58 protein-coding genes and 1 pseudogene (2 of these 59 cut by a window edge) are annotated in these 54,599 nt (G+C 70.8%); 42 read left to right on the forward strand and 17 right to left on the reverse strand.

The annotated features are described in order from the left end of the window. The 5 genes from MB828_RS42260 to MB828_RS42280 all read left to right on the forward strand — a co-directional run. Positions 1-1,077: the 3' portion of a hypothetical protein gene (locus tag MB828_RS42260; protein WP_301652798.1), read on the forward strand. 12 nt of this gene lie to the left of the window's left edge; 1,077 of the gene's 1,089 nt are visible here — the last part of the coding sequence; the start codon falls outside the window, past its left edge; the stop codon is at positions 1,075-1,077. A 255-nt stretch (positions 1,078-1,332) separates the two neighbouring features. Further along, on the forward strand, positions 1,333-2,070 hold the full coding sequence (locus MB828_RS42265) for an LmeA family phospholipid-binding protein (protein WP_301652799.1): 738 nt from the start codon (positions 1,333-1,335) through the stop codon (positions 2,068-2,070). 415 nt (positions 2,071-2,485) lie between these two features. Then, positions 2,486-3,325: a sulfurtransferase gene (locus MB828_RS42270; protein ID WP_301652800.1), complete on the forward strand. Its 840-nt coding sequence runs from the start codon at positions 2,486-2,488 to the stop codon at positions 3,323-3,325. Between the two features lie 63 nt (positions 3,326-3,388). After that, positions 3,389-3,676 carry a DUF1416 domain-containing protein gene (locus tag MB828_RS42275; RefSeq protein WP_133026778.1) on the forward strand — a complete coding sequence of 96 codons (288 nt, stop codon included), beginning with the start codon at positions 3,389-3,391 and terminating at the stop codon, positions 3,674-3,676. A 93-nt stretch (positions 3,677-3,769) separates the two neighbouring features. Beyond that, complete coding sequence (locus tag MB828_RS42280) at positions 3,770-4,033, forward strand: DUF3099 domain-containing protein (protein WP_133026777.1); 264 nt, start codon at positions 3,770-3,772, stop codon at positions 4,031-4,033. A gap of 25 nt (positions 4,034-4,058) precedes the next feature. Here the strand turns inward: MB828_RS42280 and MB828_RS42285 are convergent, their stop codons facing one another. Continuing rightward, entirely contained in the window at positions 4,059-4,904 is an 846-nt protein-coding gene (locus MB828_RS42285; protein ID WP_301652801.1) for an SDR family oxidoreductase, read from the reverse strand. A gap of 109 nt (positions 4,905-5,013) precedes the next feature. Here MB828_RS42285 and MB828_RS42290 point away from each other — a divergent pair, with 109 nt between their 5' ends. Further along, positions 5,014-5,418: a winged helix-turn-helix transcriptional regulator gene (locus tag MB828_RS42290; RefSeq protein WP_133026775.1), complete on the forward strand. Its 405-nt coding sequence runs from the start codon at positions 5,014-5,016 to the stop codon at positions 5,416-5,418. A gap of 16 nt (positions 5,419-5,434) precedes the next feature. Here MB828_RS42290 and MB828_RS42295 read toward each other — a convergent pair whose 3' ends face one another. Beyond that, on the reverse strand, positions 5,435-5,797 hold the full coding sequence (locus MB828_RS42295) for a DsrE family protein (RefSeq protein ID WP_301652802.1): 363 nt from the start codon (positions 5,795-5,797) through the stop codon (positions 5,435-5,437). 27 nt (positions 5,798-5,824) lie between these two features. Then, on the reverse strand, positions 5,825-6,199 hold the full coding sequence (locus tag MB828_RS42300; protein ID WP_133026773.1) for a hypothetical protein: 375 nt from the start codon (positions 6,197-6,199) through the stop codon (positions 5,825-5,827). A 174-nt stretch (positions 6,200-6,373) separates the two neighbouring features. Here MB828_RS42300 and MB828_RS42305 point away from each other — a divergent pair, with 174 nt between their 5' ends. Both MB828_RS42305 and MB828_RS42310 read left to right on the forward strand, forming a co-directional pair. After that, a complete protein-coding gene (locus MB828_RS42305) occupies positions 6,374-7,216 on the forward strand; it encodes a helix-turn-helix domain-containing protein (RefSeq protein WP_133026772.1) in 843 nt (280 codons plus the stop codon). Beyond that, positions 7,198-7,398, forward strand: a complete 201-nt coding sequence (locus MB828_RS42310) for a DUF397 domain-containing protein (protein WP_430381509.1) — start codon at positions 7,198-7,200, stop codon at positions 7,396-7,398. The genes MB828_RS42305 and MB828_RS42310 overlap by 19 nt, the downstream gene beginning before the upstream one ends. Here MB828_RS42310 and MB828_RS42315 read toward each other — a convergent pair. After that, positions 7,329-7,580: pseudogene (locus MB828_RS42315) on the reverse strand (hypothetical protein); the annotation flags it as partial. The gene MB828_RS42310 and the pseudogene MB828_RS42315 overlap by 70 nt on opposite strands. Positions 7,581-7,801: 221 nt before the next feature. Here MB828_RS42315 and MB828_RS42320 point away from each other — a divergent pair. The 6 genes from MB828_RS42320 to MB828_RS42345 all read left to right on the forward strand — a co-directional run bounded on the left by MB828_RS42320 (position 7,802) and on the right by MB828_RS42345 (position 12,570). Beyond that, positions 7,802-8,557, forward strand: a complete 756-nt coding sequence (locus MB828_RS42320; RefSeq protein ID WP_301652803.1) for a hypothetical protein — start codon at positions 7,802-7,804, stop codon at positions 8,555-8,557. After that, positions 8,554-9,432 (forward strand): hypothetical protein, encoded by an 879-nt coding sequence (locus MB828_RS42325; protein ID WP_301652804.1) that lies wholly within the window; start codon positions 8,554-8,556, stop codon positions 9,430-9,432. Before MB828_RS42320 ends, MB828_RS42325 begins: the two co-directional genes overlap by 4 nt. Then, a complete protein-coding gene (locus MB828_RS42330; RefSeq protein WP_301652805.1) occupies positions 9,429-10,286 on the forward strand; it encodes a hypothetical protein in 858 nt (285 codons plus the stop codon). Before MB828_RS42325 ends, MB828_RS42330 begins: the two co-directional genes overlap by 4 nt. A gap of 217 nt (positions 10,287-10,503) precedes the next feature. Beyond that, entirely contained in the window at positions 10,504-11,079 is a 576-nt protein-coding gene (locus MB828_RS42335; protein ID WP_132892078.1) for an FABP family protein, read from the forward strand. Positions 11,080-11,132: 53 nt separating this feature from the next. Next, positions 11,133-11,594, forward strand: a complete 462-nt coding sequence (locus MB828_RS42340) for a Fur family transcriptional regulator (RefSeq protein ID WP_133026764.1) — start codon at positions 11,133-11,135, stop codon at positions 11,592-11,594. A gap of 10 nt (positions 11,595-11,604) precedes the next feature. After that, a complete protein-coding gene (locus MB828_RS42345) occupies positions 11,605-12,570 on the forward strand; it encodes a YgfZ/GcvT domain-containing protein (RefSeq protein ID WP_133026763.1) in 966 nt (321 codons plus the stop codon). Positions 12,571-12,603: 33 nt separating this feature from the next. Here MB828_RS42345 and dtd read toward each other — a convergent pair whose 3' ends face one another. Further along, positions 12,604-13,029, reverse strand: coding sequence for a D-aminoacyl-tRNA deacylase (dtd, locus tag MB828_RS42350; protein ID WP_046732065.1), 426 nt, complete (start codon positions 13,027-13,029; stop codon positions 12,604-12,606). 158 nt (positions 13,030-13,187) lie between these two features. Here dtd and MB828_RS42355 point away from each other — a divergent pair, with 158 nt between their 5' ends. The 3 genes from MB828_RS42355 to MB828_RS42365 all read left to right on the forward strand — a co-directional run bounded on the left by MB828_RS42355 (position 13,188) and on the right by MB828_RS42365 (position 16,454). Further along, complete coding sequence (locus tag MB828_RS42355; RefSeq protein ID WP_133026762.1) at positions 13,188-13,781, forward strand: aerial mycelium formation protein; 594 nt, start codon at positions 13,188-13,190, stop codon at positions 13,779-13,781. Between the two features lie 148 nt (positions 13,782-13,929). Beyond that, complete coding sequence (locus MB828_RS42360; RefSeq protein ID WP_301652806.1) at positions 13,930-15,174, forward strand: GNAT family N-acetyltransferase; 1,245 nt, start codon at positions 13,930-13,932, stop codon at positions 15,172-15,174. A 365-nt stretch (positions 15,175-15,539) separates the two neighbouring features. Beyond that, entirely contained in the window at positions 15,540-16,454 is a 915-nt protein-coding gene (locus MB828_RS42365) for a GntR family transcriptional regulator (protein WP_301652807.1), read from the forward strand. 33 nt (positions 16,455-16,487) lie between these two features. On the opposite strand, the gene MB828_RS42370 is transcribed toward MB828_RS42365, so the two are convergent. Beyond that, positions 16,488-16,679 carry a hypothetical protein gene (locus MB828_RS42370; RefSeq protein WP_046732048.1) on the reverse strand — a complete coding sequence of 64 codons (192 nt, stop codon included), beginning with the start codon at positions 16,677-16,679 and terminating at the stop codon, positions 16,488-16,490. A 143-nt stretch (positions 16,680-16,822) separates the two neighbouring features. Between MB828_RS42370 and MB828_RS42375 the strand changes: the two genes are divergently transcribed. From MB828_RS42375 to MB828_RS42410, 8 genes are all read left to right on the forward strand, one after another. Next, entirely contained in the window at positions 16,823-17,692 is an 870-nt protein-coding gene (locus MB828_RS42375) for a FadR/GntR family transcriptional regulator (RefSeq protein WP_133026759.1), read from the forward strand. Positions 17,693-17,721: 29 nt separating this feature from the next. Further along, positions 17,722-18,435 (forward strand): HAD family hydrolase, encoded by a 714-nt coding sequence (locus tag MB828_RS42380; RefSeq protein ID WP_301652808.1) that lies wholly within the window; start codon positions 17,722-17,724, stop codon positions 18,433-18,435. 313 nt (positions 18,436-18,748) lie between these two features. Beyond that, positions 18,749-19,621 carry a winged helix-turn-helix domain-containing protein gene (locus MB828_RS42385; RefSeq protein WP_301652809.1) on the forward strand — a complete coding sequence of 291 codons (873 nt, stop codon included), beginning with the start codon at positions 18,749-18,751 and terminating at the stop codon, positions 19,619-19,621. Between the two features lie 261 nt (positions 19,622-19,882). Next, entirely contained in the window at positions 19,883-22,102 is a 2,220-nt protein-coding gene (locus MB828_RS42390; protein WP_430381510.1) for a phosphotransferase, read from the forward strand. 81 nt (positions 22,103-22,183) lie between these two features. After that, positions 22,184-23,065, forward strand: coding sequence for a hypothetical protein (locus tag MB828_RS42395; RefSeq protein ID WP_133026758.1), 882 nt, complete (start codon positions 22,184-22,186; stop codon positions 23,063-23,065). A 24-nt stretch (positions 23,066-23,089) separates the two neighbouring features. Continuing rightward, positions 23,090-23,707, forward strand: a complete 618-nt coding sequence (locus MB828_RS42400; protein WP_301652810.1) for a TetR family transcriptional regulator — start codon at positions 23,090-23,092, stop codon at positions 23,705-23,707. 64 nt (positions 23,708-23,771) lie between these two features. Then, positions 23,772-25,760, forward strand: a complete 1,989-nt coding sequence (locus tag MB828_RS42405) for a HelD family protein (RefSeq protein WP_301652811.1) — start codon at positions 23,772-23,774, stop codon at positions 25,758-25,760. 113 nt (positions 25,761-25,873) lie between these two features. Continuing rightward, complete coding sequence (locus tag MB828_RS42410; protein ID WP_301652812.1) at positions 25,874-26,599, forward strand: class I SAM-dependent methyltransferase; 726 nt, start codon at positions 25,874-25,876, stop codon at positions 26,597-26,599. Between the two features lie 41 nt (positions 26,600-26,640). Here MB828_RS42410 and MB828_RS42415 read toward each other — a convergent pair whose 3' ends face one another. After that, entirely contained in the window at positions 26,641-27,750 is a 1,110-nt protein-coding gene (locus MB828_RS42415; RefSeq protein WP_301652813.1) for a MerR family transcriptional regulator, read from the reverse strand. 231 nt (positions 27,751-27,981) lie between these two features. Here MB828_RS42415 and MB828_RS42420 point away from each other — a divergent pair, with 231 nt between their 5' ends. Then, positions 27,982-28,353: a VOC family protein gene (locus MB828_RS42420; RefSeq protein ID WP_301652814.1), complete on the forward strand. Its 372-nt coding sequence runs from the start codon at positions 27,982-27,984 to the stop codon at positions 28,351-28,353. 457 nt (positions 28,354-28,810) lie between these two features. Here the strand turns inward: MB828_RS42420 and MB828_RS42425 are convergent, their stop codons facing one another. Continuing rightward, positions 28,811-29,503: a TetR/AcrR family transcriptional regulator gene (locus MB828_RS42425; RefSeq protein ID WP_301652815.1), complete on the reverse strand. Its 693-nt coding sequence runs from the start codon at positions 29,501-29,503 to the stop codon at positions 28,811-28,813. Between the two features lie 53 nt (positions 29,504-29,556). Here MB828_RS42425 and MB828_RS42430 point away from each other — a divergent pair, with 53 nt between their 5' ends. The 4 genes from MB828_RS42430 to MB828_RS42445 all read left to right on the forward strand — a co-directional run bounded on the left by MB828_RS42430 (position 29,557) and on the right by MB828_RS42445 (position 32,533). Next, positions 29,557-30,681: an FAD-dependent oxidoreductase gene (locus MB828_RS42430; RefSeq protein WP_301652816.1), complete on the forward strand. Its 1,125-nt coding sequence runs from the start codon at positions 29,557-29,559 to the stop codon at positions 30,679-30,681. Between the two features lie 209 nt (positions 30,682-30,890). Then, on the forward strand, positions 30,891-31,364 hold the full coding sequence (locus MB828_RS42435; RefSeq protein ID WP_301652817.1) for a helix-turn-helix domain-containing protein: 474 nt from the start codon (positions 30,891-30,893) through the stop codon (positions 31,362-31,364). A 77-nt stretch (positions 31,365-31,441) separates the two neighbouring features. After that, entirely contained in the window at positions 31,442-32,077 is a 636-nt protein-coding gene (locus tag MB828_RS42440) for a hypothetical protein (RefSeq protein ID WP_301652818.1), read from the forward strand. A gap of 105 nt (positions 32,078-32,182) precedes the next feature. Then, positions 32,183-32,533, forward strand: a complete 351-nt coding sequence (locus MB828_RS42445) for a DUF2516 family protein (RefSeq protein ID WP_133026751.1) — start codon at positions 32,183-32,185, stop codon at positions 32,531-32,533. A gap of 160 nt (positions 32,534-32,693) precedes the next feature. Here MB828_RS42445 and MB828_RS42450 read toward each other — a convergent pair whose 3' ends face one another. From MB828_RS42450 to MB828_RS42460, 3 genes are all read right to left on the reverse strand, one after another. Further along, positions 32,694-34,049 (reverse strand): PP2C family protein-serine/threonine phosphatase, encoded by a 1,356-nt coding sequence (locus tag MB828_RS42450; RefSeq protein WP_301652819.1) that lies wholly within the window; start codon positions 34,047-34,049, stop codon positions 32,694-32,696. 262 nt (positions 34,050-34,311) lie between these two features. Then, complete coding sequence (locus MB828_RS42455) at positions 34,312-35,436, reverse strand: C40 family peptidase (RefSeq protein WP_301652820.1); 1,125 nt, start codon at positions 35,434-35,436, stop codon at positions 34,312-34,314. Between the two features lie 199 nt (positions 35,437-35,635). Further along, positions 35,636-36,403, reverse strand: coding sequence for a class I SAM-dependent methyltransferase (locus MB828_RS42460; protein ID WP_430381511.1), 768 nt, complete (start codon positions 36,401-36,403; stop codon positions 35,636-35,638). Positions 36,404-36,669: 266 nt separating this feature from the next. Between MB828_RS42460 and mshA the strand changes: the two genes are divergently transcribed. From mshA to MB828_RS42475, 3 genes are all read left to right on the forward strand, one after another. Further along, positions 36,670-38,007 carry a D-inositol-3-phosphate glycosyltransferase gene (gene mshA, locus MB828_RS42465; RefSeq protein ID WP_133026747.1) on the forward strand — a complete coding sequence of 446 codons (1,338 nt, stop codon included), beginning with the start codon at positions 36,670-36,672 and terminating at the stop codon, positions 38,005-38,007. After that, the gene (locus MB828_RS42470) at positions 38,000-38,509 is read left to right on the forward strand and encodes a YbjN domain-containing protein (RefSeq protein ID WP_301652822.1); all 510 of its coding nucleotides are present in this window, start codon (positions 38,000-38,002) and stop codon (positions 38,507-38,509) included. The genes mshA and MB828_RS42470 overlap by 8 nt, the downstream gene beginning before the upstream one ends. 131 nt (positions 38,510-38,640) lie before the next feature. After that, positions 38,641-40,329 (forward strand): glycosyl hydrolase family 28-related protein, encoded by a 1,689-nt coding sequence (locus tag MB828_RS42475; RefSeq protein WP_301652823.1) that lies wholly within the window; start codon positions 38,641-38,643, stop codon positions 40,327-40,329. Here MB828_RS42475 and MB828_RS42480 read toward each other — a convergent pair. Beyond that, positions 40,308-41,138, reverse strand: a complete 831-nt coding sequence (locus MB828_RS42480) for a helix-turn-helix transcriptional regulator (protein ID WP_301652824.1) — start codon at positions 41,136-41,138, stop codon at positions 40,308-40,310. The genes MB828_RS42475 and MB828_RS42480 overlap by 22 nt on opposite strands. A gap of 49 nt (positions 41,139-41,187) precedes the next feature. On the opposite strand from MB828_RS42480, the gene MB828_RS42485 reads away from it, so the two are divergent. Together MB828_RS42485 and MB828_RS42490 are read left to right on the forward strand one after the other, a co-directional pair. Next, complete coding sequence (locus MB828_RS42485) at positions 41,188-41,613, forward strand: DUF2000 domain-containing protein (RefSeq protein ID WP_133026744.1); 426 nt, start codon at positions 41,188-41,190, stop codon at positions 41,611-41,613. A gap of 120 nt (positions 41,614-41,733) precedes the next feature. Continuing rightward, positions 41,734-42,900 carry a right-handed parallel beta-helix repeat-containing protein gene (locus tag MB828_RS42490; RefSeq protein ID WP_301652826.1) on the forward strand — a complete coding sequence of 389 codons (1,167 nt, stop codon included), beginning with the start codon at positions 41,734-41,736 and terminating at the stop codon, positions 42,898-42,900. Between the two features lie 73 nt (positions 42,901-42,973). On the opposite strand, the gene MB828_RS42495 is transcribed toward MB828_RS42490, so the two are convergent. After that, complete coding sequence (locus MB828_RS42495; RefSeq protein WP_301652827.1) at positions 42,974-44,308, reverse strand: MDR family MFS transporter; 1,335 nt, start codon at positions 44,306-44,308, stop codon at positions 42,974-42,976. 165 nt (positions 44,309-44,473) lie between these two features. Here MB828_RS42495 and MB828_RS42500 point away from each other — a divergent pair, with 165 nt between their 5' ends. The 4 genes from MB828_RS42500 (at position 44,474) to MB828_RS42515 (ending at position 47,868) form a co-directional block, all read left to right on the forward strand. Continuing rightward, entirely contained in the window at positions 44,474-45,235 is a 762-nt protein-coding gene (locus MB828_RS42500; protein WP_046732030.1) for a phosphoglyceromutase, read from the forward strand. Between the two features lie 479 nt (positions 45,236-45,714). Continuing rightward, positions 45,715-46,038, forward strand: a complete 324-nt coding sequence (locus tag MB828_RS42505; protein WP_301652828.1) for a hypothetical protein — start codon at positions 45,715-45,717, stop codon at positions 46,036-46,038. A gap of 736 nt (positions 46,039-46,774) precedes the next feature. Continuing rightward, positions 46,775-46,996: a hypothetical protein gene (locus tag MB828_RS42510; RefSeq protein WP_133026723.1), complete on the forward strand. Its 222-nt coding sequence runs from the start codon at positions 46,775-46,777 to the stop codon at positions 46,994-46,996. Positions 46,997-47,460: 464 nt separating this feature from the next. Beyond that, on the forward strand, positions 47,461-47,868 hold the full coding sequence (locus MB828_RS42515) for an NUDIX hydrolase (RefSeq protein ID WP_301652829.1): 408 nt from the start codon (positions 47,461-47,463) through the stop codon (positions 47,866-47,868). A gap of 54 nt (positions 47,869-47,922) precedes the next feature. Here MB828_RS42515 and MB828_RS42520 read toward each other — a convergent pair whose 3' ends face one another. Beyond that, complete coding sequence (locus MB828_RS42520) at positions 47,923-50,547, reverse strand: DUF6185 family protein (protein WP_301652830.1); 2,625 nt, start codon at positions 50,545-50,547, stop codon at positions 47,923-47,925. 178 nt (positions 50,548-50,725) lie between these two features. Between MB828_RS42520 and MB828_RS42525 the strand changes: the two genes are divergently transcribed. Then, positions 50,726-51,136 (forward strand): hypothetical protein, encoded by a 411-nt coding sequence (locus MB828_RS42525; protein ID WP_301652831.1) that lies wholly within the window; start codon positions 50,726-50,728, stop codon positions 51,134-51,136. Between the two features lie 118 nt (positions 51,137-51,254). Here MB828_RS42525 and MB828_RS42530 read toward each other — a convergent pair whose 3' ends face one another. The 3 genes from MB828_RS42530 to phoU form a co-directional block, all read right to left on the reverse strand. Further along, positions 51,255-51,506 (reverse strand): SCO4226 family nickel-binding protein, encoded by a 252-nt coding sequence (locus tag MB828_RS42530; protein WP_046732058.1) that lies wholly within the window; start codon positions 51,504-51,506, stop codon positions 51,255-51,257. A gap of 132 nt (positions 51,507-51,638) precedes the next feature. Further along, the gene (locus MB828_RS42535) at positions 51,639-51,794 is read right to left on the reverse strand and encodes a hypothetical protein (RefSeq protein ID WP_165941622.1); all 156 of its coding nucleotides are present in this window, start codon (positions 51,792-51,794) and stop codon (positions 51,639-51,641) included. A gap of 158 nt (positions 51,795-51,952) precedes the next feature. Continuing rightward, positions 51,953-52,642 carry a phosphate signaling complex protein PhoU gene (gene phoU, locus MB828_RS42540; RefSeq protein WP_301652832.1) on the reverse strand — a complete coding sequence of 230 codons (690 nt, stop codon included), beginning with the start codon at positions 52,640-52,642 and terminating at the stop codon, positions 51,953-51,955. Positions 52,643-52,865: 223 nt separating this feature from the next. Here phoU and MB828_RS42545 point away from each other — a divergent pair, with 223 nt between their 5' ends. Together MB828_RS42545 and MB828_RS42550 are read left to right on the forward strand one after the other, a co-directional pair. Then, positions 52,866-54,122: a sensor histidine kinase gene (locus MB828_RS42545; protein WP_301652833.1), complete on the forward strand. Its 1,257-nt coding sequence runs from the start codon at positions 52,866-52,868 to the stop codon at positions 54,120-54,122. After that, positions 54,119-54,599, forward strand: partial view of a response regulator transcription factor gene (locus MB828_RS42550; protein ID WP_010358452.1) — the 5' portion only. Its footprint extends 200 nt past the window's final position; 481 of the gene's 681 nt are visible here — the first part of the coding sequence; it begins with the start codon at positions 54,119-54,121; the stop codon falls past the right edge of the window. Before MB828_RS42545 ends, MB828_RS42550 begins: the two co-directional genes overlap by 4 nt.

Consider the following 54,599-nt stretch of genomic DNA (forward strand, 5'->3'; position numbering starts at 1 on the left):
CCGTACGAGGGCTACGACCCGTACCAGCAGCCCCAGCCCCAGCAGCAACCGGGGCCCCAGCAGTGGGGATACGACGAGCAGCAGTACGCCACTCAGCAGTGGCAGGGCCAGACCTGGGAGACGCAGACGCACGCCCCGGTGCCGGCGGCCGCGGAGACGGCGTACATGCCGCCGCAGTCCTACGAACGGCCGTACGTCACGGAACAGCCGCAGCAGCCGCAGGCGTACGCCGCTCAGCCGGCCCCCGCCGCCGCCCCCGCCGCCGCGTCCGCGGCCGCGCCCGCCGAGTCCGGCCAGGGCTACGGTCCCGCGACCGTCGCCGGCAACGCGCGCGTCACGGACGCGCAGCGGGCCCGGCTGGAGGGCCGCTCGCCGATCATCGAGCCGGGCATGCAGCCGGCGCTGCTCACCGCGCTGCTCGGCCTGCTGCTGGCGGCGACGGCGCCGGTCTCCTCGTACGCGCTGGTCGTCCCCCTCGTGATCCTCCAGGCGGTCACGGCCGCCGGCTGGTTCCGGCTGAACGGCATGTGGCCCGCCCGGCAGGGCATCGCCCTGGCCTTCCTCGGCGGTGTGACGGCGGACGTGACGGTGCTCGTCGCGGGCCGCGAGCAGGCGCCGGCGGCGATCCTCGGCCCGCTGGGCGTCTGGGTCCTGCTCACCCTGGTCCTCCAGCTCCGCTCGCACGCGGACCCCGACACCCGTATGTACGGCCTGATGGCCACGGTCGCGTCCTCCGCGCTGGCGATCATCGCGACGGGTTACCTGGGCGCGGACCCGGACACCGTGTCGGTGGGCGCGGCGGCGGTCGCGGTGGCGGTCCTCGCGAGGGCGCTGCCGCTGCCGACCCCGGCGTCGGTGGTGGTCGCGCTGCTCGCGGCGGCCGGTGCGGGTATCGCGGTGGGCGGTATGACGGGCGTCGGTACGAGGGGTGCGCTGATCGGGGCGGCGGCGGGGGTCTGCGCCCTCGTCGGCCACCGGGCGGCGAGCTACGACTACCCGTCGCGCTTCGTCCACTTCACAGCAGGCGTGGCCCTGCCGCTGACGGCAGCGGCCCCGGCGATCTGGATCCTGCACTGACATCCCGGCCGCGGGTGCGTGGGGGTTGCTCGCGGAGTTCCCCGCGCCCCTGAAGGGGCGCTCACGCCGACGCCCTGTTTTTAAGGGGCGCGGGGAACTGCGCGACAAGCCCCCACCGGCCCGCAGCCGACATGCGACCTCGGTCCCCCCACTGTCACAGGTGGTCGACAATCCCCGGTGCCCCCGTTCTCGCAGGGCTAGCGTGGGCAGGCGAGAGGGAACTGCCGGCTTCGTCGACCCTGGGGACCCCACCACATGCGCGCCCTGCGAATACTCCTGATCGTCGTCGTGATCCTCGGCATCCTCTTCGTGGTCGTCGACCGCGTCGCCGTGCACTTCGCGGAGAGCGAGGCCGCAGGCAAGCTGAAGACGACGCAGGACCTGGCGAGCAACCCCGACGTCTCCATCAAGGGCTTCCCGTTCCTCACCCAGGTCGCGAGCGGCACCCTGGACGACGTCGAGGTCGGCATCAAGGACTACGACGCGGCCACCGGCACCGCCGGCAAGACCATCCGCATCGAGGACCTGACCGCCGACATGAAGGACGTCAGCTTCACCGGCGACTACAGCTCCGCCACCGCCCGCACCGCCACCGGCAGCGCGCTGATCTCCTACAGCGAGCTGCTGAAGAACGTGGACACCCAGCCCACCGACCTCGGCCTCGGCTTCACCGGCAGGGTCGTCGGTCTCGCCGACGGCGGCAACGGCAAGATCAAGGTCACCCTCGACCTCACCGTCCCCGGCATCGGCGCCCACCAGAAGGTGCCCGTCCTCAGCTCGGTCACGGTGAAGGACAACTCCGTGGAGGTGCACGCCGACAACCTCCCCAAGCTCGCCGGTGTCACCCTCGTGGAGAACCGCTTCCGGCAGGCCTCCGACTTCCAGCAGGCGATCGACCAGCTCCCCGGCGGTGTCCGGCTGGACAAGGTGGAGGCTGTGCAGGACGGTGTGAAGATCGCGGTGAAGGGTTCGAACGTCAAGCTGGCCGGGTAGGAAGCGCCACGGCGGCGCCCCGGGCGGCCGGCCACGTCCGTCCAGCTGGCGAGACGGTCATGTCCGTACCGCAGATGTGACGACCGGCGCGGGCCTCCGTGGGCCCTTCGGCGGGCACCCGGACGGCCGTACCGTTCCACAATTCGGACGATCGTGTCTCAACATGCGACATGCCGGTGACATGCCCGGTTATCCGTCCCTACGATCGGGCCTTATGAAGCGACAGGCGGATCTCACGAAGCGGCGGGCAGTCGACCTGTGCCGCGTCGCCGCCATGCTCTGTCGCCCCTTCTGACGTGGAGGCCGCTGCCTCCGCATCCCCCTGCCCTCCCATGCCGAGGGCATCCGTGCGCCCCGCCGCGCACCACCCGCACTCGCCACATCCCGCCGCAACTGCCCCGGAGGAGAGAAGAGCATGAGCCGCAGCGACGTCCTGGTCGACGCCGACTGGGTCCAGGAGAACCTGGACAACCCGGAGATCGCGATCGTGGAGGTGGACGAAGACACGTCCGCCTACGACAAGAACCACATCCGCAACGCGATCCGCATCGACTGGACCAAGGACCTTCAGGACCCGGTCCGCCGCGACTTCATCGACCAGGAGGGCTTCGAGAAGCTCCTGTCGGCGAAGGGCATCGCCAACGACACGCTGGTGATCCTCTACGGCGGCAACAACAACTGGTTCGCGTCCTACGCCTACTGGTACTTCAAGCTGTACGGCCACGAGAACGTCAAGCTCCTCGACGGCGGCCGCAAGAAGTGGGAGCTGGACGCCCGCGAGCTGGTCGAGGAGGTCCCGGAGCGCCCGGAGACCACCTACACCGCCAAGCCGCAGAACACCGCGATCCGTGCCTTCCGCGACGACGTCGTGGCGGCCATCGGCTCGCAGAACCTCGTCGACGTGCGGTCCCCCGACGAGTTCTCCGGCAAGCTGCTCGCCCCGGCCCACCTGCCGCAGGAGCAGTCGCAGCGTCCGGGTCACGTCCCGTCCGCCCGCAACATCCCGTGGTCGAAGAACGCCAACGACGACGGCACCTTCAAGTCGGACGACGAGCTCAAGGAGCTCTACGCCGAGGAGCAGGTGGACCTCGCCAAGGACACCATCGCGTACTGCCGTATCGGTGAGCGCTCGGCCCTGACCTGGTTCGTCCTGCACGAGCTGCTCGGTGTCGAGAACGTCAAGAACTACGACGGCTCCTGGACCGAGTACGGCAGCCTCGTCGGCGTCCCGATCGAGCTCGGCGCCAACAAGTAGGCCACGCGCCAGCCCCGCAAGCCCCCTCAGACCGACCTTTCAAGACCTCAACAGGAGTAACGCATGTGTGGAGCGAAGGCCGGCGGCCCGGACACCTCGACGATCAAGCCCGGTGAGACCACGATCCAGGGCCAGGTGACCCGCGACGGCGAGCCGGTGGTGGGTTACGTCCGCCTCCTGGACTCGACCGGCGAGTTCACCGCGGAGGTGCCGACCTCCGCCACCGGACAGTTCCGCTTCTACGCGGCGGAGGGAACCTGGACCGTCCGCGCCCTCGTTCCCGGCGGTACCGCCGACCGCACGGTCGTCGCCCAGCAGGGCGGCCTCGCCGAGGTCGCGATCGCGGTCTGAGAGCAGGACCACGGCCAGGGGCCGTATCCACGGGTCTGTACCCGGGGATACGGCCCCTGCGCCGTGTCGGGGCGCCGGACCTACTCTGGAGTCATGCTCGCTCGCCGGCGTCGTGTCTACTTCGTCATGATGGGGATCTGCATCGGGCTCTTCGTCCTGGCGTGGGGGGTCGTGCGCATCTGGTCCGTGCCCGCCGCGGTGGGGATGTGCGTGGTGGCCATGGTCATCCCTCCGGTCGCCGCGATGGTCGCGAACCGTCGCGGTCCCGACGACCGCTGGTGGGACGACCCGTCCGGCGATCCCGAGTCCGACGAGTGGTGGGACGAGCTGGACGGCAAGAAGCCCCCTCGGTCCTGAGGCGGTCCTCGCGGAGGCCGGGCGCCTACCGGAACGCGGCCGCGTTGCGCCGGGCCCACTCGGCGAAGGTCCGGGGCGGGCGGCCCAGCACCGCGGCCACGTCCGGGCTGAGCCGGAGCTCGGCCGCGGTGGGCGCACCGAGCACGGCCAGCGTCGTCTCCAGCACCGGCTCCGGCATGAAGGCGGCCATCCGCGCCCGCGCCGCCGCCCGGCTCAGCTCCACGAACCGCACCGGCTCACCGAGGGCCGCCCCGATCGCCGCGGCCTGCTGCCGGGGTGTGACGGCCGCCGGCCCGTTCAGCTCGTAGACCCTGCCGGTGTGCTCGTCCTTGCGCAGGGCCGTGGCGGCCACCTCGCCGATGTCCGCCGGATCGACGACGGGCAGCCCGACGTCCCCGAACGGCGCGGCCACGGTGCGCTCGGCGCGCACCGACTCCGCCCAGGCGAAGGCGTTGGAGGCGAAACCGCCGGGCCGCAGGATCGTCCAGCCCAGGTCCGAGGCGCGCACCGCCTCCTCGACCGCACGCATCAGCCCGCCGTGCGAGGGCGAGTCCGGCCTGGTCACCACGCCCTGCGAGGAGAGCAGCACCACCCGTCGCACCCCGGCCTCCCGCGCCAGGTCCAGCACGGCCCGCGCGTCGAGGCCGTGCCCGCCCGTGCCGCCGTCGTGCAGGAACAGCGCCTCGGCACCCTCGAAGGCGGCCCGCAGGCTCTCCGGCTCGGCCAGATCCCCGCGCCGGTGCACCACCCCGTCCGGCAGCTCCACCGGGGCCGTGCCCCGCGAGACCGCCGTCACCCGCTCCCCGGCCTCCGCCAGGGTCCGCACCAGCGACCGCCCGACGTTCCCGGTCGCACCCGTCACCACGATCATGCTCAACTCCCGTGTTCTCCCGGTGTCTTCAGCGATGACGGGGACGCTAACAGCGTCGGTATAGTAGGTACCTAGAGGAAAGTGACTACCTCAGAGGGGTGTGGTGGCCATGGCTGCCGGAACGCGACGCCGACCGACGCCCGACGTGGTGACCGACCCCGAGCTGGCCTGCCCGATCTCCCCGGTCGTGGACATCGTGTTCAGCCGCTGGACCACACCGGTCCTCTGGTCGCTGCACGCCTTCGGCCGCCAGCGTTTCGTGGAGCTGGAGCGGCGCATCACGGGCATCACCCCGAAGGTGCTCACCCAGCGCCTGCGCCAGCTGGAGCGGGACGGCCTGGTCGTGCGCACCTACCACCCCGAGGTGCCGCCCCGCGTCGAGTACGAGATCAGCGAACTCGGCACCACCCTCGCCCCGCTCTTCGCCCACCTCGCCGACTGGGCCGGCACCAACCTCGGCCAGGTCGAGCAGGCCCGGCAGCGCTACGACGACGCGGGCGGCCCCCGCTCGTAGCGCCGCCCCCGCGTCCCTAGTAGACGAGCGCCTGCGTGCCCTCGGCCATCGCCTCCTGCACGAACACCTGCGCGCCGGCGATCCGTACGCCCTCGATCACGTCCTTCTCCGTGATGTCCCGGCGGGCCGCGCACTGGGTGCACAGGGTGAGGGTGCCGCCCGCCAGGACCGAGTCGACCAGGTCGGGCAGCGGCGCGGCGTGCGGCAGCTCGAACTCGGCCGCCCGCCCCGGCAGCGCGAACCACGCGGACTCCCCGGTCAGCCACAGCGACACCTCGACGCCGCTGGCCACCGCCACCGCCGCCACCGTGAACGCCTGCGAGCACCGCTCGGGGGCGTCCGCCCCGGCCGTCACCTTGATCACGAGCTTCTTAGCCATGCCCGCAGCGTAATCCGGCGGCCGCGGTCACGTACGGCACGTACCGGCGCGCTGGTGCTGGCGCAGCAGGACGTTCGCGTCGACGGCCGCGCTGTGGTCGTACGCGACGAGCGCGTTCTCCCGCCGGTCGCCCAGCTCCGCGCACTCGGCGCAGCCGGGTACCGGCCGGGGTGGCCGGCTGAGGTCCTCCGGGTCCGGTGGTACGGACCAGGTACGGTCGTTCGCCGCGCGTACGCCGGCGCTGATCCGCTCCCTGTCGGTGGCGGGCCGTAGCGTCGCGGGATCCGCCTCCCACTCTCTGCCGCCGCCGACGGGGCGCAGTATCGCGTACGGCCCCGACCGGTCCCGGTACTCGCCGACCTGGTCGGTGGCGGCGTCGTAGAGCAGGGTTCCGGGCTCCATGGCATTTGCTCCTTTCGTCCAACATCTATACGAAATGCGAGAGTTGGACTACTCTGCGTATCGAGGCTGCTACGAGCATGGCCCGGGAGCGGGGTAGGCACGCCGATGAGGTGCGGTTCTTCCCCGTCTGGCGGCGCTAATTCCATAAATTCCATGTGGTGTGGGAGGGGAGCGATGCCGCAGAGGCGGGTGGTGACGGGCCGAAGCCAGGAGCCGCGGCAGCGGTTCGCGGAGGAACTGCGGCTGCTGCGGGCGGAACGGGGCGTGAGCCTGCGGGAACTGGCCGGCGAACTGGGCTGGGACGCGTCCAACTTCGGAAAGATGGAGAGCGGACGGAGCCTGGGCAGCCCGGAGGTCGTGGAGGCGCTGGACCAGTACTACGGGACACCCGGCTTATTGCTGGCCCTGTGGGAGCTGGCGGTCGGTGACCCGTCGCAGTTCAAGGAGCAGTACCGGCGGTACATGGTGCTGGAGGCGGAGGCGACCAGCCTGTGGCACTACGCCGTGAGCCGCCCACCGGGGATGCTTCAGACGCCGGCGTATGTGCGGGAGGTACTGGCGGCGGGCGGCCTGAAGGACGAGGAACTTGAGCAGCAGGTCGTCGCGCGCATCGGACGACAGGCGGTGCTGGAAGGCGACGACGCCCCGCCGTTTCGCGTCATTCTCTCGGAGGCCGTGCTGCGTAACTCGCTTCGTGACCCGGGGGAATGGCACGAACAACTGCGGTACTTGGCGGCAGCGGGAGGGCGCCCGAACATCACGCTGCATGTGCTGCCGTTCGGTACCGGCCTGCACGGCCTGGCGAGCACCGACGTGATGTTCCTGCGGCTGCCGGACGGCCGTGCGGTGGCCTACGCGGAAAACGACGTACGGGGCGAACTGGTCGAGGAAACAAGCAGGGTTGAGCACCTGCACCGCACTTATGATGCCGTACGTGACCTGGCGCTGAGCCCCGCTGAGTCGCGGACGTTCATCTTGCGGATGCTGGAGGAAGTGCCGTGCGAGCCATCGACTTGACCAACGTGACCTGGCGTAAGAGCAGCTACAGCAACTCGGACGGCGGCCAGTGCCTCGAAGCCGCCGCCGGTCTCCCTTCCCACATCCCCGTCCGTGACAGCAAAGCCCCCTCCTACGGGACCCTGCTCTTCGAGGCCTCGGCCTGGGCTGCCTTCGTGGACGGGGTCAAGCAGGGCCGGTAGGCGGCCGCCGCCACCTGTGTGAACGAACGCAGCAGGGGGTTTCCGTCGCCTTCCCGCCAGGCCAGCACCACCCGGCTCGGCGCCATGTCGCTCACCGGTACCACCACGAGCCCGTCGCCGGGGTCGTGGCCCGCCAGGGTCATGCCGACCGTGCCGTTCCACAGCACCGCCTGCCGGCATTCCACCTCGCCGTCGTAACTCGGCGCGATCAGGGTTCATGTGCGGATGGGGGACCGCCAACTCGCTCTGAACGCAGGCCTGCTGGTCGTGGCGGCGGTGACCTGCGGGCTCGCGACGGTGTCCTGATCGTGATTAATCGCTGTACAACTCAGTGATCGGGCCATGAGTCTCCTGTGCAGCGCGGATCGAGGAACCCGCGCCTCCGTTCGCACAGGGGGAACCCTTGGAGACACCAGAAGCGCCACCCGAGGCACCGCCCGCGAGACGCGTACGAGGCCGTACGGCTGCCCTGATCGCCACCGCCGCCGTGCTCGGCGTCGTCGCGGGCACCTGCGTCGGCTACCTCGTCCAGGCCGACCGCGCGCCCACCGCCCTGCCGTCGCTCTCCCAGCCGTCCCTCGCGCAGGCGAAGGGCGCCGGTCCCGAACCGCTGTCGGCGGCCCAGGACCGGAAGGTCAAGACCGACGGTGATCTGCGCAAGCTGCTGCTGCGCAAGCCCGCCGGGGCGCGCAAGGCGCTGATCGAGGCGGGCAACGACGGCTGGATGGACCTGGCCGCGTACGCGGAGGACTTCCAGAGCCCGGACAACGCCTTCCGCAGGCTGGCCGAGGAGGACGAGCTGCGCCGGGTGGCCGTCGCCGACTGGCGTGAGGGCAGCACGTACAGCGTGGAGATCCGGCTGGTCCAGTACCGCGAGACGGAGCGCGGCACGCAGGCCGCCGACGACGCGGACGCCGCTTACGACAACGCCCAGCCGCCGGACGACCACGACACCGACGGCTGGCCGATACCCGGCACCGGCGACGGCATGGCGTACGTCCACCACAAGCCCGACACGGGCTACGGCGTGAGCCTGTACTCGGCGGAGGCGCACGCGTGGCGCGGGGACATCGCCATGGAGATCTGGATCTACGACATGAAGCCGATCCCGAAGGCGAAGGTCATGGATCTGGCGAAGCGGCAGATGGAGCAGCTGTGAGCGAGCACCCGGAAACCCCGCAGAACCCCGCACCGCCGGAGCCCACCACCGCTCCCGCCACTCCCACCACCACGCCCGCCACTCCCGCTGAAGTCACCTTCGCGGCCGCCGCTCCCGCTGATCTGCTCGAGGGCGGCGGGAAGCCACGGGGCCGCCGTCGTGTCGCCGCCGTCGCCAGTGTCGGCGTGCTGATCGCGGCCGTTCTCGCGGGTGCCGCGTACACCGTCGTCACCGTCCGCGGCGCGGACCGCGACCCCGGCGCCCCCGTCTGGAGCCTGCCCAAGGCCGTCAAGCAGACGAAACCGGCCGCCGGCCCCGGGCTCCAGGGGATGCTGCTGCCGTACGACGACTCCTACGGGCGCGGCCCGGACATGGCCCAGTTCGGGTCGGACGCCGCGCTGTCCGGCCGGGAGGCGGAACTGCTGCGCGCGGAGTCGGTCAAGGACCTGCCCCGCTCCCAGCAGCGGGACCTGCAACGGCAGTTCGACCGCAACCCGGTCAAGGGCATGGCGATGCGCAGCTACGTGAACACGGAGGTGCCGTACGCCAACACGTACACCATGCGGATCGTGCTGGCGCAGCTCGGCAGCCGGGGCACGGTCCGTTCCCTGGCACGGCAGCAGGAGGGGTACCTCGACGCGCTGAAGCTGCTGCGCAAGGGCCCCGCGATCAAGGGGTACGAGAACTCGACCGCGTGCTTCCTGGTGTCGTCCGGCTCGGCGGAGACGCTGGACCTCATGTACTGCTCCGGCTACGTCGGCGACGTCCTGGTCACCGCCACGGCCACCGCGGCCAAGCCGCTGAACCAGCGGAGCGCCGCGGACATGCTCCGCGCACAGCTCGACCGCATCAAGGACCCGGGGGCATCGGTATGACCGTCAACGAGCCGGAGCAGGCCACACCGGTGGCCGTGGAGATCCCGGTGCCGCCACTGCCCGAGGTGCCGCCCGAGCCCCCGAAGAAGGACCGGCGGCGGCTGCGGGCCACGCTCCGCTGGGCCGCCGCGGTCGTCGTCTTCGCGGTCGCCGGGTCCGGGACGGCGTACGGCGTCACCCTGCTCGACCGCACCGACGTACCCGGGCTCGCCACCCACTCCGACGGCCGCTGGGACTACCCCACGCTGGTGAAGCCGCCGCTGCCGGCCGGCAGCCCGGGACCGAACGACGACCTCCGCAACCGGGCCGGCGCCCACTACGCCGACCTGCGGAAACTCGTGCTGCCCGCGCCGGGTGGCGCCACCGTGGACCCGGCGCTCAAGGGGACCGACGGCTGGCTGCCGACGAAGACCTTCCTCCAGGAGTTCGCGCACCCGGCGGACCGCACGGAGGTGGGCCAGAAGCTCACCGACAACGGGCTGCGGCACATCACGGCCCGCGGCTGGACCACCCCCGACGGCACCCACACCCGCATCTACCTGCTCCAGTTCGACACCGCGTCGATCGCCGAGCACATGCTCAGCAACGAGTTCACGGCGTACGAGGCCCCCAAGTACCCGGTGCGCGGCGGCGACGCGTACGAGCGGGACCTGGGCTTCCCGGTGGCCGCCCACCTCGACCGGGTGCACACCGCCCCGATCCGCGAGAGCAAGCCGTACGGCGCCGAGGAGGTGCGGGAGGCGTACCTCGCCGCGGGGGACACGCTCGGCCTGATCGTGCAGTCCCGCAAGGGCAGCGCGCTCGCCGTCCCCTTCCAGCAGACCGTCACCCTCCAGGGCGAGCTGCTGAGCTGACCTCGCCAAGAGCCCCGGGGCCCGGCCGCGTAAGCTGGGCCCCGGCTCTGTGTACGCCCACCCTCGCTCAAGGAGCACCCGTGGAGATCTTCTTCGAAACCCTGCTGGTCCTGGTCTGCGTCGGCGTCATCGCCTTCGCCGGACTGACCGTGAAGAAGCTGTACCAGGGCCAGCGCTGAACCACCCCGTCCAGGAACCCGTCTAGGAAACAGCCGCCATGATCGAGATTCCGTCCGACCTGCACAAGGACCTGGTCCCGCTCGCCTTCCTGCTGGGCAGCTGGGCCGGCGCGGGCGTCCACGACTTCCCGGGCTCGGAGAAGTGCAACTTCGGCCAGGAGGTCACCTTCGGCCACGACGGCCGGGACTTCCTGGAGTACCACTCCCAGACCTGGGTGCTGGACAACGACGGGAACAAGGTCCGCCCGCTGGAGACGGAGCACGGCTTCTGGCGCATCGACGCCGACCGCAGGGTCGAGGTCACGATGACCCGCGACGACGGCGTGATCGAGATCTGGTACGGCGAGATGGCCGACAAGAAGCCCCAGATCGACCTCGTGACGGACGCCGTGGCCCGCACCGCCGCCTCCGCGCCCTACACCGGCGGCAAGCGCCTGTACGGCTACGTCAAGAGCGACCTGATGTGGGTCGGCGAGAAGCAGACCCCCGAGGTCGAACTCCGCCCCTACATGTCGGCCCACCTGAAGAAGGTCGTCACCCCGGAGGACGTCGAACGCTGGGCCAAGGCCCTCCCCGACGACATGCCGGACGACGGCATCGCGTTCTTCAAGTAGATCCGGGGTCTGCTGGTGGCCCCGGAGTTTGCGAGAGGTTCTAGACTTTCGGTGTGGTGAGCACCGACTGGAAGAGCGACCTCAGGCAGCGCGGCTACCGGCTGACGCCGCAGCGGCAACTCGTGCTCGAAGCCGTGGACACCCTTGAGCACGCGACCCCCGACGACATCCTCGGCGAGGTGCGGAAGACCGCGTCGGGGGTCAACATCTCCACGGTCTACCGGACCCTGGAGCTCCTGGAGGAGCTGGGCCTGGTCAGCCACGCCCATCTCGGGCACGGGGCGCCGACCTACCACCTCGCCGACCGGCACCACCACATCCACCTGGTCTGCCGGGACTGCGAGAACGTGATCGAGGCCGATGTGGCGGTGGCCGCCGAGTTCACCGCCAAGCTGCGGCGCGAGTTCGGCTTCGAGACGGACATGAAGCACTTCGCGATCTTCGGGCGCTGCCAGGACTGCGTGCAGAAGACGGCCAGGACCGCGACCGTCCGGACTTCAATTACCGAGTCGTAGGCTTAGTCATATGAAGAGCCCCCTGCTGTCCCTGCCCGGTGCGGTGCCCGCCGAGGGCGTGGACGAAGGCGTCGCCGCCCACTACGGCGACCTGTTCCGTGAGCAGCGCGCCCTCGCCGACGGCACCGGTTTCGTCGACCTGTCCCACCGCGGGGTCGTCACGGTCACCGGCGAGGACCGGCTGAGCTGGCTGCACCTGCTGCTCACCCAGCACGTCAGCGAGCTGCCCACCGGCGAGGCCACCGAGGCCCTGATCCTCTCCGCGCACGGCCACATCGAACACGCGCTGTACCTGGTCGACGACGGCACCACGGTCTGGGCCCATGTCGAGCCCGGCACCGAGGAGGCGCTGATCGCCTACCTGGAGTCGATGAAGTTCTTCTACCGGGTCGAGGTCGCCGACCGCACCGCGGACTTCGCGGTCGTCCACCTCCCGGCCGGTTCCATCGCCGAGGCCCCGGACGGTGCCGTCGTACGCGAGACGGCGTACGGCCGTGACCTCTTCCTGCCCCGGGCGGAGCTGGAGGCGTTCGCCGCGAAGGCCGGTCCGGCCGCCGGGCTGCTCGCCTACGAGGCGCTGCGTGTCGAGCACCACCGGCCCCGGCTCGGCTTCGAGACCGACCACCGCACCATCCCGCACGAGCTGGGCTGGATCGGCACCGCCGTGCATCTGCAGAAGGGCTGCTACCGGGGTCAGGAGACCGTCGCCCGGGTGCAGAACCTCGGCAAGCCGCCGCGCCGCCTGGTCTTCCTGCACCTCGACGGCAGCGAGGTGCACCTGCCGCCGCCCGGCACCGAGATCCGCGTCGCCGACGAGGGCGAGGACGGCCGGAAGATCGGCTTCGTGACCACGTCCGTACGCCACTTCGAACTGGGGCCGGTGGCCCTGGCGTTGGTCAAGCGCAACGTCCCGGCCGACGCCCGGCTGGTCGCCGGGGAGACCGCGGCGGCGCAGGAAGTGATCGTCGAGCCGTAGGGCACGGCACCGCGCCCCCCTTTCGAGGGGGGCTCACATCTCCAGCAGGACGGTGAACGGTCCGTCGTTGGTCAGCGACACCCGCATCTGCGCGCCGAACCGGCCGGTCGCCACGGTCGCGCCGAGCGACCGCAGCTGCGCGACCACCTCGTCCACCAGCGGCTCGGCGACGTCCCCGGGGGCGGCCGCGTTCCAGGTCGGCCGCCGCCCCTTGCGCGCGTCCCCGTACAGGGTGAACTGGCTGATCACGAGCAACGGCGCGGCGACGTCACTGCACGACTTCTCGTCCGCGAGCATCCGGACGGACCAGAGTTTCCGCGCCAGTTGGGCCGCCTTCTCCTTGGTGTCCGTGTGCGTCACCCCCACGAGCACACACAGTCCCTCGCCCTCGATCGCGCCCACCGTCTCGCCGTCCACGACGACACTGGCACCGTCCACCCGCTGAACCACCGCTCGCATGGCCACCATCATGCCCGGCGCCCGTCCGGCCGCCACAGCGGGTGCATTATTGATCCTTAAGGCCCCATCTGCGGCCGTTCGGGGGCACTCGGTCACATAGCGGCCACTTGGGGTGGCACCATGCTTCCACACACCGGTCGAGGGGACGGTAGAGGCGTATGAGCACACCGAGTACCGGGCGACTGAAGGTGCAGGGCGCGCAGGGCGTGCCGAGCCTGCCCCGGCCGCCCGCACAGCGCTCCGAGGGCATCGAGCTGCCCGCGGAGCCGCCGGAGCACGACCTGACCCGCCTGAGCCTGCCCGAGCTGCGTGTCCTGCGCCGGGACGCCGTGCGCGACGAGGCGGACCTCAGCTATGTGCGGCGGCTGCTCCAGGGCCGTATCGACATCCTGCGCGCGGAACTGGCCCGCCGCTCCCCGGCGGGCGCGGCCTCCGTGGTCGACCGCCTCCCGGAGATCCTCACGGACGCCCCGGCCCGCCACCGCTCCTCGGCCCGCCACGTCACCCTGGGCACCCCGCACAACGAGGAGTACGGCCGGCTGGCCGCCGAGATGCTGGCCGAGGTCGAACTCTCCGACCTCCAGGCCCGCACGGACCCGGAACTCACCACGGCGATGGGCCGCCTGATCCGCTACGAACAGGAGGTGTCCCGCCGAAGGCAGCACCTGCAACGCACGGCGGACGACTCCAGCGGAGAGATCACCAGGCGCTACCGAGACGGCGAGGCCCAGGTCGACGACCTACTGACGTAACACCGAACCCCCCGTGATGGCGCCCCGGAAGGGGCGCTGGGGGTCCCCCCCGGCCGAAGGCTGGGGGAGGAACTGCGCGACAAGCCCCCGTCGGCGGGCACCCGAAAATCACTCAGCACCACCCCTGTCGAACACCTACCGTGAACGCATGACCGACCCCGTCGAAGTCCGCCCCATAACCGAACCCGAGCTCGCCGACTGGCACCGCGCACTGAAGACCGGCTTCCTGACCCAGCCCACCCTCACGGACGACCAACTCGACGCCCGCCGAAGGCAGTTCGTACCGGGCAGACTCCTGGGCGCCTTCGACGGCCCCCGCTGCGTGGCCACGTTCCGCTCCTTCGCACAGGAACTCACGGCGGTCGGCGGTGCCCCCGTCCCCGCCGACGCCATATCGAACGTCACGGTCAGCCCCACCCACCGCCGCCGCGGCCTGCTCACCCGCATGATGAGCCAGGACCTCGCCGCGGCCAAGGACCGCGGAGACGTCGTCGCGACGCTGATCGCCGCGGAGTACCCGATCTACGGCCGCTACGGCTTCGGCCCGGCGACCACCCTGACGGAGTGGAGGGTCGAGGTCCCGCGCACCGGCCTGGACCCCCGCTGGTCGCGCCCCGAGGACGGCGGCCGTATCGACCTCGTCGACGGCGAGGACATCCGCAAGCTCGGCCCCGAACTGCACGAACGCGTCCGCCGCGGCACGCCGGGCGCGGTCAGCCGGGACTGGCTGTGGTGGCGGGTGAACACCGGGGCCGTCCGCTTCGGCGACGACTGGACCGAGCCCTTCTACGCGGTGTACCGCTCCGCGTCCGGCGAGGTCGAGGGCATGGTGTCGTACGAGTCGGACGACAACTGGCACGACAAGCAGCCGTACAACACGGCGAAGGTGAACTGGCTGCTCGGCGCCACCCCGGCGGCGGAGCGCGCGCTGTGGCACTACCTGTGCTCGATCGACTGGATCACCACCGTGACGAGCGGCTGGCGGTCGCCGGACGACCTGCTGCCGCACTACCTCCCCGACCCGCGCGCCGCGCGGATCACCACCCAGGCCGACTGGCTGTGGGTGCGGATCCTGGACGTCGTACGGGCCCTGGAGGCGCGGACGTACGACGCGACGGGGTCGCTGGTGCTGGCGGTGGCGGACCGGCAGGGGCTGGCCGGCGGCCGGTTCCGGCTGGACGCCTCCCCCGAAGGCGCGTCCTGCTCCCCGACCACCGACACCCCCGACCTCGCCCTCGGCATCGCCGAGCTGGCGAGCGTCTGGCTCGGTGACCAGACCGTCGCGCGACTGCACGCGCTCGGCCGGGTCCAGGAAGAGCGAGTGGGCGCCGCCCGGGAGGCCGACGCCCTGCTGCGCACATCCGGGCGGCCGTGGTGCCCGGACATCTTCTAGCGGTCCCCTTCCTCTCGGCGACGGTGCCTGAATCACCTTGTTCGGTTGTGGCTGTCCTGCTCATCCGTAGCGAGCTGCCTGAGCCGCCTGAGCTTTTCGAGCTGTGAAGTTGTGGCTGTGCGGGTCCTGCGGTCTTCGGTTGTCGGTGTTCAGTTGTGACTGTGCTGGTCGTGCGCCCCGCCGGCCGCCCTGGGTGACCGGGCTCCCGGCTCCCCTCCGGAAGGGAACCCGCTCGGCCAACCGACGAGGAAGTTTGACCATGTTGTAAGAGTTGGTGACCAACTCCACAGTACTTATCTCCGCTTGGAAGCGACTCATAACCACCTTCCCGCGAACTGCCTAAAGATGGCGGGAAGTTGTACCGTTTGTCTGTGGACCCCGAACACGCCTCCGCCAATGGACGGAAGAGGTCACAGACGCCTCTGGCGTCACATCGCGAGGTGGCCGACGCGCTGCGCACCCGGATCAGGTCCGGGGTGCTGCGGCCGGGCGAACGCATGCCCACGCAGGCCAAGCTGGCCGACGAGTTCGGGGTCGAGCGCGGGGCGGTCCGGCAGGCCCTGCGCATCCTGCAGTCGGAGCACCTGCTCACGAACGTGACGAAGGGCAGCCCGGCGACCGTGGCCAGGGGTCTGGGCCCGGCGGAGCACGCCCTGGGGTCGGTGGCGCCGCCGCTGCCCACCATGGTCGGCCTCACGCCCCGGATAGAAGCGGCGTTCGCGGTGCCGCACGTGAGGATCGACGCGCTCTGCCTGACCTCGGTCTCCCTCAACCTCGCCCTCGGCGAGCCGTTGCGGTTCATCCACGCCGGGCTACTGAAACCGGCCAAGATCGACGTCCGGGTGCTGCTGCCCAGCCGGAACATCGACCTCGCGTTCCCGACGGCGGTGGACGCCTCGGCCGAGGGCGCGGTGCACAACCGCTGGCTGGCCCAGCGCAACGCGCAGGGGCAGGTGCTGCGGCACAACCTGCTGGCGCTGCGCGCCACGCACGGCATCGACGTGCGCGTCACCTTCCGGGCGCTGCCCTTCACCCCGCCGGTCAAGCTGTACCTGCTCAACGGGGAAGAGGCGCTGTTCGCGTACTACACGCTGGGGCGCCACGAGCGGGAGATCGGCCACGAGCACCTGGAGACGTACGACACCGAGGGCACGCAGTCGATGCTGTTCGCCTTCGAACGGGGCACCGGCCTGCGGGACACCAAGTTCGTGGAGCAGTCCACCCTCTGGTTCGACGCCCTGTGGGAGACGATCAGTTCGGAACTGGAGCTGACCGCCTGACCCCACCGAGCCCGCGGCCCGCCCCTCCGGGACCTACAGGGCGGGCCCGGCGAGCACCAGGGCGAGCAGGACCGCGCCGGCGGAGCTGAACGCCGGACTCTTGGCCTTGATGCCCACGGTGAGCAACAGCAGACCGATAATGCCAGTGGCACCGTACTTCGACTGGACGATCTGTTCGAAGCCGAGGACGAACACGGCGGAGAGAAGAGCGAGGGCGGCGGGCATGTCGGTTCCCCCATCGTCGGGAAGCGGGAGCTTCCACCAACTCGGAAAGTTGGTAACCAACTCTGATTATGTTGTCCCCAGTTGGCTGTAACTTATAACCAATCTTCAAACAACTCCCACTAGATGGATCAAAGTTGTAGCGTTTGGTCGTGACCCAGGAGAACGTGGCAGTGAACACCGGCAGCACACCACAGGAGATCGCCGAGACCCTGCGGGAGCGCATCCGCACGGGCGACCTCAAGGTGGGCGACCGCCTGCCCACCCAGGCCGAGCTGGCCGAGGAGTTCGGCGTGGAGCGCGGCGCCGTGCGCCAGGCCGTACGGGTGCTCCAGGACGACGGGCTGCTGACCAACGTCAGCAAGGGCAGCCCGCCGCGCATCGCCGAGCCGCCGTCCACGGCACTCGACGAACCGCAGCCGACGATGGTGGGCCTCGGGCCCCGCATGACCGAGGCGTTCACCGCCCCGCACGTCCGCATCGACGCGGCCTGCCTCACCGCCCAGAGCCTGCTGCCGGCGCTCGCCGAGCCGCTGCGCATGATCCACGAGGGCCGGATCCGCCCCGAGCGCATCGACGTCCGCGTACTGCTGCCCAGCCGGGACATCCCGCTCGCCTTCCCGACGGCGGTCGACGGCGACGACGACACCGTCCACACCCGCTGGCTCGGCATGCGCAACGCCCAGGGCCAGGTGCTCCAGTACAACCTCCAGGGACTGCGCTCCACCCACAAGATCGACGTGAACGTCACCTTCCGCGCCCTGCCGTTCACCCCGCCGGTCAAGCTCTATCTGCTCAACGAGGCCGAGGCGCTCTTCGCGTACTACATGGTCACGCGCCGCGAGGAACAGACCGAGGCCGGCATGCTCGACATGTACGACGCCGTGGGCTCGGAGTCCCTGCTCTTCTCCTTCGAGAAACGGGCCGGCCACCGCGACGCCGCGTTCGTGGACCAATCCCAGATGTGGTTCGACGCCCTCTGGGAAACCATCACCACGGACCTGACACTCTCCTAGTGACTTCTGATACGACGCAGACTGAACCGGTGACGGCCAAGAGCGAGAACGCGACCGAGGAACTCACGGAACTGATCAGAAGCGCCCGTGTCGTCCTATGGGACTTCGACGGGCCGATCTGCCGTCTGTTCGCGGGCCACTCGGCGGAACGGGTCGCCGACGGCCTGGTGGCGTGGCTGGCGAGCCGGGGCCTGCGCGGCCTGGTCACGGACACCGAGCGCGACTCCCTCGACCCGCACCTGGTGCTGCGCGCCGTGGACCGCCGGCACCCCGGCAGCGACCTGGTCGCGGAGCTGGAGGAACGTCTCACCAAGGAGGAACTGCGGGCGACGGCGACGGCGATGCCGACGCAGTACGCGGACGTCCTGATACAGACCTGGCGGGCACTCGGCGCGCGCATGGCGGTCACCACCAACAACTCCCCCCGGGTGGTCCGCGCCTACCTCGACGACCGCGACCTGACTTCCTGCTTCGCCCCGCACATCTACGGCCGCACCCAGGACCTGCACCGCCTCAAACCGGACCCGCACTGCCTCAACCGCGCCCTCAGCGCGATGGGCGCCGCCCCCGACGCGGCCCTGATGATCGGCGACTCACCCACGGACCTGGAGGCGGCACGCGGCGCCGGGGTGCCGTTCCTCGGCTACGCGCGTAACGAACGGAAGGCCAAGCTCCTGACCGAAGCGGGCGCGGCCCACGTCGTCGCCTCCCTGGAACCCCTGCTGGCACTGCTGCGACCGTAGGCGGCGTCTCCCGTACCCGGCGCCTGCGCCTGCGGACCCATGCCGTCAAGGGCGCGATCAAACCCGCCGCCCAGAAGACCAGTTGACTGAGATCGATCCCCACGTCGACCCCGAACACATGGACAGTCACGACTTCCCACCCCCCTCGCACCGACGAGATCGGCCAACCGTTCAAGTCGACCAGTTGACTGAGAACTTGACTGGTCTTAGCGAGAATTCCCAGTCAACTAGATCCAGTAACCTGCGCAGTTGGCTGACTGCTTGCCTGACTCGAAGTCGTTTGCCGCGGGTCGCCGAGAGGTACGTACCGGATGTGACCGGACAGGTGAAAGAGGGCGGAGGTGTGGTCCAGCGGGTGTCGGCGGAGCTCCGGCTCCGGATCTCCGACGGCGACTACCCGCTGAACTCCTACCTGCCGTCCCAGGAGTCCCTCGCGTCGGAGTTCGGGGTGTCCCGCGACACCGTGCAGCGGGCGCTTCGCATCCTGCGTTCGGAAGGCTGGATCGAGTCCCGCCAGGGCAAGGGCTCCCGGGTCGTACGGCGCCAGCACATCCAGTCCTCCGCCCCCCGGGCCACCCGCTCCCGCCACCCCATGACCCTGGGCCCGCTCATCGGCGAGGCCTTCGAACGCGACGAAGTCGCCCTGGACATCGCTACCTTGACCTCGGAGAGCCTGGACGCGCACATCCGGGTCCAGGCCGAGCGGATCCGGGCCCGCATCATCGCTCCCCGGAAGATCACCCTGCGCATGATCCTGCCGGCCGAGACGCTCGCCATGCCCTACCCGCGGGACAAGGACGCCCCCGGCGATCCACGGCTGTTGGGGCGACTGCACACCATCACCCGGACGCACACCGGCTCCCTGCGCACCGTCCTGGAACAGCTCCGTACCGAGAACCTGGTGCCGTCGGTCGACCTGGAGATCCGGCACACCGAACTCGCCCCGACGTTCAAGCTCTACGTCATCAACCACGACGAGGTCCTGCACGGCTTCTACGAGCCGATCCTGCGCACGGTGATCCTGGAGGACGGCACCGAGGTGGAGGCCGTGGACGTACTGGGCCTCGGAGCGACCCTCACCCATCACGTCCGGGACGCGGATCCCGGCTCGGCCGGCTCCGCCTTCGTCGCCAACGCGACCAGATGGTTCGAGTCGGTCTGGAACCTGCTCGCCTTCCAGTCGTAGCGTCCGTGTGATCCGGAGGGGTCTCCGCTGCGCTAGAGTGCGAAACCGTCTGAGCAACCGCTCGGTTGCGTGCGTATGAGTGGGTGGCCAAAAGAGCCAGTCGCGGACGACCGCATCAATGGGTGACCAAACAAGTGATCGACCCTTCACTCGACAGGGTTACTCCGTCGCCCCTCCAGTCGTGTCGTGCGTCACCTGGCAATACCGTTTCCCTTCCCGATCCACGCGATACCGCGCGCGTACCGTCCCCCGGAGCGACCTGTGGGTGCACCGTCTGTTCCCGCTGTCGTCGTCGGGAGAGACACCGGCAGGCCTCTGCCCGACGACGAGTACGAGGCGTTCCTGGGCCACGCGGCGGAACGCGGACTGGCGAGCAACGGCTTCCACAACCAGAACTACGTCCTCCCCCTGACGGAGCCGATGGCCCGCCTGCTGGGGCGGGAACCCGGCCCGGCCGTGACCGTCCGGGTACGCAGGACCGACGCCCTCTCCGTGGTGATCCGGACCTGGGAGAACGAGGCGCGGATCCTGCGGGCGATCAAGGGCGTGCTGCCGAACGTGCCCGAGTGCCTCTTCGAGGGGAATCGCTTCACCATCCACAGCTTCGTGGACGGTGTCCCGCTCTCCAGCGTCTGCGAGAACGGCAAACCGGTCGGCGCCGTCCTGTTGAAGGACCTGGCGGGGCTGCTCGCCGGGATGACCCAGGTGCGCGGTGCGGTACTGCCGCCGCTGCCGTCGATGTGGCCGCGCAACCACGGCGACAGCCAGGCCTTCCTGCGGACGCTGGCCCGGATGGCGGATCTCCAGATCCGTCAGGCCAACGGCCCTGCCTTCGGCTGGCTGTTCGCGGCCCTGGGCATTCCCGAGGACGCCCTGCTCCGTTTCGCCGACCGGGTTCCCGTGCTGACCCGGCGCCCGTACAGCCTCCTCCACGCCGATCTCCACCGTGACAACCTGATCACCTCGCCGGCCGGCGGGCCCCTGGTCACCTGCGTGGACTGGGAGCTGGCCACCTTCGGGGACCCTCTGCACGACCTCGCGACCCATCTGGTGCGGATGCACTACCCCGACCACCAGTGGGACGAGGTCGTGGAGGCATGGGTGGCCGCCATGCGGGCGGTGCGGCCCACCGCCACCCACGGGGTGACCAAGGACCTGCGGCACTACGTGGACTTCGAGCGGGCCCAGTCCGTCTACCCGGACGTCATGCGGGCCGCGAAGTCCCTGCAGGAGTCCTTCGACGAGAAGAACCTCCAGGAGGCGACGGCGGCCGTCCGCCGCGCGCTGGAGGCGGCAGCCGAACCGCTGCGGCTGCGCACGGTGCCGGGCGTCCGGGAGATCGAGCACGTCCTGTTCCGCTGGGCCGCGTCCACACCGGTCGACGGGGCCGGCCGGCGGGGCCGGACCGCCGGGGTCATGGAATGGCGTCAGGACCGGAGGGTGCCCGAGCACCCGGACTTCCCGCACTCCGCGGTGCGCGCGGCCCTGTTCCTGGAGGGCACCGCACCGGCCCGTCAGGTGTTCAAGGGCACCGCCCACCTCAACTCGGTGATCCGGGTACCGGGCATCGACTTCCCGGTGGTGATCCGCCGCAAGGTGCCGCACGTCCGCCGACGGGAGCGCAGCTACCTCAGCGAGCACGCGGTACTGCGGGCGATCGAGCGCTCCCAGGTCGCGGTGGCGGCCCCTCGCGTCCTGGCGCTGGGGGAGAGCCACTCCCGCTACCTCTTCGCCTACTCCCGGGACCGCTTCGCCATCCACACCTACGAGGGCCCGCCGGACACCGACCGCAAACCCGACCACCCCGTGCACGGGCTCCTCCCGCAGGAGGCCGACGGACTGGTCGACCAGCTGGCCGCACTCACCGGGGTCGACCACACCCAGCTCGATCCCGCAGCGGGCGAGCCCGACTTCTACAGCTGGCTGAGCGAGCAACTCGTCGCCCTGGTCGCCGGACTTCCCAAGGAATCCCAGCAGCTGGTCCGCTTCCTGGGCCTTCCCGGTGCCGCCCGGTTGCGGGAGATCCTCGCCCGGCACCAGGTCAGCCGCCGGGCCCCGGCCCTGCTGCACGGCGACCTCAACCCCTGGAACCTGGTGCGCCGCGACGACCGGTTCGCGCTGACCGTCATCGACTGGGAGATGGCCCTGGTCGGCGACCCGCTGTACGACCTGGTGCGGCACATGCACCTGACCCCGACCCGGCCGGAGATCAGAGACCGGATGTTCCGGCGGTGGGTGCGTGGGCTGGACCCCAGGTTCACCCATGACTGGGAACGCGACTGGCGGGTGTACCGCTGGATCGAGATCATCCGCTCCGCCTACGTCGACCTGGACCGCCTGGTCACCGGGGCGAGCCTGGACGCGCCCAACGTCCGCCGGGCCGTGGACTCGTACGCCATGACCCTGACGGCGGCCACGGGTTCCATGGGCCTGTCCGTCCGGGCGACGGCGAACCCCCATCTTGCCCGGGCCCTGGCCTAGCGGGAACATGAGTGCTCCGAATACCCGTTTGCCCATGGGCCCGTTGTGCCGTCCGGGCAGCGTGGCGCGGAGGGGGCGTGCATGTCGGGGCGAAGCGGTGGTTCGGCGGACGTGACCAGGGCATCCCGGCTGAGACGCTTCCAGGAGCGGGTCGAGCCCGTCGTGACCCGGACCCTCCTGCTCGGCATCTTCGCCACCGGCCTCACGGCCCAGTTCGTGAAGCCCGTCGGTGACGCCCTGGAGGGCAAGGCCTATCTCGGCGGTGCGCTGCTGAGCCTGGTCGGCTACGTCCTGTACGACCAGGTGAAGGAGCTCACCTCGTCGGTCCGCGCCCCGGCGAGGTCGCTGGTGAACTCCAGCCAGTTGGGCAGCTTCGTCAGCGAGGCCTTCGAGGCCCGGAGAGTGGAGATCAGCTTCCTCGGCTACACGGGCGAGACGCTCTACAACGCCCTGTACCACCGTCTCGAGGACCTCTCGGACTACCCCGGCCCCACCCGCAGGGTGCTGATCCGGATGCTCGTCCCGGACTTCGGGCAGCCGATGACCGTCCCCTCCAAGGTCGGGGAACGGGACGTGCCCGAGGACGACCCTGACTTCCGCAAGCGCATGGAGCAGCGGTGCCGCGAGTACGACGACATCCTCTCCGAACTCGCGGAACGGCTCACGCACGCCGGCCGGGTGCGCGTCGAGTGCGAGTACCGCCTCTATCCGGGCATCCCGCGCGACAAGATCTGCATCTTCAACCGGCAGCAGGTGCTGCACGGTCTGTACGACCTGTCCGCGCGGATGCGGCTGCACCACATGGGGGACGAGTACTACGACCCCAAGGGGTACCGGACCGACCTGAACGTGTGGTCCCGGGACGGAGTCGCCGAGGCGGCCGTGGTGACCTGGATCAAGCACTTCGACGATCTCTGGTTCCTCGCCAGACCGCCCCAGTGGCGCCGCGGCACCCTGGCCTGACCCGTCCTGCGTAGGCTCGGCCCCATGGGTGAGATGGGGCTGCGGGAGCTGAAGAAGCGGCGGATGTACGAGGACGTGTCGGACATCGCCGTGCGGCTGTTCCTGGCGAAGGGGTTCGACGCGGTGTCGGTCGCCGAGGTGGCCGCCGCGGCCGGGATCTCCAAACCGACGCTGTTCCGGTACTTCCCCGCCAAGGAGGACCTGGTCCTGCACCGGATCGCCGACCACGAGACGGAGGCCGCCCGGCTGGTCGCGGGAGCCACCGGCACGGAGTCGCCGGTCGGCGTGCTGCGCGCCCGCTTCCTCTCCGGTCTCGCCCACAACGACCCGGTCACCGGTCTCAACGACCACCCTCAGGTCCTCGCCTTCCACACCCTCCTCAACAGCACCGCCACGCTCGTCGCCCGCCAGCACGCCTATCTGGAGCGGTCCGAGGCGGCCCTCGCCGGGGCGCTCGGCGGCACCCTGGACGCCCGGCTGGCCGCCGGCCAGATCATCGCCGTACAGCGGATCCTCGCGCAGGACAACTGGCGCCGGATCGCGGCGGGGGAGCGGGTCGAGGACGTACGGGAGGACGCGGTGCGCGCGGCGGAGCGGGCGTTCGGACGGCTGGAACGGGCACTGGCCCCGCTGGCCGAGTGACGCGGTCGGCTGAGGCTCGGTAAAAAATTTAACCTGGTTACGTTTTCTCGCCTACGCTGTGCCCATGCAGCAGGAACTCGACCGTGAACGCGCCTACCACGACATCTGCCGAGCCGCCCTCGCCCGCATGGTCGAGGGCGCCGAAGAGCACGTCGTCACCGGCGAGGACGTGTCCGCCTCCGGCGCCGACGCCGAGGTGCTCGGGTACCGGCTGCGCAGCCGGGCCAAGGAGATGAAGGAGCTGCCGGAAGGGCCGCTGTTCTTCGGCAAGCTGGACTTCGAGGCGGGCGAGCACGCCGGGCAGAGCTACCGCATCGGCCGGCTGCGGATCAGCGAGGAGCCGACCGCCCCGCCCCTCGTCGTCGACTGGCGTGCCCCGGTCTCCCGCGCCTTCTACCAGGCCGGCCCCGACGACCCCCAGGGCGTCGCGGTCCGGCGCCGGTTCGGCTGGGCCCCCGGCAGCCGCGGCGACTCCGCCGACCTCACGGGCATGGAGGACGAACGGCTCGGCAAGGGGGAGTCGGGCACCGGCACCCTCCTCACCCAGGAGATCGAACGCCCCCGGGTCGGCCCCATGCGCGACATCGCCGCCACCATCCAGCCCGACCAGGACGACCTGGTGCGCGCCGACCTCACCGACTCCGTCTGCGTCCAGGGCGCCCCGGGCACCGGGAAGACCGCCGTCGGCCTGCACCGCGCCGCCTACCTCCTCTACACCCACCCCCAGCGTGTCCGCCGCTCCGGTCTGCTGATCCTCGGCCCCAACCGCACCTTCCTCTCGTACATCTCCGAGGTGCTGCCCGCCCTCGGCGAGACCGGCGTACGCCAGACCACCCTCCACGAGGAGATCGCCCGGCACCCGGTCACCGCGACCGATCCCGACCGCACCGCCACGCTCAAGCACGACCCCCGGATGGCGGAGGTGCTGCGCCGGGCCCTGTACGCCCACGTCTCCACCGCCGGCGTCACCGCGCTGTCACTGTCCGACGGCACCTACACCTGGCGGGTGGCCGCCGGCACCCTGACGCGGATCGTCGAGGAGGTACGGGACGAGGAACCGCCGTACGCCGTCGGCCGCGAGCGGGTACGGGGGCGCGCGATGCGTGCCGTACAGCTGCTGGCCGAACGCCGGGCGGGGCCGCAGCCGGCCGCCTGGACCCGCCGCCTGGAACGCTCACGGGCGATGAGCGCCTGCCTCGACACGGTCTGGCCGAAGGTCCGGCCGGAGGAGGTGGTGGCCGGACTCCTCACGGACGCCTCGGTACTGGCCCGGGCCGCCGAGGGACTGTTCACCCCCGCCGAACAGCGGGACCTCCGCTGGCCGCGGCCGCCGCGCTCGTACCGGTCCGCCCGCTGGTCGGCCGCCGACCTGGTCCTCCTGGACGAGGTCGCCGGGCTCGTGGAACACCCCGAGGGGTACGGCCACATCGTCGTCGACGAGGCCCAGGACCTCTCTCCCATGGAGTGCCGGGCGATCGCCCGCCGGGCCGCCTTCGGCTCCCTCACCGTCCTCGGCGACCTGGCCCAGGCCACGACACCCTGGTCGGCGCGGAGCTGGGACACCGTGCTCCACCACCTGGGCAAGCCGGGCGCCCGGGTCGTCCCGCTCACCACGGGCTTCCGCGTCCCGGCCGCGGTCGTGGACCTCACCAACAGGCTGCTGCGGCGGCTGGGCACGGACGTACCGCCGGCCAGGTCGTTCCGGACGGACGGGGAGCTGACCCTGCGCCCGGCGGAGGATCTGCACGCGACGACCGTCACCGCGGTCCGGGAGGCCCTGGCCCGGGAGGGCTCGGTGGGGGTGATCGCGGCGGACGGCGGGACGGCCGCCGTACGCGAGGCCCTGACGTCCGCGGGCATCACCCCGGCGGACGCCAGGGTGGCCGTCGTTCCGGCGAGCATGGTGAAGGGCCTCGAGTACGACCACGTGGTCGCCGTGGAACCGGCGGCGATCGCGGAGGCGGAGGAAAGGGGACCCCACAGGCTGTACGTGGTCCTGACCCGAGCGGTCTCCCGCCTGGACGTGATCCACACCAGACCCCTGCCGTTCTGAGGCACCCCGCAAGGGCCGCGCCCGCCACCGCGCGGCCGGTGGTGTGTGGCTGCCGCAGCCGCGCCACGCGCCCCTCCCTGGCACTTTCGCGCGGACTTCAGCACCCTTGGGGAATGGCTGACGAGTGTTACGGGCATCCACGTCTCGCCGCGATCTACGACGCGCTCGACCCCGACCGCGGCGATCTCGACGCCTACGTCCGTCTCGCTGAGGAGTCCGGGGCGCGCCGGGTGCTGGACATCGGCTGCGGGACCGGCACGTTCGCACTCCTGCTGGCCGGGCGCGGGCTGGAGGTGGTGGGGGTCGACCCCGCCCACGCCTCCGTCGACGTGGCCCGCGGCAAACCGGGTGCCGGGCGCGTCCGCTGGATCCCCGGCGATACGACGGCACTTCCGCCGTTGCGTGTCGACCTGGCGACCATGACGGCCAACGTCGCCCAGGCCATCGCCGATCCACCGGCGTGGCGCAGGACCCTGCGGGACGCCCACGCGGCACTGCGGCCCGGCGGGCTCCTGGTGTTCGAGACCCGGGTGCCGGCCCGGCGCGCCTGGGAGGAGTGGAACCGCGAGACCTCGTACCGCGTGACGGAGATCCCCGGCGTCGGCGCGGTCGAGAGCTGGGTGGAGGCGGTCGAGGTGCGCGGGCCGCTCGTGACGTACCGCTGGACGTACGTGTTCGCCGCCGACGGGACGGTGCTGACATCGGATTCCGTGCTCCGCTTCCGCGAGCGGGGGGAGGTCGAGACGGACCTGACCGCGCACGGTTACGTACTGGAGGACGTCCGCGACGCCCCCGACCGCCCGGGCCGAGAGCTCGTCTTCGTCGCCCACCGCCCGTGACCCACGCGAACGGCCGTACCGTCCTCACCCCGGGACCGGACTCACAGGGCTGATGCCCCGTCGCCGTCGGCCGTGGGCCGGAGCTCCAGGACGTCGGCGATCACGCAGCTGATGTTGTCGGGGCCGCCGGAGCCGTTGGCGAGGGTGACGAGTTCACGGGCGGCCTGTTCGGGTTCGCCGGTCCCGGCGAGCACCCGGTGGATGTCCCGGGTCGGTACGACCGTCGACAGGCCGTCGGAGCAGAGCAGGTAACGGTCGTCCCGCCGGGCGTCGTGGAGGCGCATGTCGGGCGTGCTGTCGGCGCCGTGGCCCAGGGCGCGTACCAGCAGCGACCGCTGGGGGTGGGACGCGGCCTCTTCCGGGCTGAGGCGCCCTTCGTCGACCATCGACTGGACCATGGTGTGGTCGTGGGTGATCTGGAACAGCTCTCCGTCGCGCAGCAGGTAGACACGGGAGTCGCCGATGTGGACGAGGGCCAGCTGCGAGCCGGTCCAGAGCATCGCGGTGAGCGTCGTGCCGGTGCCGTCGGCCGAAGGGCCGCTCCCGGCGATGTCGTGCACGGCCCGCTGGGCCTGTTCGATCACGTCTTCGAGGACGTTGAGGAGACCGCCGGCCGGGACGCTGTCGATCTCGATGTGCTTGAGCGCCTCGACGGCGGCCGCGCTCGCCGGTGCTCCTTGGCTGCCGCAGCCGTCGGCGACGGCGAGCAGGCGGGGGCCGGCGTAGGCGGTGTCCTGGTTGCTCTCGCGGACCAGGCCCTTGTCCGAGAGGGCGGCGTAGCGGATGCCCAGGGGCTCGGCGGTCGACGACATGGCGGGGTCCTTCCGTGACAGGTGGTCGATGAGGAAGGTGGCCAGGTCCCGCCGGGCGGCGGTGTCGGCTTCGACCTGCGCCCAGAACGCCCGGATCTCCTGGGCCGCCTCGACCGCACTCAGCGTGTGGACGTGCCGGATGCGGGCCAGGGGCATCCCCAGACGGCGGAGCCATGCGACCGTCCGGGCCTGCTCCAACTGCTCCTGCGCGTACAGGCGGTAGCCGGTGACCGGGTCGACCCGGGCGGGCGTCAGCAGGCCGAGCTCGTCGTAGAGACGCAGTGCCTTCGGCGACAGCCGGGCCGCCTTCGCGAACACCCCGATGGTCAGCAACCCCATGCCCCGTCCCTCCTCATGCCGAGCCCACCGCCCGGCCCCCCCGATGCTGCGCGCTCCCCCTAGGTGAAGGTCAACCACCGTCTCCTGTCCCAGATATCTGTTGGCATGGCGGAGTTCTGAGCTGCTGTGCTTGCGGCTGAGTGGAACGAAGATGCTCTCCCCGTCCCGCTCAACGGTAGGCAGCCGCCCCTCTGGCGTGCACGGAAGTCCACTGATCGGCTCGGAGGTCTCATGCCCCTGCAGATGGAACTGGTCGCGATCACCCTCGATTGCCCTGATCCGCTCGCTTTGGCCGCGTTCTATCAGCAGGCCACCGGCTTCGAGCCACACCCGAAGTCGGACGCCGAGTTCGCAGGTCTCAACCGTGAGGACGGACTCTTCAACGGCTTCCAGCGGGTCGAGGACTACCGGGCTCCGAGTTGGCCCGGCCAGATCGTTCCCCAGCAGCTTCACATCTGCTTCAAGGTCGCGGAGAGCCTGGACGAGGCCGAGGCCCGGCTGCTGGAACTGGGTGCGGGCAAGCCGGATCACCAGCCGCACGGGGACAAGGCGCGGGTCCTCACCGACCCTGCTGGGCATCCCTTCTGCATCGTCACGCGCTGATCGCTGCGTTGCCTGGGATGCGCCGATGATCTTCACCTGAAGGTGCGTGCCGTCAAAGGCGTAGCCCCGGTATTCCGGGCCCCTCACTCCGCAGAGACAGGACAGGTGTCCGTTCCCAGAAGATCTGAATGGGTGAGGTGTCTCTGGGCTGGGTCTTTTCAGTTCTGCTGGGACGGTTCCGAAGCCGCGCGGCTCAGTGGATCTGAACGGTGGTGAGCCTGCTTGTGGGGACAGCTGGGGTGGTCCCATTCGTTCTGTCGGTCAGTGGGGCTGTGACCTGGAGTCTTCCAGTTTTAGCGGGACTCATCCTGTAGGGCGTCGTTGGAGAAGGCGTGGGATCCGAGCTTCTCGCGAAGCGTGGGGACGTTCAGCCGCTGCTCGGTCTCTGGCGGCGCAAGTTCCGCACGGTCCGTGGACACCGACCCCGACCTCGCTCGCATTCGGCAGGAGCTGAGCGTCACGTCGACGGCCGGGTGAGTTTGGCGGCCACAGCGTCGAGGACCCAGTCCAGGCCGGTCGTGAAGGATGTCTCGGCGTCCACGTCCGTGCCGTCGTACACGGCCTTGGCCAGTGCCGGGAAGCGGCCCGTGGCCAGCATTCTTGTCACATGCGGACCGTTGGCGCGCTGCCAGTCGTGCTTGGACAGGCCCGTGGCGCGCTCGGCCCGCAGGTTCGTGATCTCGCGCCTGATCGCGCCGGTGAAGTAGGCGCTGACCGTCTCCACGGCCCGCATGACGGTGTCGATGTCGGTGAGGCCGTCGAGAGCGGCCAGCGTGGCCTCAGTCACGGCGAGGCCGTTCGGGCCCAGGGCCGGGCGGCGGCCGAGCAGCTCGGCCAGCCATTCGTGACGGAGAGCTGCCAGCCTGGTGCGGTGGGCGAGGACGCGCAACGCCTCCCGCCAGTCACTGGGCTGTTCCTCGGGGAGAATCTCGGCCTGGACCTCGTCCACCATGAGGTCGAACAGCTCCTCCTTGGTGGAGATGTATCCGTACAGCCGCATCGGGCCCGCGTTCAGCCGGGCGGCGACCTTGCGCAACGACACCGCCTCCAACCCGCCCTCGTCGGCCAGCGCGAGGGCGGCGGCAACGATCCGCTCCCGGTCGAGCGGCACGGGGCGAGTCGGCGGCTCCGGCCGGTCCCAGACAGTCATGGTCACATCGTACGGTTGCGATGCATCGTATCGAGAAAATACAGTGTATCGACATGAGACATCGTATCGCCGTGATCGGGAGCGGTCCTGCCGGCCTCACCTTCGCCCGTGTCCTGTACCGCCATGGCCACCCTGTCACCGTCCTCGAACGCGACCCCAGCCCCGACGCCCGACCCCCGGGCGGCACGCTGGACCTGCGCGAAGGGCTGGGCCAGCTCGCACTGGACAAGGCAGGGCTGCTGGCGGAGTTCCAGGCGCTGTCCCGTCCCGAGGGGCAGGCCATGCGCATCCTGGACACGGCCGGGACCGTCCTTCGTGACTGGCGACCCCGTCCAGATGACCGGGCCAATCCCGAGATCGACCGCAGTCAACTCCGTGACCTGCTGCTCGGCCCTCTCGACGTCCAGTGGGGCCGGGGCGTGACGCAGGTGGTGCCGGGGACCCGGGACGGCGTACTGGTCCATTTCGCGGACGGGCGACAGGAGACGTTCGACCTCGTGGTCGGCGCGGACGGCGCCTGGTCCCGGGTCCGCCCGGCAGTCTCGTCGGTGACGCCGCACTACACCGGCGTCTCCACGGTCGAGACCTCCCTCGATGACGTCGACACCCGCCACCCCGACCTCGCCCGGTTGGTCGGCGACGGTTCCGTGGCTGTGTACGGCGTGAACCGAGCACTCGTCGCCCAGCGCAACAGCGGCGGCCACGTCAAGGTGTACGCCCAGTTCCGCGCGCCGCTGGACTGGCACGCATATCTGGACCTCGCCGACGTAGAGGCCGTGCGATCGGCTCTGCTGGCTCTGTTCGACGGCTGGGCCGCTCCCGTCCTCGACCTCCTCCGCCCCGGCACCGCTTTCGTCCACCGCCCTCTCTACGTTCTGCCCGTGTCCCACACCTGGACCCACGTCCCCGGGGTGACGCTCCTGGGCGACGCCGCCCATCTGATGCCCCCGTTGGGGGCGGGCGCGAACCTCGCGATGCTGGAAGGCGCCGAACTCGCCGAGACCGTCGCCACCGCCACCGGCCCTGGGGATCTGGACGAGGCCGTTCGCGCCTTCGAGGAACAGATGTGGGCACGGGCCGGCAGATGGGCGAAGATCACGACGGCCGGTCTGGAACGCCTCGTGAGCCCGGACCCCGCCGAAGCCCTCGCCCTCTTCGACGAAGTCCAGCCATCCTGACTGCCAAGCGCGAGAGCATCAAAATCACCGCGGTTAGGCGAACGCATGGACGCCTGAGCCAAACGCAGCCCTCAACCCGCCCGCCGAAATCCGCTTCGACCGGGAACGGACACCAGCGCAGCGCGGGGCGCGGCCATCTGGGTATGACTCGGCGCACTTTTGCAAGCGGGTGCTTGCAATTGTTAGCGGGGGTGGGGCAGTGTGGAGGCATGGCATCGCTCAACGTCGGCAATCTCGGTGAGTATCTGCGCGAACAGCGGCGCAACGCGCAGCTGTCGCTCAGGCAGCTCGCCGATGCCGCCGGGGTGTCCAATCCGTATCTGAGCCAGATCGAGCGCGGGCTGCGCAAGCCGAGCGCGGAGGTGCTCCAGCAGGTCGCCAAGGCCCTGCGGATCTCCGCCGAGACGCTGTACGTCCGCGCCGGGATCCTCGACGCCGAGCGGGACCTGAGCGAGGTGGAGACCCGTGCGGCCATCCTCGCCGACCCCACGCTCGACGAGCGGCAGAAGCAGGTGCTGCTGCAGATCTACGAGTCGTTCCGCAAGGAGAACGGCTTCGGATCCGGCGCCACCGCGGACGCCGTCGACGCCGGTGACGCCGTCGACGCCGGCGAAGGCGATGCCAGGAGCGAGAACGACAGCGAGAACGACAGTGCATCCGGTCCGCGGCGGACGGCCGGATGAGCCGGCCAAGCGCGCCGGCCGCCGCGCCGCGGACCACAAAACCCTCAGCCGAACGTGAATCCGGGAGGACCATCACCATGGCCATCACCGATGACCTGCGCAAGACCCTCAGCGACCCGACTCCGCTCTACTTCGCCGCCGGCACCGCCGACCTGGCCCTCCAGCAGGCCAAGAAGGTCCCCGGACTGGTCGAGCAGCTGCGCACCGAGGCCCCGGCCCGCATCGAGGCCGTGCGCAACACCGACCCGAAGGCCGTGCAGGAGAAGGCCACCGCCCGCGCGAAGGAGGCCGGTGCCAGGGCCAAGGAGGCGCAGGCCACCCTCCAGACCCGGGTCAACGACTTCATCGTCTCCCTCGACGGCGACCTCAAGAAGCTCGGCGAGTCCGCCCAGGACTTCGCCCTGCGCGGGGTCGGCGTGGCCGCCGAGTACGCCGTCAAGGCCCGCGAGACCTACGAGAAGGTCGCCGAGCACGGCGAGCAGGCCGTGCGGACCTGGCGCGGCGAGGCCGCCGAGGAGATCGAGGACCTGGCCATCGTCGTCGAGGGCAAGCCCGAGCCGGCCGGCGCCAAGGAGGAGCCGAAGAAGGCCGAGGAGCCCAAGGCCGCCGAGGCCAGGCCGACCGCGGTGAAGAAGGCCCCGGCCCCCAAGAAGGCCCCGGCCCCCCGCAAGGCCACCCCCACGGCCAAGAAGACCACCCCGCCGGCCAAGTAAGCGCCGTATCAGCGGTACGAGCGGGCCGGGCACCTTGAGGGTGCCCGGCCCGTTCTACGGGTACGGTGGCCGCGTAGGGATCGGGAGAGAACGGGTGGTGGCAGCATGCTGATGCTGGGGTTCGCAGGGTTCCTGGGACTGCTGAAGATCGTCCTGATGGCCCTGGCCGCGTTCGGGCTGTTCGACGCCGCGTTCCGGCGTGAGGACGCCTTCCGCGCGGCCGACAAGCAGAACAAGGTCTTCTGGCTGATCATCCTGGCCATCGCCCTGGTGGTCAGCTACCTGTTCTCGATCCTCTCCATCCTCCCGATCGCGGGCGTGGTGGCGAGCATCGTCTACATCGTCGACGTCCGGCCCGCGGTCAAGCAGGTCTCGGGCGGAGGCGGCGGCTGGCGCGGCCGCCGCGGCGGCAGCAGCAGCGACGGCCCGTACGGCCCCTACAACGGCGGCCGCTGACCCCACCCGAGAAACGCCCACTGAGGCGCGCCCCAAAGGGGCGCGGGGAACTGCGCGACCAGCCACGACGCACCCGCAGACGGTCTACAGCGGCACCTCGCACGGCGAGCCGTCACTGCAGACGGTCTACAGCGGCGCCCCGCACGGCCAGCAGCCGCTCTCAGACCCCCCGATCCAGCAGCACGACGGCCACGTCGTCCGTCAGCTCACCCCCATTGAGCTGCCGCACCTCGTTCACCGCCGCCCGCAGCAACGCCTCCCCGGTCAGCCCGGCACCCAGCTGCCGCCGCACCATCTCGACCATCCCCTCCTGGCCCAGCCGCTCGCCGCCCGCGCCCACCCGGCCCTCGATCAGCCCGTCGGTGTAGAGCATCAGGCTCCACTCGGCCCCCAGCTCCACCTGCATCCGTGGCCACCGGGCGCCCTTCAGGAGCCCCAGCGCCGGACCGTTGTTGTCGTACGGCAGCAGCTCGGCCGGCCGCCCCGGCCGGGCGACCAGCGGCGCCGGGTGCCCGGCCAGGCACAGGCCCGCCCGGCGCCCGTCCGGCGCTATGTCGACCGTGCAGAGGGTCGCGAAGATCTCGTCGTCGGAGCGCTCGTGCTCCAGCACCTCCTGGAGCGTGCCGAGCAGCTCGTCACCGCACAGCCCCGCCAGGGTCAGCGCCCGCCAGGCGATGCGCAGCTCCACGCCGAGCGCGGCCTCGTCCGGGCCGTGTCCGCAGACGTCGCCGATCATCGCGTGCACGGTCCCGTCGGGCGTGCGCACGGTGTCGTAGAAGTCGCCGCCGAGCAGCGCCCGCGAGCGGCCGGGGCGGTAGCGCGCGGCGAACCGCAGCGAGGAGCCGTCCAGCAGCGGCGTGGGCAGCAGGCCGCGCTCCAGGCGCCGGTTCTCCTGCGCCCGCATCCGCCCCTCCGCGAGCTTGCGCTCGGTGGTGAGGGAGCGTTTGCGTTCGACGGCGTACCGGATGGCGCGGCTCAGCAGCCGTCCGTCCAGCTCGTCCCGGAAGAGGTAGTCCTGCGCGCCGACGCGCACGGCCTCGGTGCCGCGCTCGGTGTCACCGGAGGCGGTGAGCGCGAGGACGGCATGGCGGGGCGCGAGCTGGAGCACGTGCCGCAGCACGGCCAGCTCGTCGGCGTCGGCACCGGTGTCGGCACCGGCACCGCCGTCGGTGGCGGGGCCCACGTGCACGCGGCCCGGCGCCGGCAGCGCCAGGTCCAGCAGGATGCAGTGGACGTCGTCGGTCAGCAGCCGCTCGGCCTCGGTGAGGTTGCGGGCGGTACGGATCCGGATCGAGGTGCCGGACGCGTCCCGCAGTTCGGGCAGGATCGGCGAGCCGGCCGGATCGTCCTCGATCAGCAGCAGGGTGAGAGTGGTGCCGCCTGCGTTCGGGGCGACGGCTTCCGTGCGGTGGGCCTCTTCCTTGAGGGGGCCGCCGTCCTGTGCGGGCACGGCGGCCGGCGCCTGACCACTCTCCACGGCCGGGATCGCTCTCTGCCGCGGTACGGGTACGGGCATCGTGTCGGGTTCCTTCCCTCCCCCCGAGGGCACGGCGGGACGAGGGACTCGACCCACCGACCGGGACCATAGCGGTACTGGCCACCGCAACGGAATGGTGTGAGCCGCGTCGCTCCGTCTCAGGCCACTGTCATATGCCTTGTGCCGTACCGCAGTTGGGTGGCCGGGCGGCCGCACGGGGATGACGAAGGTCACGTGCCGCTCGGGTTTGAGGGCGTGTTGGCGTGCGCCGGGTCACATGACACAGCTCACGAAAGGGACATTACGCGTCCGGTCGTACCACTCCGAGGATGGGCATCGTCCCGGCGCCCCCGATCGACACCGTCCGCCCCGGGCGCGGTGCCTGGATGATCGCGCCGTCCCCGATGTACAGGGCGACATGGCTGGCGTCGTCGAAGTAGATGATCAGGTCGCCGGGGCGCATGTCCTTCACGTCGACGTGCTTGAGCTGCTTCCACTGCTCCTGCGAGGTGCGCGGGATCGGCTTCCCGGCGCTCGCCCAGGCCTGCGAGGTCAGCCCGGAGCAGTCGTACGAGTCCGGGCCCTCGGCGCCCCACACGTACGGTTTGCCGATCTGGGCGGTGGCGAACGCGATCGCCTTCTGGCCCGCCGCGGACGCGTTGCCGTGGATCTCGCCGAGTATCCCGGTGTCCAGCCAGGCGGTCTGCGCCTGGTAGGCCGCCTGCCGCTCCAGCTCGGCGAGACGCTTCTTCTGCTTCTTCTCGAGTTTCGACTGCAGTTCCTCGGCGGCCGCGATCCGCTCGGTGATCTTCTTCTTCGCCGCGGCCTTCGCCTTGCGCCCGGCCTCCAGCTTGTTCCACTGCCCGGCCGCGTCCGCCGCGTACTGCTTCAAGTCCTGCTGGGTCTGGGTCAGTTCCCGGATCAGGCCCTTGGCGGCGCGCTGGCCCTGGAGCACCCGCCCGGCCGCGTCCAGGAACTGCGAGGGGTTGTCGCTCAGCACCAGCTGCGCGCTGTCCGGCAGTCCGCCGGTGCGGTACTGGGCGGCCGCCGCCCGGCCCGCGCGCTGCTTCAACTGGTCCAGTTTCCGCTGCCCCTTGACGATCTTCTTCGCCAGCTCGACGATCTGGGCGGACTGTTTCTGGGCGGCTTCCTCGGCGGCGTTGTAGGCGTCGGTGGCGACGGCCGCGTCGTGGTAGAGGTCGTCCAGTTTCCGCCGTACCGCCTCCAGGTCCTTGTCGGGCGGCAGGGTCACCGACGGGCTGGGGGAGGCGCTCGCGCCGGACGTGGCGCTCGCGGAAGGCGTGGGGTCCGGTGCCGCGAACGCCGTGCCGGGGGCCGCCAGTACGGTCACCGCGCAGACCACGGTCACCGCCGTCGCCAGGATCCCGCGCCCACCCGGCCGGACGGTGTGCTTGTCCGGTCCCATGCCCCGACCCCCCAAAACTGATTAACCGTCAGTAACTTACGACACGTGGAGGATCGTGCCACGCTGCGCCGTAAAGCGACAGGGGTAACGGCAGGTGGGTTCCTCCCCGCTTTCCCCCGGGACATGACGGTCTCCCCGCCTTTGTGACGTACGACTCACCTAGATCGTTCCCGCCCCCGTACCGCGCCCCCGTACCGCGTCAGGCCGCCGGTGCCAACGCCCCCCACGCCACCGTCACTTCCCCCTGCCGCCAGCGCACCGGCGAGTCCGTCACCGGCCAGTCGGCCGTCAGGTCCCGCACCGCCCGGATCCAGCGCTGCCGGGCGCCGTACGACGCGTAGGGCGCCGCCGCCGCCCAGGCGCGGTCGAAGTCCCGCAGGAACGCGTGCACCGGCTCACCCGGCACGTTGCGGTGGATCAGCGCCTTCGGCAGCCGTTCGGCGAGGTCCGACGGCCGTTCCAGCGATCCCAGCCGGGTCGCGAAGGTCACCGTGCGCGGCCCCTCGGGACCGAGCGCGACCCACACGTGCCGCCGCCCGATCTCGTCACAGGTCCCCTCGACCAGCAGCCCGCCGGGCGCGAGCCGCCCGCACAGCCGCTCCCAGACGCCGGCGACCTCGGTCTCGTCGTACTGCCGCAGCACGTTGCCGGCGCGGATCAGCGCCGGCCGCACCGGTACCGGGATCTCGAAGCCGCCGTGCCGGAAGACCAGCCCGTCCCGCTCGTAGGGCTTCGCGGCGGCCACCCGCGCGGGCTCGATCTCCACACCGACGACCCGGGCGCGTGGCGCGACGGTCCGCAGCCGTCCGAGGAGTTCCACGGCGGTCCAGGGCGCGGCCCCGTACCCGAGATCAATGGCCAGAGGTTCACGGGTGCGCCGCAGCTCGGCACCGTGGACCGCGGCGATCCACCGGTCCATCCGCCGCAGCCGATTGGGGTTCGTGGTCCCGCGCGTCACCGTCCCCACGATGGGGGTCCCCCCGCTCGAGCGAAGCCGAGAGTGGGGGAGGGAGGCGCGGGTAGTCATGCGTACGAGGGTAAGTGCGAGCGCCCGGTGAGGGGCGCGGGGCTCTGTCACCCCCACGCGTCCCGTCCTCGAACGGTTGAGCGACACCAGGTAATCTGTCGGCAAAATTGACCGGCCCCGGAATGGGAACTCGTCCCTGCGCTGTTGCACACCGAGAGGACCCCCACGTCCTCCCCGAGGCATGCCCGCACAAGGAGGACCGCCACGTGAGCCAGTACGTCAGCAGGCTCGGGCGCCGCTCCCCGTCGGCTGCGACCCGGCTCCTGCGGCCGCGCCGACCCCGCCGCGTCGCCATGCTCTCCGTGCACACCTCACCGCTCCACCAGCCCGGCACGGGCGACGCGGGCGGCATGAACGTCTACATCGTGGAGCTCGCGCAGCGCCTCGCCGCGATCGACATCGAGGTCGAGATCTTCACCCGGGCCACCGCAGGCGGCCTCCCGCACACCGTGGAGCTCGCCCCCGGCGTCCTCGTCCGGCACGTCGACGCGGGCCCCTACGAGGGTCTGGCCAAGGAGGACCTCCCGGCCCAGCTGTGCGCCTTCACGCACGGCGTGATGCAGGCCTGGGCCGGCCACCGCCCCGGCCACTACGACCTCGTGCACTCGCACTACTGGCTCTCCGGCCACGTCGGCTGGCTCGCCGCCCAGCGCTGGGGCGTCCCCCTGGTACATGCCATGCACACCATGGCCAAGGTCAAGAACGCCAGCCTGGCCGACGGCGACACCCCGGAACCCGCCGCCCGCGTCATCGGCGAGACCCAGATCGTCGCCGCCGCCGACCGGCTGATCGCGAACACCTCCGAAGAGGCCGCCGAACTCGTCCGCCACTACAGCGCCGACCCCGCCAAGGTCGCCGTCGTGCACCCCGGCGTGAACCTCGACCGCTTCCGGCCGGCCGACGGCCGTGCCGCCGCCCGCGCCCGCCTCGGCCTGCCGCAGGACGCCCTGGTCCCGCTCTTCGCGGGCCGCATCCAGCCGCTGAAGGCCCCCGACATACTGCTGCGCGCCGTGGCCGTCCTCCTCGACGAGCGCCCCGAACTCCGCTCCCGGATCGTCGTGCCGATCGTCGGCGGCCCCAGCGGCAGCGGTCTCGCCAAGCCGGAGGGCCTGCAGAAGCTGGCCGCGCGGCTCGGCATAGCGGACGTCGTGCGGTTCCGGCCGCCGGTCGGGCAGGAGCAGCTGGCGGACTGGTTCCGCGCCGCCTCGGTCCTCGTCATGCCCTCCTACAGCGAGTCCTTCGGCCTGGTGGCGATAGAGGCACAGGCGGCCGGCACCCCCGTCCTCGCCGCCTCGGTCGGCGGGCTGCCGGTGGCCGTGCGGGACGGCGAGACCGGCTTCCTGGTGCGCGGCCACGATCCCGCCGAGTACGCGCGCGTGCTGCGCCGCTTCGCCGACGACGCGTCCCTGGCGGGCCGTCTCGGCGGAGCCGCCGCCCGGCACGCCGAGTGCTTCGGCTGGGACGCGTCGGCCGCCGCCACCGCCGAGGTGTACCTGGCCGCGACCCAGGCGCACCGCCGTCGCGTACGCTCGGCCCATGGGTGATGCTTCACAGGAGCGGCAGGCGGCGCAGGTCATCGAGGGTGTCCTGAAGGACGCCGAACTGGAGTGGGAGAGCCCGGAGTCCGGCAACTACGTCGTCCAGCTCCCCGGCACCCGCAAGCTGAAGACGACCGTCTCGCTCCTGGTCGGCCGCCACTCGCTCTCCCTGAACGCCTTCGTCATCCGGCACCCCGACGAGAACGAGCCGGCCGTGCACCGCTGGCTCCTGGAGCGCAACCTGAGGCTGTACGGCGTGAGTTACGCCGTCGACCGGCTCGGTGACGTCTACCTCACCGCACGGCTCCCGCTCGCCTCGGTCACCGCGGACGAGATCGACCGCCTGCTCGGCCAGGTCCTGGAGGCCGCGGACGGCGCCTTCAACACCCTCCTGGAGCTGGGCTTCGCCTCCTCGATCCGCAAGGAGTACGAGTGGCGGGTGGCCCGGGGCGAGTCGACGCGGAACCTGGACGCGTTCACCCACCTGATCGAACGCCCTGCTGAATGACCGCTGACTGACCGCTGACCGACCTCCGCACGAGTCTTCCGCAGCGCTTGGTCATCGTGGCATGCTCACGCTCGACGCAGATCTGAACGTCGTTCACATCCATGACTGGCTCGCATGGAAGGGCGTACGGCATGAGTACCGCGCACCAGGACACGACCGACGGCATGACCAGACGGACCCTGCTCGCCGGCGCCACCGCCGTGGCCGCGGCCACCGTGACGGGCGCCGGCACGGCCCACGCCTCCGACGCTCACGCCCCCTCCTCCGACGCTCACGCCCCCTCCCTGTGGCGGGAGTTCACCCGTACCCCCTTCACCCACCCGCAGATCCCCTACGTCGGCCGGGCCGGCGCCGTCCGCGTCCGCCGCCTGCCCGTGGTGGCCGACGTGCGCGCCTTCGGTGCCGTGGCCGACGGCGTCACCGACTGCGCCCCCGCGATCAACCGTGCCATCGCCGCTGCCGCCAGGGCCGGCGGTGGCACGGTCACCATCCCGCCCGGCACCTTCCGCATCGACGGCCTGATCCAGCTCGGCCACGACCACGTGGTGCTGCGCGGCGCCGGCAGCGGCCGTACCACCCTGTACGCGACGAAGAGCCTCACCGAACTGATCGGCCCCTACGGCTCCCGATACGGCGGCACCAAGTCGGCGTGGTCCTGGGCGGGCGGACTGATCTGGCTGGCGCCGAAGGCGCGGTGGGACTCCCTGACCGCGGCGATCAGGGCGCAGGCCTGGCCCTTCGAGGGCTGGACGGGCAACAGGCGCGACGAGTGGGAGCAGTTGACGCCCGTCGCACCGGCCCGGCAGGGCGACCGGACGGTCACCGTCGCCGACGCCTCCCGGCTCCGCCCCGGCCGCCTGGTCCTGCTCCGCGTCTCCGACGACGGCGCCCACACCCTCCTCCAGCACATGTCCGGCGGCGGCCCCGGCCCTGCGGCGTACTACTGGGAGGACAAGACCAAGCTGCTGTCGTACGTCCCCTACGAATGGCCCGTGCGCGTCATCGCCGTCCGCGGCCGCAGGGTGACCCTGGAACGCCCGCTCCCGCTGGACCTCCGCCCCGAATGGAACCCACAGCTCACCACGCACGTACGGGAGTTGACCGGTGCCGGGGTCGAGGGCCTCACCCTGGAGGTGATGGAGACCCCGCAGTCCCCGCACCTCCTCGACAAGGGCTACAACGGGGTCGTCCTGCAGTGCGCGTACGACTGCTGGGTGGACGACGTCACGGTCCGCAACGTCGACAACGGCTTCGGCCTGGTCGCCGCCTCCGCCTGCACACTGCGCCGCACCCGGGTCGGCGGCCGGGGCGAACACCACCCCTACTTCTGCCGCGAGGGCTCCCACGACAACCTGATCGAGGACTTCACGGTCGAGGAACGCACCGTCCCCGCCCCCGCCGACACCCAGCTGCACGGCATCAACGTCGAGGGCCTGTCGTCGTACAACGTCTGGTCGCGCGGTGACATGCGGATGGGCACCTTCGACTCCCACCGGGGTCTGCCCTTCGCGAACGTCCGCACCGACATCACGGTGAACAACAACGGCCGCCACGGCGGCGACGCGAACGCCGGCCCGTTGTTCGGAGCGCGGTTCACGCACTGGAACGTACGCGTGACCAACGGCAGGGCGGGCCTGATGCGCCTCGACGGCCTCGCCCCGTACGCGGCCACCGTCGGCCTCAACACGGTCACCGACTTCGACCAGACCGACGTACCGGACTTCACCGGCGACCTGAACTCCCGCCTGGAGCTGTACGGCACCTGGGACGAGGTACGGCCGCGGAACCTGTACGAGGCTCAGCGCGCGCTGGAGCGGTAGCGCCCCGGGGTCACGCCCACCAGCTTCTTGAAGTGCCGGGTCAGGTGGGCCTGGTCGTAGAAGCCGGCGGCGGTGGCCGTCTCGCCGGGCGGGACCCCGTCCAGCAGCAGCCGGCGGGCCCGGCCGACCCGCCGGGACATCAGGTACTGGTGCGGGGCGATGCCGTACGCGCCGCTGAACGCCCGCACCAGATGGGCCGGATGGGCGTACAGCAGCCGGGCGGCCTCCTCCAGGGCGAGCCCCTCGGTGACCCGCTCGTCGAGGAGTTCGCGCAGCGAGCGGGCGAGCGCCGGGTCGGGGCGCCGCCTGGCATCCGGGCGGGGGTCCGGGCGGGTGTCGGGCCGGGGGCGGAGCAGGTCGCGCAGCCGTTCGCCGATGAGGGTGAGGCGGCTCTCGGCCTCCAGTTCGTCGCCGGGGCGGGCGAGCGCGGTGTGCAGCCGGCCGACGCGCTGCCGCAGCAGGGGGTCGCGCAGGTCGGGGCTGTCGACGGCGGCTCCGATGAGGTGGTCGCCGAGCAGCGCGCCGTCCAGGTAGACCACGCGTTTGCGGAAGCCGTCCGCGGTGGCCGGGGAGCCGTTGTGCGGGACGTGCGGGGGCAGCAGCGAGACCGTGTCGCCCGGGGTGCCGTGCTCGTGCCGGTCGAGGTCGTACCGTACGGCGCCGTCGTCCACGATGAGCAGCGTCCACGCGTCATGGACGTGCATCGGGTAGGCGTACCCGGTGAAGTGCGCGTGGAAGACCTCGGCGACGCCCGGGACACGGGGACGCCAGGCGGTGACTTCCTGGGTGACGGGCTGCCGGGCGGCCATGCAAACAACGTACAAGACGAGGTCGTGGCGGGGTCGGCAGTCTCATGGCATGAGCACTGAACCCCTTCGCTTCGACACGAAGATCGCCGTACTGCTGCGCGAGGACCTGGAGACCTGGCAGCGCCTCAATGTCACCGCGTTCCTGGTCAGCGGCCTGGGAGCGACCGTCCCCGAGGTGGTGGGGGAGCCGTACGAGGACGCGGACGCGGTGGCGTACCTGCCGATGTTCCGGCAGCCGGTGCTGGTCTTCGAGGGCACGAAGGAGGTGCTGAAGGCGGCGCACGGACGCGCCCTGAGCCGGGCGCTGCCCCGGGCCGTCTTCACCGCGGACCTGTTCACCACCGGCAACGACCGCGACAACCGCGCGGCGGTCCGTGCCGTCCCCACGGCGGAGCTGGACCTGGTCGGGCTCGCCGTGTACGGGCCGCGGAACGGCGTGGACAAGGTGCTGAAGGGGGCACGGATGCATCCGTGAGGCACCCGTCGGTTCCGCCGACCGATGGAATCGCATGGCGTGATCGGGTGAGCGGATAAGCGTATATGACCATCATCGCCGTGAATGCCGCATCTCACATGTATGCGACAGTTCAGGTACATGCGTCGGTCCGGCCACGTTCGATACGGCAGGCTCTCCGGCTCGGCCGTGGTGGCGGCGGCGATCGTCATGTGTGCGACGGGCGGCCCGGCCGTCGCCGTCGGCGACTCCTCGACGCCGGTCGCGTGCAGCGCGAGAGCGCTGACGACCGCCGTCGCCGCCGCGTCCGCCGGCGAGACCCTGTCCCTCTCCCGCGACTGCACGTATCGGCTGACGACGCCGTACGCCATGGGCGACGGGCTGCCGGCCGTCGACCTGAAACTCACGATCCGGGGCAACGGCGCCACGATCGTACGGGCCGGGAACCCGACCGCCACTTTCCGGATCTTCCACGTCGTCTCGGGCGGCGACCTCCGCCTGGAGGACCTCACCGTCCGCGGCGGCAGCGCCGCCGGTGACGGCGGGGGCGTGCTCGTCGACGGCGGCGGCAAGCTCACGCTGACCGGGGTCGACGTGCTCCACAACACCGCCACGGACAACGGGGGCGGGATCGCGGTGGCCGCGAACGCCACGGCGGTCGTGCGGCGCGGCTGGCTGGGGTTCGGCAACGCGGCCCTCGGGGGCGCCGTCTACAGCCGCGGAACACTGAGCGTGCAGGGCGCCGAGCTCAGCCGCAACCACGCCCGGACCGCCGGCGGTGCGCTGTACCTGGGCGCCGGCGACGCCTTCTTCTACACGAGCGTCCTCAGGCGCAACACGTCGGCCGGCCGGGGCGGCGGCGTCACCGTCAGCGGCAGCGCGGCCCTGGAGTTCAGCGACAGCAAGATCGCGAACAACACGGCGGCGGGCGACGAGGGCGGCGGGATCCAGAACCTGTCGAGTCTGCGGCTGGAGCGTACGGAGGTCAGCGGCAACGTCGTCGGGGGTACGGCCGGGGTCGGCGGCGGCGTCTACAACTCCACGGCCGGCGCCGTGCTCGTCCTCAGGGACAGTCAGGTGCTCAGCAACAGCGCGAACGGCGACGGCACGTCCCGGGCCGGCGGCGTCTACAACGACGGCGGGCGCGTCACCCTCGACCACAGCCAGGTTCGCGACAACGCCTCCAGGGTGGCCCCCGGAGGCGTCTACACGACCAACGCGTTCACCGTCATCGACTCGACCGTCAGCCGCAACACCCCGACGAACTGTGCGGGCAGCCCGGTGATCGTGGCGGGCTGCCGGGACTGACACGGCCGCGGGGCGCGCACCCCTCGGCCACGCCGGCCGGTCAGGCGTGCGCGCCTCGCGGCCACGCCGGCCGTCAGGCGCGCGCCCCGGCTTCCGAGGCCCCCGCTGTGTCCGTGCCCGTGGTCTTGTTGGTGCCGGTGCCGGTGCCGGTGCCGGTGCCGGTGCCGGTGCCGGTGCCGCGGTCCGTGTCCGGGATCTTCGTGACCGTGGCGGGCTCTTCCGGCAGGCGCCGCATCAGCACCCCGTACCCGGCCGCGGCCGCCGTCCCCACCACCGCGCACAGCCCCCACAGCCACTCCGCCCCGAACCGGTCGATGACGACACCGGACATCAGCGGCGCGACGAGCGCGGCGGCGGACCAGGACAGCGTGTACATCCCCTGGTACCGCCCCCGCCCGTGGGTGGGCGAGAGCCGCACCACGAGGCCGGTCTGGGTCGGCGCGTTGACGATCTCGGCGAGCGTCCACACGCACACGGTGAGCGCGAACACCCCGACCGAGCCGGCGAACGCGGTGAGCCCGAAGCCGTACCCCGCGAGCAGCGACGAGACGACGAGCAGGGACCGCGCGTCACGGTGCTCGATGACGCGGGTGACCGGGATCTGGAGCACCACGATGAGCACGCCGTTCACCGCGATCGCCAGGCCGTAGTCGGCGGGCGTGAACCCGGCTCCGCCCATCGCCACCGGCAGTCCGACCGCCCCCTGCTGGAAGACGAGCGCGACGAGGAACGACAGCCCCACGACGGCCATGTACCGCCCGTCACGCAGCACGGTCCCGAGGCTGACCTCGTCGGTCTCCTTGACGCTGCGCTGCGGCCGGGACTCGGGCAGCTTGGCGAAGACGAGCACCGCGCACAGACCGGTCATCCCGGCCTCGACGAGGAACCCGGCGCGGTAGCTGACCTCGGCGATGAACCCGGCGCCGGCGGACGAGACGGCGAAGCCGAGGTTGATGGCCCAGTAGTTCAGCGAGAACGCCCGCACCCGGTCCTCGGGCCGCACGATGTCGGCCATCATCGCCTGCACGGCGGGCCGGGAGGCGTTGGAGGCCATGCCGACGAGGAAGGCGACGGCCGCGATGGCGACGGGGTTCTGTACGAACCCGAGCAGCGCGACGGCGCCGGCGGTGGAGCCCTGGGCGACGAGCAGGGTGGGCCGCCGCCCCAGCCGGTCGGCCATCACTCCGCTGCCCAGCGAGGAGACGACCCCGCCCAGCCCGTGCAACGAGACGACGAGCCCGGCGTACGAGGCGCTGTACCCGCGGTCCAGTGTCAGGTAGAGGGCCATGTACGTGGCGACGAAGGCGCCCAGCCGGTTGACGAGGGTGCTGGTCCACAGCCACCAGAACTCCCGTGGCAGACCGGAGACGGTCTCCCGGACGGCGCGTCGCAGGACGGCGGACGGCATGGCTCCCCCAGGGCAAGAAGTAAGTGGTGCGCGGCTTGACCGGAACTTACTAACCCCTCGCTCGCCTGAGCCACTCAATTAACAAATGCAGTCAACTGTCCGCCCCCTGGGACGGCCCCCGGGCGTCGGCTCCCCGCCCCGAACACGTGGATTACGCTCTGACCCATGGCCGACGCACCGTACAAGCTGATCCTCCTCCGCCACGGCGAGAGTGAGTGGAACGCGAAGAACCTGTTCACCGGCTGGGTGGACGTCAACCTCAACGAGAAGGGCGAGAAGGAGGCAGTCCGCGGCGGTGAGCTCCTGAAGGACGCCGACCTGCTGCCCGACGTGGTCCACACGTCCCTCCAGAAGCGGGCGATCCGCACGGCGCAGCTCGCCCTCGAGGCGGCCGACCGTCACTGGATCCCGGTCCACCGCAGCTGGCGCCTGAACGAGCGGCACTACGGCGCGCTCCAGGGCAAGGACAAGGCGGCGACGCTGGCCGAGTTCGGCGAGGAGCAGTTCATGCTCTGGCGCCGCTCGTACGACACCCCGCCCCCGCCGCTGCCCGACGACTCGGAGTTCTCCCAGTCGGCCGACGCCCGCTACGCCTCCATCCCGCCGGAGCTGCGCCCCCGCACGGAGTGCCTGAAGGACGTCGTCGTCCGCATGCTCCCCTACTGGTACGACGGCATCGTCCCCGACCTCCTGACCGGCCGCACGGTCCTGGTGGCCGCCCACGGCAACAGCCTCCGTGCCCTGGTCAAGCACCTGGACGGCATCTCGGACGCCGACATCGCGGGCCTCAACATCCCCACCGGCATCCCGCTCTACTACGAACTCAACGCCGACTTCACCCCGACCACCCCGGGCGGCCGCTACCTCGACCCGGACGCGGCAGCAGCAGCGATCGAGGCAGTGAAGAACCAGGGCAAGAAGAAGTAGGTTTAGTGATCATGCCTCTCACCTGCGCATATGGCGCGGGTGGGAGGCGTTTTCGTGCGCTGGTACCACTCTGGAACCGCAGCCCTTCAGCGTGAGTTCCGGGTCGGAGTGACCCAGCTGCTCGCTCACGGACTCGATGCTCTCTCCTCGGATGGGTTCTGCCCTCGGACATGCCGCACCTCGACCGTTCAGCCAGTCTGCGACCCACAGAAGACGAGTAGCCTTCGCAAACAGTCGCCTTCGACGTCCCCCCTTGATCGGTTGCTGCCCTCTCTCCCCTCCGGCTACTGTGGCGCCCGCAGCACGAGTAACCAGACTGATCCGCCTGAGAGTTGTCGTAGGTCTGCAGACCACCAGACCTGACGGGGCGCATCTGGTCGTCATGTCCGCGAGCAAAGGCTTGCGGCAGAGGGGGAAGATAGTCAGTGATACAACGAGTTCTCGCGGCGGGAGCAGCAGTCGCCGCAGCCGCAGCGTCCGTGATTTTCATCGCTCCTCAGGCGAGCGCGGCGAATACGTTCTGCGTCTACACGACGGACGCGTTCAAGGGCGGGCAGGCCTGTTGGACACCCAACGGCGACAAGCTCGAGGGCTGCGACATCGAAGCGGACGGTCTTCGGCCGAGCCTGACAATGACCTACGCGGGCGGCTCCATGTCGTTCGATGTCTACGGTGGAAACGGAAAGTGCAGGACGGAGGTCAACGACCTCCGTGAAGGAACCCCCGTCACGGTGAAGGTGTGCCTGCAGAAGGGCGACACCGGCCGAGAGGTGTACTGCAACTCGGGACGTGGCACCGCGTAGGACTTCTCTCCGCGATCCGAAGCCGGCTGCGGAGCCGCGTCGGGTGGGTCCCGGGTCCTCTCTGGGCCCTCCGAGGGTGACGAGCGACGACCAACAACGACCGGTCACGACAGTGATGTCGCAGGTCAGTTGAGACGTGCGCCCTCCTGACCAGGACCGAAAGACGGGCCCGCCAGACCCAGGGCAAGAAGAAGTAAGCGCTCACACAAAAGCCCCCTACCTGCGTTTTCTCCGCTGGGAGGGGGCTTTTCCCTGCCTCCGGGCCGTCACTGGGCCGGCAGGGCGACGGTGGCGCGGCCGGCGCTGGCAGGTCTCTCCTTGGCCATCGACGAAGCCCGACCGTCGGTTGGGTCCCGGGTCATGCCCGGGCCGCCCCCTGACAAAGCCGGGGATGCAGCTGCTCTGTAGAGCTGGACACCTCGGAAGCCGGCCGCGCATCCCAGACCCTAGCCATGAGCACTGACAAGAGGCTCCACAAGCGCGGTCTTGTGAAGCGCTCCGAGGCCGCTCGGCCGGGCCCGCAGTGAGTCCTGCGGTTTTCCCGCGGCTGGGGGGCTTTTCGGTGTCCTGGAGCCGTCCGGATGAGCGCGCCTGGTGCGGCGTGACAGACGCCTGCGATTCAGTTTCGTCTCATCCGGTCTCGAAACCCCAGGTCAGCGGCGTGAGAGGGGTGCTCCCGTGTGGATCTGTGCCGACGGACACAGCGGCCGGGACGCGCGTGGGCGCATACTGAGCCATGACAAAGCCTGCTGCGCCGAAGCGTCACCTGCCTACCAGCCCCTTCAAGGCCGCGGTTCCTCCGCCCCCCAAGCACTTCGCGGTGGGGGATCAGGTCACTCACGACATGTACGGCCTCGGCCGGGTCATCGGCATGGAGGGTGAGGTCGCGGCGCTCGTGGACTTCGGCTCGGCGCAGATGCGGATCCTGAGCCCGTACGCCAAAATGACCAAGCTGTAGGACCGTTGTGCCCGGTCACGGCACACCCAGGCCCCTTCAGGGGCTTGTCACGAAAGAGAGTCCGCTCATCGACCTGACGTCGCTGTTCTCCGCCCCGGAAGGGCAACCCCGTTGCTCCGCTGCGGCCTCGCCGCCCCCGTCGGCCAACCCCTTCCAGGCCCCTGACTTCGGGGAGGACGAGACCATGCCGTTCATGGACACGCAGGAACCTGCCTCGGGCACACACGCGGCGAGGCCCGACGCGGCCTGACCCCGCGCATGACGGGCCCCGGCAACCGGCCGCGGGCCGTCTCTCGCACTGCGCTGAAGCACGCGGCCGTCTCACCCCGGGCATGCCCCGACAACATCGCATGATCAGGCTCTTCACCTGCTGTTTCCCGGCGGGTGAGGGGCCTTTTCGCCGGTGGCGCGGCTGAGGCTGGACGGTGGTGGCGCGGACGATGCCTCCGGTACCGTCCCGAGCCATGGCGAACGGCGGCGATGTGCCCGAGAAGGTGGCGTGGATCCTGGTCCGGGACGGCCGGGTGCTGGTGACGCGTAGTCACGGCAGAGATCGCTTCTACTTCCCGGGCGGCCATCGTGAGCCGGGCGAGTCCGACGGCGAGACCCTGGTGCGGGAGATCGACGAGGAACTGCGGGCGGCGATCGACCCCGGCTCCATGGTGCACTTCGGCACGTTCGAGATCGGCGAGGGCCATCCGGACCACGGCCCCTTCCGGATGATCTGCTACACCGCCGACCACCGCGGCGAGCTGATCCCGTCACGGGAGATCGCCGAGAAGGCATGGTTCCGCTACGCCGACCGGCCCCGGGTCTCGGCCGTCGACGGGCTGGCTTTCGACGAGCTGCACAAGGCCGGCCGGCTTTCCTGATCCCGTGACCGCTGCACAGCGGCCGGCGTCGACCGGTACCGGCGGTCGGATTGCTCAGCGTTTCAGATCGACCCAGATCCCCACGATGGCTGCCGTCTGGACGAGGACCCAGGCGATCTGTACGGACAGGCCGCGCAGCTGGTAGACGAACAGCAGCAGGGCCATACGGCTGGGCAGGTACTGCCAGTCCTTGCGGAAGGTCGCCAGGTCCATCCAGATGCTCGTGAGCGTCAGGACGCACAGGAGAAGCGCGGCGTACAGGAACAGCTGGCGCGGATCCGTGTCGATGACATGGATGAACGCGGCGGCCAGTACCACGGGGACGCCGTAGGCGGCGGTGAGGAGCCACGCCCGCGCCTGGCTCCGGCGCCCCGGCAGCAGCCGCCACAGAGCCCCGAGCGTGAAACCGGCCGCCGCCCATGCAAACTGATAGAGGATCAGGTCGACGGCGATCTCCGGAATGCCGACGGGGGTGAACAGGATCTGCGCTCGCCCGTAGGGTTCCTGTACCTGGTAGTAGAGCAGCAGCCCGGTGGCCGGCAGTCCGAACCAGAACGCCAGACGTGCCGCGCGGACCGCGTTGGACCACCAGTGCCCGTCGGGCCCCCAGGCCAGCGCGATGTCCAGCACCGAGATCTGCTCCGGCGGATCGGCTCCCTCGCACGCGGTGACCAGCCAGTTGCGCAGGTCCTCCAGCTCCTTTTCCAGCCCCTCGTACGTCACTCCGCCCGCATGACCCCGGTCCAGCAGACGCAGCTGGTGGTTGATGTTGAGGTAGTGGCGGGCCTTGTCCACCATTTCGTGCCGGTGCGGCTCGGTGCCCAGCCTCTTCGCATAGAAACTCCCGCCCATCCTGCTCAACACGGACCAGCGCCTCCCGACGCCGAGGACGACGTACACGGCGACGATGTTCAGCAGCAGCCAGACGCCGTACAGGGCGCTGGCGCCCGCGAACTTCGCCGCCCGCAGTCCGACGAAGAGCGCGAACAGGGAGACGGTCAGCAGCAGATCCAGCTTGCTCGGTCCGGGGGAGAACCGCTCGAATCGGCGCCCCTGTGTCCGGACCGGCCTGTTGCGGTGCCGCAGCAGCGCCAGCAGGGCGATGCCGGTCAGTACCCAGCTGTAGGCGAAGATCCATTTCAGGTCGCTGAAGAAGAAGCTCTCCAGCAACTTGCTCTGGTACGCGTTGTACGCGGCAGGGTCGTACTGCTCGGCGAGCCAGTTGACGCGCCCCCATTGTTTCCCGTTCGCCTGCCAGGCGATCGCGAGCAGGATCCCGGCGACCGCCGCCAGCAGACCTCCGACGACGGCCACGCACTGCGCCGGACCCCTGTCCCACTGCCTGGTCCAGCGCTCGCGCAGCAATCCTCCTTCGTGCGCGAATCGCCAGGCCCAGGCGAGCATCGCGGCCAGCCAGAGCCAGACGGTCGCCAGACCGACCAGGACAAGTCCGGCGCGGCCCAGGGCGGTTGTCGTCTTCGGCTGCATGTCCTCCGGAAGGCCGAAGGCGCCGTGGGCCACGATCACCAGCAGACCGACCCCCGCGACGGCACACGTGGCTGCCGTGACGGCGCGGGCCTGGCGGCGCTGGATGCCGCGGGCGCGGCCGGAACGGGCCCGCAGGTCAGGGCCGGTGCCGGGTGCGGTGGGCGGCGGGCCGAGGACCCAGGGGCGGGCGACGAGCACCAGGGCCAGGCCCGCGGGGATGCAGAGGACGGCGTACGACCGGGGTGTGAGTCCTTGCTGGGAGCTGACCAGCAGCAACGCCAGGGCGACCGCCCCGCTGAGTACGGCCCACTCCAGCAGCGTGCGCGTGAAGCTCGTGCTGGGTCCGGTGTCGTTGCCGGGTGTGTCCGCCGCCGGCCGCTGGGGCATGTCCCCGACCGGTGCCCGGGGCGTCGTCCCGTCCGCGGCGGCCGTTCCGGTGCGCCGGGCACGGAGCGCGGCCACAGCGATCAGGACCGACGCGGACACCCACCACGAGGCGACGCCCGCGGTGGCCCAGACCGACTGGGTGAGCGTCGCCGAGAGCCGGCGCTTCCAGGGCGGATCGACCTTCACCTGGACCTCTTGGGGCAGCCTGTTCTTCCACACCAGTTCGTTCTCGGTGGAGGACGACGCCCGTTCCACGAGGTCGCTGAAGCCGAGGCCGTCCAGATCGGCCTCGATCCGCTTCCATCGGACGGTCTGAAGTGTCGGCGGCCACAGGTAGACCATCCACGATCTCCCCGCGGGGACGATTTCCCAGGGACCCACGAGGAACGGCTTGTCCGTGCTGATCCAGTTGTACGCGATGTAGCGCACCTCGACCGAGGAGTCGGTGGCCGTCACCACGGGATCCCGGGGATGCCACTCGTTGCGTGACCCGGGGGTCTCGTCGCCGAGCAGCAGGCACCGTATGGCCAGGCGGTACTGCGGGGACTGCGCGCTGAACGTCAACTGCCTGGCCAGCGGCCACAGTCTGGGTACCCGCACCGTCATGTCGGAGACGACCAAGGGGTGTGACTGCCCGTGCTGGCGCAATCGCAAGGTGGCCTCGACGCTGCTCTTCTCGAGGTGTTCCGACTGGCAGCCGGTACCGGGGTCCCGCTGCTGTCGCGCCGCCGCCGGCTCGCACGTCCACACGCATGACGCCAGCACCACGAGTGACAGCAGCCGCCACCATCGAGTCATCGCCATAGGACACCTCTCCCTGTCCCCGGCGAATCTAGACAAAGCGGCACATGTGTCATGCACAGACACACGTCGAACCCCCTGACACGCACCCCCTTGGGCGTGCCAGTGGCATTTGCGGCGCCTGATCCGGCACCTGACAATGGAAGCCGGTGACCGTCAGCAGCCGATTGACGGAGGACCCATGACCGACACTCAGACGGGCGTCCCGCGCGAGCCGCTTCCCCGTTTCGAGGAGGCCGAAGGGCTGGGACCCCAGGATGCCGAGTTCGTCGAGGACCTGGTGGCGGTCCTGGCCAAGCACGGAAACCTGAACCGCTTCGGCCTGTGCCTGCTCCACGACCACTTCCCGCTCGGCGCGGACGAAGTGCTGGTGGAGACGAACGACCCCGCGGCCCGCACGCTGCACGCCCACGTCGAGGGAGCGGACGGGACACGGCACGCCAAGGCGTCGCAGTGGCGGTTCCTGCCCCATGCCGACGGCGAGGCGGACACGGAGCCGGCAGCAGGCCCCTACCGGGAGATCATGCTCTGCACCACGCTCGACCTGTGCCCGGGGCGCGATCAGGAACGGCACGACCACCGCCATCCGTAGGCGCCGGAAGTGCTCCGCGTACGGCGGCCCCCCGAGGGCTACCCCTACACCTACGCCGGCCGCCACGCCTCCTACGAGTGACCCCACCTTCCTCGACGGCTGGGGAGAACTCCGGTCCTCACCAGATCGACAGTGGTACCTCGTGGATCTCGTCCGCCGGGTGGCCGGTGCGTTCGTGGACGCGCCTGACCGCCTCGGCCGAGGGGCCCTCGGAGAGGCAGTAGACGTTGCCGGACTCCGGGTCGGCCCAGGCCCGTTCGAAGTGCACGCCCTCGGCCTTCTCGACGGCGAGGTCGGCCTCGTGGGCCTCCTTCAGCTGGTCGGCGGTGATGCCCTGCATCCCGTGGTGGACGTCCATGAACTGCGGCATGGCTGCCACCTCCTTCACCTTGGGTGTCACCTCCATGCTGCGCCCGACCCGCGCCGACGGCACGCGAAGGGCCCCGGACCGAAGTCCGGGGCCCCTGTGCTGCGTCCGGTCCGCCGTGAACGGGGCGTCCGCTCAGCCGCACTGGCAGGGGCTGCCCGACTGGCAGCCGCAGCCACAGCCCGAGCCGCACCCGCAGGCGCCGATCACCAGCAGGTTCTTGATCTCGGCGGGCTGGTCGGTCTCACGTTCCTGGGTGGGGTCGGGCGTGGTGCCGGGGGATTCGGCCATGGATCCCTCCTGGAGGTCTCTGGATTCCCTGGCGGCAGGGCGTGCTGCCGTTGCCCGTGCCATGCCCATTCCATGCCCGTTTTACTGGGCGCATCAACGGCGCACAGTGGCGCCCGCACGCCCACCCCGCACGTCGCGAGCCCCGCCCACCAGGGCGGTCACGCCCCCTCGGCGCCCGTCACCGGCTGGATGTCGGCCTGCAGCTCGTCCGCGTGCTCACCGGTGACCAGGAAGACGACGCGCTTGGCGACGGCCACCGCGTGGTCGGCGTACCGCTCGTAGTAGCGGCCGAGCAGCGTCACGTCGACGGCCGTCTCGATGCCGTGCTTCCAGCGGTCGTCCAGCAGGTGCGAGAAGAGCGTGCGGTGCAGCAGGTCCATCTCGTCGTCGTCCTGCTCCAGCTGGAGCGCCAGGTCGACGTCCTTGGTGACGATGACCTCGGCGGCCTTGGCCATCAGGCGCTGCGCGAGCTGGCCCATCTCCAGGATGGTGGCTTCCAGGTCCCGCGGGACCGCGCGCTCCGGGAAGCGCAGCCGGGCCAGCTTCGCCACGTGCTGGGCGAGGTCGCCGGAGCGCTCCAGGTCGGCGGACATCCGCAGGGAGGTGACGACGATCCGCAGATCGGTCGCCACCGGCTGCTGGCGCGCGAGCAGGGCTATCGCGCGCGCCTCCAGGTCGTGGTGGAGCTCGTCCACCTTCTGGTCGGCCTCGATGACGCTCTCGGCCAGCTTCAGGTCGCCGTCGAGGATGGCCGTCGTGGCGCGCCCGATGGCCGAGCCGACCAGCCGGGCCATGTCGACCAGGCTGTCGCCGATCGAGTCGAGTTCCTCGTGGTACGCGTCCCGCATCAGGGTTCCCTCTCGTGCGTTGTCTTCCAGGGGTTCCGGGGGCCGGGGCCCGTGGCCGAAACCAGCTGCGAACCCCACGCTCCCACGTTCGGGTCTCAACGCGACCGTTTCTGCCACCCCAAATGAACCAATACTGGCTCCAAGGTGAACTCTGGGCGACGAGTGTTCGAGCTCGCACTCCCATGGCTGTGGGGATGTCGCACCCCCTGCTTAACCTGTTTGCATGGACGTGAACGCGGCGGTCGCCGCAGCGGCAGCGATCGCCGGGGTGCTCACCGGTGTCATCGCCATGCTGGCGTTCCGCTGGAGCGAACGCGACCAGAAGCGACCGACCAGGACTTCTCTGCACACCGACCCCGTGCTGCCGCCGGGCGTGGACACCGTTCTGAGCGTGCTGCGCTCTTCCGCGGTCGTCCTCGACGAGGCCGACGCCGTCGTCAAGGCGAGCTCGGCGGCGTACGCCCTCGGACTCGTGCGCGGCGGCAAACTCGCCATCGAGCCGATGCTCGCCATGGCGCGGGACACCCGGCGGGACGGCGAGATACGGCAGGTCGAGCTGGACCTGCCCCGACGCGGCACCGGACGCGGCGAGGCCCTCGCGGTCTCCGCCCGGGTGGCGCCCCTCGGCTCCCGGCTCGTGCTGCTCCTCGTCGAGGACCTCACCGAGGCCCGCCGTATCGAGGCGGTACGACGTGATTTCGTGGCGAACGTGAGCCATGAGCTCAAGACCCCGGTCGGCGCGCTCTCCCTGCTCTCCGAGGCCGTCATGGACGCCTCGGACGATCCGGAGGCCGTGCAGCGCTTCGCCGGTCGCATGCAGATCGAGGCCACGCGCCTGACCAACCTGGTCCAGGAGCTGATCGACCTGTCGAGAGTGCAGAACGACGATCCGCTGGAGGACGCCGAGCCGGTCCGCGTGGACGAGCTCGTCGCCGAGGCGATCGACCGGTGCCGCCACCAGGCCGGCACCAAGCAGATCACCATGGCCGCCGGCGGCACCGCCGACCTGCACGTCTGGGGCAACCGCGGCCAGCTCGCCGCCGCCCTCGGCAACCTGGTCGAGAACGCCGTCAACTACTCCCCGGCCCGCACCCGGGTCGGGATAGCCGCCCGCCGGGTCAACGCGCCCGGCGGCGACATGATCGAGCTCGCCGTGACCGACCAGGGCATCGGCATCACCGACAAGGACAAGGACCGCATCTTCGAGCGCTTCTACCGTGTCGACCCGGCCCGCTCACGGGCCACCGGTGGCACCGGCCTCGGCCTCGCCATCGTCAAGCACGTGGTCGCCTCGCACGGCGGGGAGGTCACGGTGTGGAGTGCCGAAGGCCAGGGCTCCACCTTCACCCTCAGACTGCCGGAGGCGGGCGTCGCCCGCGATCGCGCATCGCAGCACCCCGACCCCGACCTCGACGACGAGGCCGGCACCACCGAGTCATCCCCGTACGAACCGCTTCCCGCCCCGGAGGTCCTTCCGTGACCCGTGTGCTCGTCGTCGAGGACGAGGAGTCCTTCTCCGACGCCCTGTCGTACATGCTCCGCAAGGAGGGCTTCGAGGTCGCCGTGGCGGCCACGGGCCCCGACGGACTCGACGAGTTCGAGCGCAACGGCGCCGACCTCGTCCTCCTCGACCTGATGCTGCCGGGGCTGCCCGGTACCGAGGTCTGCCGCCAGCTGCGCGGCCGCTCCAACGTCCCGGTCATCATGGTGACCGCCAAGGACAGCGAGATCGACAAGGTCGTCGGGCTCGAAATAGGAGCCGACGACTACGTAACCAAGCCCTTCTCCTCCCGTGAGCTGGTCGCCCGCATCCGCGCGGTGCTCCGCCGCCGCGGCGAGCCGGAGGAGGTCACGCCGGCCGCGCTGGAGGCCGGTCCGGTCCGCATGGACGTCGACCGCCACGTGGTCACCGTCTCCGGCTCCAAGGTCGACCTGCCCCTCAAGGAGTTCGACCTCC

It is taken from the genome of Streptomyces arenae (genome assembly GCF_022343545.1).
Lineage (GTDB): Bacteria > Actinomycetota > Actinomycetes > Streptomycetales > Streptomycetaceae > Streptomyces > Streptomyces humi.

Excerpts from the sequence above, each read along its gene's own strand:
- MB828_RS42265 (WP_301652799.1), top strand. The coding sequence starts at position 1,333 with ATGCGCGCCCTGCGAATACTCCTGATCGTCGTCGTGATCCTCGGCATC.
- MB828_RS42270 (WP_301652800.1), top strand. The coding sequence starts at position 2,486 with ATGAGCCGCAGCGACGTCCTGGTCGACGCCGACTGGGTCCAGGAGAAC.
- MB828_RS42275 (WP_133026778.1), top strand. The coding sequence starts at position 3,389 with ATGTGTGGAGCGAAGGCCGGCGGCCCGGACACCTCGACGATCAAGCCC.
- MB828_RS42280 (WP_133026777.1), top strand. The coding sequence starts at position 3,770 with ATGCTCGCTCGCCGGCGTCGTGTCTACTTCGTCATGATGGGGATCTGC.
- MB828_RS42285 (WP_301652801.1), bottom strand. The coding sequence starts at position 4,904 with ATGATCGTGGTGACGGGTGCGACCGGGAACGTCGGGCGGTCGCTGGTG.
- MB828_RS42290 (WP_133026775.1), top strand. The coding sequence starts at position 5,014 with ATGGCTGCCGGAACGCGACGCCGACCGACGCCCGACGTGGTGACCGAC.
- MB828_RS42295 (WP_301652802.1), bottom strand. The coding sequence starts at position 5,797 with ATGGCTAAGAAGCTCGTGATCAAGGTGACGGCCGGGGCGGACGCCCCC.
- MB828_RS42300 (WP_133026773.1), bottom strand. The coding sequence starts at position 6,199 with ATGGAGCCCGGAACCCTGCTCTACGACGCCGCCACCGACCAGGTCGGC.
- MB828_RS42305 (WP_133026772.1), top strand. The coding sequence starts at position 6,374 with ATGCCGCAGAGGCGGGTGGTGACGGGCCGAAGCCAGGAGCCGCGGCAG.
- MB828_RS42330 (WP_301652805.1), top strand. The coding sequence starts at position 9,429 with ATGACCGTCAACGAGCCGGAGCAGGCCACACCGGTGGCCGTGGAGATC.
- MB828_RS42335 (WP_132892078.1), top strand. The coding sequence starts at position 10,504 with ATGATCGAGATTCCGTCCGACCTGCACAAGGACCTGGTCCCGCTCGCC.
- MB828_RS42345 (WP_133026763.1), top strand. The coding sequence starts at position 11,605 with ATGAAGAGCCCCCTGCTGTCCCTGCCCGGTGCGGTGCCCGCCGAGGGC.
- dtd (WP_046732065.1), bottom strand. The coding sequence starts at position 13,029 with ATGCGAGCGGTGGTTCAGCGGGTGGACGGTGCCAGTGTCGTCGTGGAC.
- MB828_RS42355 (WP_133026762.1), top strand. The coding sequence starts at position 13,188 with ATGAGCACACCGAGTACCGGGCGACTGAAGGTGCAGGGCGCGCAGGGC.
- MB828_RS42360 (WP_301652806.1), top strand. The coding sequence starts at position 13,930 with ATGACCGACCCCGTCGAAGTCCGCCCCATAACCGAACCCGAGCTCGCC.
- MB828_RS42370 (WP_046732048.1), bottom strand. The coding sequence starts at position 16,679 with ATGCCCGCCGCCCTCGCTCTTCTCTCCGCCGTGTTCGTCCTCGGCTTC.
- MB828_RS42395 (WP_133026758.1), top strand. The coding sequence starts at position 22,184 with ATGTCGGGGCGAAGCGGTGGTTCGGCGGACGTGACCAGGGCATCCCGG.
- MB828_RS42400 (WP_301652810.1), top strand. The coding sequence starts at position 23,090 with ATGGGTGAGATGGGGCTGCGGGAGCTGAAGAAGCGGCGGATGTACGAG.
- MB828_RS42405 (WP_301652811.1), top strand. The coding sequence starts at position 23,772 with ATGCAGCAGGAACTCGACCGTGAACGCGCCTACCACGACATCTGCCGA.
- MB828_RS42410 (WP_301652812.1), top strand. The coding sequence starts at position 25,874 with ATGGCTGACGAGTGTTACGGGCATCCACGTCTCGCCGCGATCTACGAC.
- MB828_RS42415 (WP_301652813.1), bottom strand. The coding sequence starts at position 27,750 with ATGGGGTTGCTGACCATCGGGGTGTTCGCGAAGGCGGCCCGGCTGTCG.
- MB828_RS42420 (WP_301652814.1), top strand. The coding sequence starts at position 27,982 with ATGCCCCTGCAGATGGAACTGGTCGCGATCACCCTCGATTGCCCTGAT.
- MB828_RS42425 (WP_301652815.1), bottom strand. The coding sequence starts at position 29,503 with ATGACTGTCTGGGACCGGCCGGAGCCGCCGACTCGCCCCGTGCCGCTC.
- MB828_RS42430 (WP_301652816.1), top strand. The coding sequence starts at position 29,557 with ATGAGACATCGTATCGCCGTGATCGGGAGCGGTCCTGCCGGCCTCACC.
- MB828_RS42435 (WP_301652817.1), top strand. The coding sequence starts at position 30,891 with ATGGCATCGCTCAACGTCGGCAATCTCGGTGAGTATCTGCGCGAACAG.
- MB828_RS42440 (WP_301652818.1), top strand. The coding sequence starts at position 31,442 with ATGGCCATCACCGATGACCTGCGCAAGACCCTCAGCGACCCGACTCCG.
- MB828_RS42445 (WP_133026751.1), top strand. The coding sequence starts at position 32,183 with ATGCTGATGCTGGGGTTCGCAGGGTTCCTGGGACTGCTGAAGATCGTC.
- MB828_RS42450 (WP_301652819.1), bottom strand. The coding sequence starts at position 34,049 with ATGCCCGTACCCGTACCGCGGCAGAGAGCGATCCCGGCCGTGGAGAGT.
- MB828_RS42455 (WP_301652820.1), bottom strand. The coding sequence starts at position 35,436 with ATGGGACCGGACAAGCACACCGTCCGGCCGGGTGGGCGCGGGATCCTG.
- MB828_RS42470 (WP_301652822.1), top strand. The coding sequence starts at position 38,000 with ATGGGTGATGCTTCACAGGAGCGGCAGGCGGCGCAGGTCATCGAGGGT.
- MB828_RS42475 (WP_301652823.1), top strand. The coding sequence starts at position 38,641 with ATGAGTACCGCGCACCAGGACACGACCGACGGCATGACCAGACGGACC.
- MB828_RS42480 (WP_301652824.1), bottom strand. The coding sequence starts at position 41,138 with ATGGCCGCCCGGCAGCCCGTCACCCAGGAAGTCACCGCCTGGCGTCCC.
- MB828_RS42485 (WP_133026744.1), top strand. The coding sequence starts at position 41,188 with ATGAGCACTGAACCCCTTCGCTTCGACACGAAGATCGCCGTACTGCTG.
- MB828_RS42490 (WP_301652826.1), top strand. The coding sequence starts at position 41,734 with ATGCGTCGGTCCGGCCACGTTCGATACGGCAGGCTCTCCGGCTCGGCC.
- MB828_RS42495 (WP_301652827.1), bottom strand. The coding sequence starts at position 44,308 with ATGCCGTCCGCCGTCCTGCGACGCGCCGTCCGGGAGACCGTCTCCGGT.
- MB828_RS42500 (WP_046732030.1), top strand. The coding sequence starts at position 44,474 with ATGGCCGACGCACCGTACAAGCTGATCCTCCTCCGCCACGGCGAGAGT.
- MB828_RS42510 (WP_133026723.1), top strand. The coding sequence starts at position 46,775 with ATGACAAAGCCTGCTGCGCCGAAGCGTCACCTGCCTACCAGCCCCTTC.
- MB828_RS42515 (WP_301652829.1), top strand. The coding sequence starts at position 47,461 with ATGGCGAACGGCGGCGATGTGCCCGAGAAGGTGGCGTGGATCCTGGTC.
- MB828_RS42520 (WP_301652830.1), bottom strand. The coding sequence starts at position 50,547 with ATGGCGATGACTCGATGGTGGCGGCTGCTGTCACTCGTGGTGCTGGCG.
- MB828_RS42525 (WP_301652831.1), top strand. The coding sequence starts at position 50,726 with ATGACCGACACTCAGACGGGCGTCCCGCGCGAGCCGCTTCCCCGTTTC.
- MB828_RS42530 (WP_046732058.1), bottom strand. The coding sequence starts at position 51,506 with ATGCCGCAGTTCATGGACGTCCACCACGGGATGCAGGGCATCACCGCC.
- MB828_RS42535 (WP_165941622.1), bottom strand. The coding sequence starts at position 51,794 with ATGGCCGAATCCCCCGGCACCACGCCCGACCCCACCCAGGAACGTGAG.
- phoU (WP_301652832.1), bottom strand. The coding sequence starts at position 52,642 with ATGCGGGACGCGTACCACGAGGAACTCGACTCGATCGGCGACAGCCTG.
- MB828_RS42545 (WP_301652833.1), top strand. The coding sequence starts at position 52,866 with ATGGACGTGAACGCGGCGGTCGCCGCAGCGGCAGCGATCGCCGGGGTG.